Consider the following 53,679-nt stretch of genomic DNA (forward strand, 5'->3'; position numbering starts at 1 on the left):
CCTCGATGTAGTAAACGCCAGGGTACTTTGTCTTATATCGGTTTATCGCTGGCATAGGCACCTCTCTGTCTTAAGCCTTCTTTTGTGAAAACCATTCCCCACAGACGGTCGCCGATTTGAGCCGGTACCCTTCATTTCGGAAAATTCCCCACAAGAACCGTCCTCGGGTTTTATAGCCGGTACTCTCAATTCCTCAAACTATTCCCCACACTATTCCCCACATCAAAAATAGAATCTCACGTACCTTCTGGTAAGTCAAGATAAGATTAATGTGTGTAGAAAGGCTTAAATACAGGCTTTGGAAAGGGTAGGTATACAATGTGGTAAATTGAGGTAAGAATATCAAAATGGTCTTTCAAGCCGGCAACTCGGGTTCAAATCCCGATGGGGACGCTTTCTTTATGTTGCAATTCAGTTAAGGACTTTTCCCAGTAACGGCAGACGAGATATTTGTCTGTACCCTTTCTCCTGCAGTATTGAATGTTGTCTCACACAATCAGGTTCCAGCATCACACAGAGCGATAGGGGTTACGACGAGATCGAAACGAAAAAAATTGTTCTCCGAAGTATACAAACAGGCACGTACTTGGCATAAACATTGCAGCTTGAGTCGGATGGAAAATACCACCATGAAGAAAGGTGGCAAACCCATCCGCAATCCTTACGTCGTGCTCCGCGAGGAGTTCGACGACTGGGCCATTCTTTTTCATCCCGATACCGGTCGCGGGTTTGGCCTGAACCCCACCGGCGTCTATGTGTGGAAGCTCCTCGACGGAGAACACTCAATTGATGGCATCATCGGGGCCCTGTGTTGGGATGGCGAGAATATCCCGCAAGCAGTAGACGAGCACCTTGCAGTGTTCCTGGAGGAGCTTGTCCGCCATGGGCTCGCCGGACGTGGACGGGCACGCGCTCACGACGAGGGAAGGATCGCGCCGCCGCCGTGTCCCACGCGTCCGCCCGAGGCGGGTCATGACGAACTGGAATTCACGTACGAACCTCCTAGGCTGGTCGATCTGAGGGTTGATGATTTTGCAGCCCGAGGGTCCGGGGAATGCTGTAACGGTTCAGTAGCCTCGGACTCCGGCTGCAGCAGCGGGGGTGCACCATACCAATGGGGTTGCTGGGATGGATCCTGCACTCAAGAGAGATGCCACAACGGAAACACCGCCCAGTACCAATGCAATTGCGGTTACAACCTGTACAACAACGGTTATACCTGCGGATACGGAGCCTGCGATAAAGTCAGCTGCTCAGGTACCGGCGTGAGCAGTCCCGGGCTGTGTTCAGTAGGATCCTCCCACTGACTCCGGGGAAATCCAGAAGCTCAGAAACGTTACAAGATCTTTCGAATCAGGTAGGAGTCGCTTCCACGCCCCACTCTTGCAGCCGTTTCAAAACAGTCGTCACCAGCGCGTCGATACGGCTTTTCAGAACGTCTGTCATGTCGAGTCCAATATCGACGGAGCCCGGCTGAATGCCTACGAGACAGATCTCTGCAGGCAGTGTGTCGCTCATCCTCGCAGCAAAAAGCAAATCGGAGAGCCCCACGTGATGAGCCGACACCTGAGCAGTCAGAAATGAAGGGATAGAATCCTTTTCAAGGATCATGATCGAGCCGGGTGGTTCTCCGGTATCAACCGCATCAACAAAAAGCACCCTTCTGTAATCTTCGATCACGGGCAGCAGATCGAGGCCTGCAGTGCCGCCATCGATGAGATCGATCTGCGGCTTGAACCTGTATCTCTCCCTTATGGCTTCTAGTATGCGTACGCCGACGCCATCATCCTGCATGAGGATATTGCCCAGGCCGATAATGCAGATCTTATTCTTCACGGCATGTCTTGTGGCCGGAGAAGATGGAACTCATCACGCAGTTATCTTCCACCAGGTCCGTCGTCCACCCGATGTACATATGCACGATAGGAAAGACGATCAGAAACCACATGATGAAGTGATGAATCAGACGGATTTCCTGCACAGGAAAATAAGGAAGTATCCAACCACCCACGACCTTCCAGAAGAGACCCACGTGGCTCTGTGACATGAGGGCAAAACCTGTGAGTATGGAAACAAGATAGCCCAGGAAGAGCACCACGTACGCCATTCCGGCGAGAATCGAATGACCAAGGACGAAGGGCGGACGGGGATCCAGCAAGAGATAAAACCGCAGATCGTGATAGAGCTCGTTAAGGCGCTCCTTCGTGTAGGGGATCATTGTGCTCCACCGTGCATACCTGTTGCCGATAAACCCCCAGTAAATACGCAGCAGCACGCCCATGGCAAAGACATATGCTGTCGAGAAATGTATCAGCCTCATCCAGCCCATGACGAACTGGTTGTGGGGGTTGGTGCCGTAGAATAGCGGGGATGTGCTGTCTATGTAAGGGTGACCGATGTAGTAACCGGTGAAGCTCAAGATGATCAGGCACGCTGCATTGACCCAGTGGGACAATCGGACCGGCGCTTCCCAGATATAGACATCAGTCAGCTTCAACGTGGAGCCAGTGTCACACTTCATTGCTTCTCCCTGGCGTGGACGACGTGAACTGCACATGCCATGCACGGATCAAATGAATGGACGGTCCTGAGTATTTCGAGGGGCTTGTCCGGGTCAGCCACGGGAGTGCCTATCAGCGAGGCCTCCACGGGTCCCCGTATTCCCTTTGCATCTCGTGGCGAGAGGTTCCAGGTGCTCGGAACCACGGCCTGGTAATTGGTGATCTTTCCGTTTCTGATCCGTACCCAGTGGCCGAGGGCACCGCGGGGCGCGTCGTGGAAGCCGTACCCTTTCGCCTCGTTCGGCCAGGTGCCGGGTTCCCACTTCTCCACCTGACAGATGCGGTAGTCACCCCTTTTGATGGTGCCGACGAGTTCGTCGATGAAGCCGGGTATCATCTCGGCTATGATCAGTGTTTCGATGCCGCGGGCGGCGACGCGGCCGAGCGTGGAGAAAAGCGCGTCGGGTCCGACTTTAAGCCTTTGCAGCACCATGTCAACGGTTTCTTTAACCCCCTTATGGCCAGATGCATACGCCACGAGCACGCGTGCTAGAGGGCCTACTTCCATCGGCATTTCTTCGTAGCGCGGCGTCTTAAGCCAGCTGTATTTTGCCTCAGTGTTCAGATGCTCGTACGGGGGCTTCGGTCCTGTATACTTCGCGTTCGTCTCCCCCTCCCATGGATGTTTTCCCTTCTGATCTCCTTCGCCGTACTCGTACCACGAGTGGGTCACATACTCGGCGATCTTCTTCTGGTCGACGGGCAGGATATTGGTCAAGTCTTTTCCAAGAATCATCCCTTTCGGCAGTTGAAGGTTATCAGTGTTGGTCCGGTTGTCTCCAGGAAATTCCCCATAGGTCATGTAATTCCCGACCCCGCTGCCGTAGGCGGCCCAATCCTTGTAATACGAAGCTATGGCCAGGAGGTCCGGTATATAGACCTTGCTGACAAAGTCAATAGCCTGTTGCGTCAGTTGAGACATGAGCGCAATAGCATCGGCATTGATGGCATTCTGGCTGGCGGGATCTACCGGCCGCGCTATCCCTCCCACGAGGTAGGTCTGCAGGTGCGGATTTTTTGCGCCGAGGAGAGCGTGTATTTTCGCGATGCCTCTTTGCCACTCGAGGGCCTCCAGGTAGTGGGCCACTCCCAAAAGGTTCACCTCGGGTGGGAGTTTGTAAGCCGGGTGTCCCCAATAGCCGTTTGCAAAAGGGCCGAGTTGTCCCGTGTCGACGAGACCCTTGACGCGCTTTTGCACCATCGCGAAGAAGGCGGCACCGGAGTTCGGCCAGTCGGACAATGACTGCGCAATTGATGCGGTCTTTGCGGGATCGGCCTTAAGCGCACTCACAATGTCAATCCAGTCGAGACCGTGAAGATGATAGAAGTGGATCACGTGGTCCTGCACGTATTGCACAGCCGCAATGATGTTCCGCATTATACGTGCATTGTCAGGGATCGTCATGCCCAGTGCGTCCTCCACTGCCCGGACAGAAGCGAGCGCATGCACCGTGGTGCAGACACCGCAGATTCTCTGGCAAAAAAGCCAGGCATCTCTGGGATCGCGGTCCTTGAGCACGATTTCGATACCTCTGAACATTGTACTCGATGACCAGGCATCGACGACTTTTCCATTCTCGACCTGCGCCTCGATGCGCAGGTGGCCTTCCAGACGGGTTACTGGATCTATTACTATCCGTGCCATGGTGGACCCTTCCATTCAGTTTTTGGCTGAGCTTTTAACTCCTCTTTGGGTTTTTTCTTTCGCTTTATCAGGCGCGCTATCACGTGGATGAGAATACCTCCGACTGTCGCGGAGGTGACGGCGAGCCCGACTTTATCCGCTGTTGTTTCAACGGTGATGCCGAAGGGCTGCGGGAGCCTCCGGTAGAACGGGGTCATCTGATCCCAGAAATCAGGCGCAGCGCAGGCGATGCACCCGTGGCCTGACTGCACGGGCCAGCTGGTGCGCTCATTGTATTTGACCGTGGGGCAGTTCTGGTAAGCAGCAGGCCCCTTACACCCCATATAGTAAAGACACCAGCCGAGCCTATGCCCCTCATCGCCCCACTGTCTCACGTACTGACCCGCATCGAAATGGGAGCGTCTCTCGCAATTGTCATGGATCCGTTTGCCGAAAGCGAAGAGCGGCCTTCCCAGGGCGTCGAGCGCAGGCAGCACGCCGAACGTAAGATAATGGACGATCGCTGCTGTTATATTTTCCGTATTGACAGGGCAGCCCGCGAGGTTGATGACTGTTGCCCCCGGTACTGCGTCGCGCACGCCCACCGCGCCTGTGGGATTCGGGTGCGCCTTAGGTATGCCTCCGAACGTGGCGCAAGTCCCCATCGCGAAGGTGGCAATAGCGCCCCCACAAACTTCGCGGACGATGTCCACGGCGCTGCGGCCTGCGATGCAGCAGTAAGCCCCATTCTCGCCGAGCGGGATGGAGCCCTCAACTGCGGCGAAGTATTTTCCTTTATGGTTTTTCAGTACGTCCGCGAGAGACTTCTCCGCTTGCTTGCCAGCCGGCGCCATGATGGTCTCGGTGTAGTCGAGGGAGAGTATGTCGAGAATCAGTTCGCTGGCGGTCGGCTTTGCGGCCCTGAGCAGCGCTTCGGTATCTCCCGTGCAACTCTGACACTCTATCCAGACGAGGATCGGTTTCTTCTTTGTCTCCAGTGCGTGTGCAATCCGGGGCACGTAGCTCTGAGAGAGCCCGAGTGCTGCGGCCATCGCCGAGCAGAACTTGAGAAAATCACGGCGGGTGATACCCCGTTCGAGCATCTCCGCGAGCAGACTATCGGCTGCCATAAACCATCCTCCCCTTAGCGCTGAGTTCAAGCCCGACTGTTGAAAATATAGTGTCACCGGTGGCGGCGTGCAACGCCGTCCGGGACGTACCGTGTGTTCATCATTCGGAGTTTACTTCCCTACAACAGCCCCAGGATGATGGCTACCCCGCAGAAAAAATAGAGCATGCGCACGTAGCGTCCCTGCCCGTGGAGATCTTGCCAGTCCGCAGTGCGGCGGACAAGTCCTATCATCCTTGCAAAGATGGGCAGCGTCAGAAGGGCAAGTAGAGAGAGCCACGAGAGCGGCCCGAACACTGACATGAGCAGAATTGAAAGGTATATGACTACCCAGAATGCCACCAGCGCAGCGAATGGGCGGCCGGCCCCCGCCATGATCCAGCCAATTGCGATTGGGATGATTGTTGCCACGAAGAAGGGCGGCCTGCTTGCCTGTGTCCAGGCGTTTAGTTTGTCCCACGTCATGTTCTCAGTTCTCGTATCCCGACGCTTCAATACGGGTGAGCGATAAATTGCCTGCGGTACCTGCTCTTTCGATCGCTGATTCTATCAGAACGTGTGTAGCCTTTCAATACAGCCGGGGTATTGTGTGATCGCCTCAGCAATGTAGTTCTGCAGCGATGGGAACTGTCGAAAGATGTGCTCGTTTTTTTATTGACATTCTCTCAGGGAGAGTCAATGATTGTGCTATTCGTAAGCATTTTTTCACATCGATTGTACAAGGAGAGCGATAACATGGTGAGAAGAAGACTGTTACCCTTTATTGTTGTCCTGGTTATGTGCGGGCCGGGTCAATTTTTCGGGCTCTGTCATGCCGCAGGGTACCCGGATCATAACATCCAATTGGTGGTTCCCTATCCTGCGGGTTCAGGGGCAGACATCACCGCCAGGATATTGATAGGGGAGCTGGAGAAAATACTCGGTGCGAAAATCATTCCGAACAATAAGCCGGGGGCGTCCAGTGTTCTCGGCACGGACGCGGTGGTCAGGGGGAAGAAGGACGGATATACGCTCCTCTACGGCAGTTCCGCGGGATTTGTCTATGCCCCTGTCGCCAACCCTGAGGTTCTCCACTATGACCCCCTCAAGGACGCCGAGCCTTTAGGTTTTCACTACTTCTTTCCCTCTGTCCTTGCCGTCAGGCCGGATGCGCCATGGAAAACCTTTCCCCAACTGGTTGAGTATGCGAAGAAAAACCCGAGCAAGATCCGTGTCAGTACTACGGGCGTAGGATCAGGACCCCACTTCGTGCTCGAGATACTTCAATCCGTTACGGGAACGACGATGACGCATGTTCCCTTTGAGGGTGGTGAAGCGGTTCTCACCGCTCTGTTGGGAGGACACGTGGAGGCTACAGTTGATGCTTTTTCCAAGGTGAAGCCCCACGCAGACGCGGGAAAGATGCGAATGCTTTTGACGACTAACAAACTGCCCGGGTACTCCGACGTTCCAACCATCAGTGAGCTGGGCTACAAACAAAGCCTGCCGGGAAGCTGGTTCGTGCTCTTCGCACCCACGGGCATTCCGGAAGAAGTGAGACGGGTACTGGTGCCCGCAGCCGAAAAGGCGATAAAGGCCACTAAGCCGAAGATCGATCAACTCGGTGGGATCTGCGAATACAAGTCTCCCGCCGAAGTGAAGAAGATGATAGAACAGGAGTACGCAGGAGCCCTTGAAGTTGCGATTAAGATCGGGCTGCGCAAGCCATAAAAGACAGTTTCTCGATCTCGTTTCGGGCTCCGCTTACTGATACGTATCCGGGAATAGAGAAGAGAAACCCGCATCAGAAGAGTAGGCTAGGGGAATGGTCTGGCCTTCAGAGCGCTGTTGGGAAGTGCTGCTACCAAGATCCGCACACAGCATGCGCTCGTACACCCATCCGTTTTTGCCTGCATACTGACCGTCCAGTACGCGAATCCTTCTGACGCTCGAGAAGGTGAACGCGTCCTGCAGTTCGACTCTTGTTCCGCAGGTGACACGGAAGACCTTACGCTGGGCAAGAAGGGCCATAAGTGATATCTCACCGCACTCCTGCGTGAGGGCACACTCGATGAGGCGCTCCATGGTTTCCCGCTCCTGGGAGATGAAGACCGCGTCCCCCGAAGGGCTCGCCAGGGTCAATTCGCCGCTATGGCTGCACGATAACAAAGAAGCAAGGGCCAGAGCAATAAGGAAGCATCCTGTTTTCATAGTGCCTCCCTGTGCCTTTAGCACACATGCAACGAGGACGTCTCAAATAGCTGCGGATAGTCTCTACGGGGTTAACCTGGAAGAAGAGCCTGCACGAGGAGAAGGGAGGAATCTTCATCGCCGCTCTCCGGACGCCACCTTTGCGCAGTGGTGGCGACGTCGGTTGCAACATAACTCTAACCAACTGTAGGTGATCCCAGGGGGATTGTCAAGCAGTCCCGTGCTGTGTCGATTATCGACATACCCCGTATGCGTTTCACTTCCTGCATTTCGGAAGTGGTGCTCCATTAAGAAATGCGTTCATATCGACTATGCCATAGCGAAAACCGAATCTCCTCGTAGCAGGCCCGTTGTAAACAGGCTTAAAACTCCATGACGTGGGGTCGAACATCAGCCCCAATTTCAGCGATGACTGTAACCTGCCTTTCTTCGGAGGGAAGGTTCAAGTTGACCAGGTGTCGTCCGGGACTGACGAACACCTCTCTCTCGATCGTGTATCGCACTCTTTGCCCGCCCTCAGGATCCAACTCACCTTTCGCATCGTACTGCGGGAGCACCTCGTCGTGGCCATCATATTTCCACTCGAACGTTTTGCAGTACGGCTGCTATGGAAGTGCTTTTCATTGCCCTTCTCCTGTGTTTGTTTTAATCCTTTTGTCCTTCACTTCGAACCACCCGTAGAGCGTCGGCAATACGAGAAGGGTCATGAGGGTTGAGGTGAAAAGCCCGCCCACGACCGCGGCAGCCAGAGGTGAAATTCGAAAGCTCTTCTTGGAGATGCAGGTACTCTCGCGTGAGAGCCTCTCTTTCGCGAGAAAAGAGCACCTGAGCGAAGGCGTTTTTGATATCGGACTGAAGCAGGCGCGCGAGATCTTGTATTTCGAGTCTCGTCCGCTCCAGGCCGCTCGTCGCTGCGTCAATGCGCAGCCCGGGCTGACCCGCGATCTCGACGCTCTGCGACACGCTGACCTGGTTGTTCCTGAACGCGCCCCTGGGATCGCCGGGGGGCCGACCCTGAGTCGACATGCCGCCACCTAATGTTGGATTCGAAAAAGGCGGCAGCTTCGCTTTCGCCAGCTGTCCTCTGGCCGTCTCCTCCTCAAACCTGAATGCTCTAAGCTCCGGATTATATTTGAGACCCGTTGCCACCGCCTCATCAACCGTGAGAGCATGGACGGTGTTGACACAACAGATCACAAGAAGCATGGCTATGCCAGCACGAAGCATGAAAATCCTCGTGATGACAGAATTGGAAACGTTAAAGAAAATAAAAGGTCAGATCAGGAAGCGTTGCGGCTTGTAGATGGTGATGGCTACGCCTGAGAAGAGGCGCGGGAATTCTCGAAATGAACCATACTCAAACGAGATGAGTGTGGGCTCATGCATAGTGCTTACCATGAGTGGACTGAGGCACGCAGGGCAAATGCACGACTGATACCCGTTGTCTGAACTTCCCTCGTCGCCCGCACGCACCTGCTGCGAAGAGGAATCGCATGAAGCAACGAACGTTCGGCTGCAATGCGAGCAGAAATATATGCCAGTGGCTGAAATGAAGGTGCAGGCCGTAAGCACGGCGACTGCCACTATGCCCGCTGCAGGAGATCTTGGAAACAACTTGATGGCATAAGTTTGGCAAAACGTGTTGCAGGGGGTCAAGACCGGCAAGTAAGCCGGAAATGCATTTCCCTTTTCAGCACCCCTCTTGACAGGCAAGCAGAACCAAACTAGACGTCCTGCCAATCAGGAATAGTTCCGAATTGACCAAAACAGCCAAAAAATGATACTACAAAGCCTGAGGTGAAGCAGGAGTGCCCTCGTGACCAACGGTATTCATTTGCTCAGGACGTTCTGGTCTTCGGAAATCATCGCGGAGAGCCTTTACGGATTTCTGGCGGCCGGCTACCTCGACCCGGACAGAAGAAAGCTGATCATGCAGCTGGGAGGCATGGAGCGCGGTCACGCACACGCCTGGAACAAGATTGCCACTGACGCACACGGCGTGGCGTTCCATGTTTCTCTTCTCGTAAGATCAAAAATAGTGCTGCTTAAACTGCTCTCGCTTGTGCTGCCGCTCCCTATATTCATCCACTACATGGAGCATCGCGAGAAGCAAGCTATCCTTGACTACGCCGGACTGCTCGAGGCCTACAAAGATAATGAGAAGATCAGTAGTATCATCAGCAATATTGTCGTGCAGGAAATCAGCCATGAATGGCACATGATGGAACAGCTTGCGGACAAGCGATTATATATTGCGAAGGTCAAGGAAGCGATCCCGGGCATGACAGCAGGTACAATAGAAACGCTGGGGCTTGTTATTGGCTTGCTTGCGGCCCATGCCAGGACCTTTATGATAGGCCTGACGGGCGTGATTGCCATGATCCGAGGCATGATTGCGGAGACATCAGTTTCCTATATCTCGTCCAAAGAGCATCATGATTTTAATGAAGGGAACAACAAAGAGCTCGACGTAAAAAAAGAACTCAACCCTGCGGTACTACGGAGGGAACTCGAAAGGGACCTCCTAGAAAGGGGGGTCAGAAGTGAAACAGTGCAAGTCATCCTTGGAAGCGTCGGAGAGGACGCAGCTGTTCTGGCCAGCCTGGTGAGGACGATCAGGGCCGGTTCCGAGACTCTTCGGCCGGGCGAATCCATAAAGGCCACCGGTGTTTTCTTTGTCGTCGGGGCCCTGCCTGTCTTGATACCTTTCTTTGTGGGTACCCTGTTTGGTTCAAGCCCGTCGATTCCAGCAGTGATCGCCTTTGCCGTAGCGGTGGTCAGTATTTCCCTGGCCGGTCTTTTTACGGCCGTCCTTTCGGGCAAGAGAATTTCTACGAACATCCTGCACAACCTGTGCATAATCCTGGGAACCGCCGCGCTCACGTATCTCGTAGGTTCAGCAGCGCGCCTGTTCCTCGGGGTAACGCATTAGAGGAGAAGCCGGCCGCTGTCGGGCCACAGTGCATGCGGTTTCTGAAGATAGTGGAGGCGCTTTGAGAGACTGGAGTGAGACAATCGTAGATACGCCGCACGGCCCTATACGAGAGTTCGGGCCGCGGGCCAGCCTTTCGGACCATGCTACCCGGTTCATGATAGAACATATCAGGGTGCCCGACGGAGCGAAAGCTGCGGAAGCAGGCTGCGGCACCGGAGTTCTTTCCATATACATGGCTATGGCAGGAGTGCGACACGCGGTGGGAACGGATATTGACGAGGGCTCCCTCGCAGCAGCACGTCACAATGCAATGGTTAATGATGTAACGGGCGTAGAGTTCATACAGGGAAGCCTGCTCGATCCCGTACAGGGACCCCTCGACCTCGTCGTGGCTCTTCTCCCGCACAAACCGGCCCCGCGGCCCTTCAACAGAAGATACTATGGCGGTCCTGATGGCACCGACCTTCTGCTTGCTCTCATCGAGCAAGCTGCCCACAAGGTTTTATCCGGCGGGCGACTCTACCTCTACCTCAACAGCATCGCGAACCCGTTTCGTGTGGTAGCGGCACTGGACGCGCGGTTCCTGGTTCACCTGACAGGGGAAAAGAAAAGATATTTCACGCGCAAGGAGTTCGATGATCTTACGCCGGGAATGTTCGACTACCTCGGTGATCTGAGAAAAAAGGGCATGGCCGAATTCGATGAAGACGGGTCAGGGCCTTACTTCATGGCGCGAATCTACGAAGCGGTTCGACGGTGAGCGATAAGTACCTGATCATAAATGCAGACGACGGAGGCCTGTCGCCAGCGATAGATGAAGGGATTCTCGACACGATCCGTGCAGGTAGTATCACGTCGGTGAGTCTCCTCGTCAATCCTCCCTTTTCTCCTTGCATCAAGGCCTTCAAGGAATCGGGCGTGTCTATAGGCCTGCACCTGAACCTTACGTTAGGCAAACCTTGTACCCCTTCGCCACCTCCGCTGCTTGTGGATCAGGAAGGGCGTTTTCACGGATACGGGAGCAGTAATCATAGTGCGTTAGAGAGAGCCACAGTGAAAGTAGAGTTCTTACAGCAGCTTGACCGGTTCAGGGATCTTACGGGTACGGAGCCGACTCATCTCGATGTCCACAAGCACCTCCATCGAAGCAGTGCAGTCGTTCTCTCTGTGGTGCTGGAAATGGCAGTAATGCTGAATATTCCCTTGCGTTGCACCGACGACGCGGGGCGGAGCGCATGCAGGGCAGCGGAAATAATGGCAACAGACCATTTTCTTGGCGATGTGAAGCCCAGCCCTTATTGGACCATCGAGCGCCTGAAAGAACAACTTGAGCGCGTCTCTCCAGGCATTACGGAACTAATGTGTCATCCGGGCAGGAACGGGATGCCGATGGAAGGCATCACCTATATGGCGGAGCGGGATGAAGAACGAAGAACCTTCTGCTCATCCGAGGCAAGAGAGCTTCTTGCGTCACTCCGGCTTGTAAATTTCCGCACCGCGCCCTTTATAAGAAAGAACAGGTGAGGAGCCAGCAGCGTGTGTCACCATGAAGCTTGATATTCTTGACTACAGTGTGCATGGCAACGAAGCCGATACAGAGAGTGACGCGCTCCTGAAGGCAGCGTCGGAAGCCCTGGGTTACACAACGAGGATCGTTCTTCTGCAATCGGAGAAACATGTCCCGGAACTTCAAGAACGTGTCTGGTTGCGCTATGATCTGCGGTCCCGCAGGGAACTCGCGTGGATTGTCAGCGTGGCCGAGAACCTGGAGAAAAAGGGGCATCAGGTGTTTCCTTCGGCCCGCTCTATATTGTTGTCGGAAGATAAATGGGAAACGCATCTCGCTCTTCTCCACACAAGACTGCCGTTGATAGAAACCCATGATCTCAGTGCGACCGATCCCGGTGGAGCCACAATTGTCCTCAAGCCGCGCGTTGGATGGGGCGGTATGGGCATGAAGCTTCTTGAAAATGGCGCGGACGTTCTTTCTCAACTCTTGGAAGAGAAGAAAGAGTATATATGGCAGCCGTTTATACCGCACCGGCAAACGTGGACCGTGGTCATGGCGGGAGAATCCCTTCTTAGCATTCTTGAGAAACGGGCGACCTCGAATGACTTCCGCACAAATTTTCACTTTGGCGAGGAGGCACTGGAAGCCTCAGATCCCGGAGGAGCCGGCGACAGAGCGGCCCTTGCGCTTGATGCTGTGGGACTGGTTGCCGGAGGCGTGGATCTCATCGAAGCCGACGGGCAGCTTAAAGTGCTTGAAGTTAATTCGGCCCCATGCCTATGGTATGATAATCTTCCGGCTCTCGATCTCGCCGGACCCATGGTGCATTGCGTCATGGAATGGATGGATAGATTCAAGGAGGAATTTATCTAGCGAGCACGGCAAGCGAGAAGGGCAGGCCGGGTACCCGCTTGCGGGTGCGCCTTTGCCGCTGGAGGGCGCCGACGTGAGTCCCAAGGATGGATAGATAGTGAGAATCCTTATCTGCATACCGCATGCACTGGAGACACCCAGGGGGAATAGTGTTGCTGCGCTGCGCCTCAGCGCAGGATTTGAAAGGAGAGGCCACAGGGTATCGATCCTTGAGAACTGCGAGGGGCGGGGCCATAGCGAGGCCAGGGAGTGTGTCCGGAGCATTGGGCCTGACGTTGTGGTTGTGATGCATGCGTGGCGCTGTGCCACGGTATTCCACGCCGCGCGATCGACTGTGAACGGGCCCATGATCGTGTCGCTGCGCGGAACAGACAGCAATGAAATGCTGGAGGATGAGGAGAGACGTGCTGTCATACGATCAGTGCTGGAGTCGTCCCACGCCATAGCAGTCTTATCGGAACCCATGCGTAAGAGGGTCGTCAGACATTTGCCTGCGTCGCAAGGCAGGATAGCGGTTATTCCCAACGGTCTCGAACTTCCGGCCTCGCAAGCAGACTACAGGCAGAGACTGGCGCCAGACAGGAACACTTTTGTGATCGTGGGGCTGGCGGGTATCCGTGAGGAGAAAAGGATCCTGTGGCTCCTCAATGCGCTATCCGATGCGCGGACACAGAATCAGAACCTCGTCTATCTCCATGCAGGGCCGATCCTTGAAAAAAAGACGGGTGAGATGTTCAAGGAAATATGTGAGAAGGAAGCGTGGATACGGTACGAAGGAATCGTACCTCGCGAGGAAGTAGCCTCCTTCCTCAGAGCGGGTGATCTCTTTGTGTCGGCCAGCCGTTCCGAGGGAATGCCTCATGCGGTCCGGGAAGCTATGTTCGTGGGCCGTCCGTGTCTGCTCTCAGACATTGAAGGTCATCGCAATCTTGCCGAAGAAGGCGTTGAAGCAGTTTTTTTTAATGACAAGGAGAGTTTCTCCCGGAATCTGACCATGCTCATGCAGGACAGTGCGCTCAGAAGGCGCTTAGCGGAGAGCAGCCGTCATCGCGTAGAGAAGGAGCTTCTCCGGCAGGGCGAAATAGACGATTACCTCGCGCTCTTCACTACGATCGCGCAGAATCATGGCATGAGCGCGCATACAACCTAACCGTTGCCCCATCCCGCATAACCAAGTTATTTCCCCATCAGGGTTGCCGGAAGCCACGTGGCTATCTGCGGAAAGAAGAAGAGGAGTATCCCGCCGACAACCAGGCTTATCAGAAAAGGATAGACTCCCTGGTAAATCACCCCCATGGGTATTTTGGTAATCTGCTTCACGATAAAGACGCAGATAGCCACCGGGGGAATCACAACGCCTATCATGATCGTGATGGCAATAATCATGCTGAACCATATGGGGTTGTACCCGAGTTTGACAATGGCAGGGAAGAAGATCGGTGTTGCCAGGATCATGAAGGCGAGATCATCGATAAACGAACCGCCGATGAGGTAGATGAGAGAAATCAGGATCACGATAATCACAGGAGAGAAAGGCAGCGACACGATCCAGTCGGCTGCCAGCATGGGGATCTTGGTCACAGCAATGAAATGGCCGAGTATGGTGGAACTCATAACCAGCAGCAGGACCATGCAGGCGGTCCTGACAGATTCGATGATCGATTTGATGTAGCCCTTGAAATCGAGATCTCTCTTGAACAGGGTGAGAAGTAGAACCAGACACGTACCCACGCTGCCCGCTTCTGTAGGAGTGAAGAACCCCTTCATAATCCCGCCTACCATCAGCAGGAAGACCACCACCACCCAGCCGACTTCGGGAAGTACCTTGATACGGTCATGCCACGAGAACGTAGGACCTTTGGGACCCACTGCGGGATTGAGCTTGCACCATCCATAGATAACGATGACGAAGAATGAAGCGATAATGAGACCCGGAAAGACTCCGGCCAGAAAGAGCCTGCCGATCGACTGGTCGGAGATAATGCCGAATATGATAAGGGTCACGCTCGGAGGGAGCAGGATGCCGAGTGTGCCCACCGTGGCCACGATGCCCGACGATAGCCTCCTGTCGTAGCCGTACCGTTCCATTTCCGGAACCGCAACACTTGCAAAGGTGGCGGTGGTGGCAGGCGTAGAGCCGCATATGGCCTTGAAGGCTGTTGCACCAGCCACAGTAGATATGGCAAGGCCTCCGGGGATGTGTCCCACGTATTTATAGGATGCATCGAAGAGTTTTTTCGCGATGCCTGAGTTGAAAGCAATCTGCCCCATGAGGATGAAGAGCGGCACCACCGTGAGACTGTAAGAGGTAAAGACATCGAAGAAATCTTTAGCCAGAAGGTTCAACGCTGCTTCCCACGACATGAGATAGCCGAATCCTACGAAGCCCACGGCGATCATGGCAAAAGACATCTCTATGCCCGTCATGAAGAGGGCCAGCACCACTCCCAGGCCTATAACGCCTATCGTCACCTCATTCATACCTGCCTCCCGCGATCTTCAGGATGTCGCAGAGAAGCACCACGCACTGGACAAAGCAGCAGACCGCCAGTCCGTAGGCGACCGGATAGAAGGGCAGGTGCCGGGTGAGCGTCACCTCACCGGCCGTGTGAAGTTCATAGCCCAATTTGAGCAGGTTCCAGGCAATCAGCACGAAGAGGGTGATGCTGATGAGCCTTGTTATAACGTTGAACCCTATCTGCACCGGATTTGAAAGTTTGCGGTAAAACGTGTCCACAAAGATATGACCTCGCATCCATGACGTCATGGGAATGGCAAACCCGAGCACGACCGCCCCACCGAGGCCGACAAGTTCATAGGTGCCTATGATGGGATGGCCGAAGGTCCGGCCTATGACGTCGATGGTCGTAAGTAGCATCAGGCAGGTCAGGGCAACGCAGGAGACAGCCTGCATCCATTTGCTCACTTTTTCCACACATCCGAGTACTGCGTCCATGCGATCTCCTGTGAAAGCGCCGGCGAGGCAATGGGTCGTCCAAGTCCCATAGGGCCCATTACCTCAAGCCGACCGCTGCTAGCGTCTCTCTCGTTAGTGGCTCTTCACATAGTCCATGCAGAACTTTACTGCCTCATTGCCAGGCAAGCCTTTGGAGTTCAACTCTTTTATGTACTCCTCAAACATGGGCTTGAGCGCGGCCTTCCATTTTTCCTGTTCCTGTGCAGGCAGCACGATTACCTTTCCACCCTTTGAGATCAACAGGTCAGCTCCTTCCTTGTCCGCGTCGTCCCAGTTCTTGCCTGCCTTTTCTATCCATTCGGCATTGACCTGCTCGATAATTTTCTGATCGCCTGCAGGAATTGAATTCCATTTGTTCTTGTTCATGAAAATATAGGCGGCATTGACATGCGAGGCGCCGTAGTTTGTCGCGAAGCTCAAGACTTCGGCGAGCTTCCATCCCTTCATGACTTCCGTGGGGCCGACCACACCATTCACCACGCCTCTGGCCAGCGCATCGTACGCGTCGCCCATGGGCATGCCCACGGGAGCGCCGCCGAGGTACTCGACTATTTTTGCGCTCGTGCCTGTTGAGCGTATCTTCAATCCCTTCACTTCCTCCAGCTTTGTTACCTCCTTCTTCGTATCGAGGAATTGCGGCCCGGCAGTGTAGAAGAACATGATTTTCACATCGTCATATTCCTTGGGCTTGAACTTGTTATAGAACTCGTTGGTGAGACGGGTGCCCATCATCGCGCTCTTGTAGCCGTACGGAAGGTCGATCGTCTCGATGAGGGGGAAGCGTCCCTTGGTGTACCCTGCAAAGGTGTCTCCCAGGTCTGCGATGCCTTTTCTCACACTGTCAAAGACCTGGGTCGTGGGTGCCAGGATGCCGCCCGGGAAGAAGTCGATCTTGACTCTGCCGTTTGTTCTCTTTTCCACCTCTTTGCACCAGTCAGCCATGAGCATGGCAAAACGGTGTGTGGCGGGAAAGGTCGACTCAGAGAACTTGAGCGTAATAACTTTCTGCTCTGCGGCGTAAGTGGACGTACCCGTCAGACCCACCAGAAGGGCAACACCGATCACCAGACAGAGTGCTACTATGGTTTTACTCATCACAACACCTCCGCTTGTTTGAATTTACAATCTTGCGTCATTACCTGCTCACTGCTTGTCAGCCGGAAGGATAAGACCGGAGAAGGGTCATTCTGTCCGTGAGCCTTCCCATAGATGTACCCCAGCGGACCCCGGCTGTCAAGAGCATTGTGGGTCTACAGGTTCAACGTCCGGCAGGATGCAACGGCGCGTGGCTCTGGCAGTGATCAGCGATTGCCGTTGAAGGGCGGTGTAAAGCGGCTGATCGATTCCTCCTGGTCCGGCGGCGCAAAGTCATCATTGGGATAGAAGGTGAGTGCCTTCGACATGAAGTCGATCCATATGGGCAAAGCTGCGATGGCGCCCGATTCCCTTCCTGCCAGATGCGTTTCCTTGTCGTAGCCGACCCACACGGCGCACAGCAGGTTTGGCGAAAAGCCTATGAACCACGCATCCCTGAAGTCATTGGTGGTCCCGGTCTTCCCTGCCAGATAATACGGCATGCGCGATGCCTTGGCAGCGGTTCCCTGCTTGATAACACCTTTCATCATGTCGACCAGCGTGAATGCTTCTTCGGGATTTACCACGGGTTCCGGATCGGCAGGCTGGTCAGAGTATATTTCCTCGTTGTCGACAGTGGAGATCGATTGTATCACTTTCGGCGGCAGGTAGGTGCCACCGCGCGCCACAGTAGCGTACGCCAGAGCCAGCTCCAGCGGTATCACCTCTGTTGAACCTAAGGCCAGCGACAGGTTCGGTTCAAAATTGGAGGACAGGTGGAGCCTCTTTGCCAGTTCGATGACATTCTGTACACCGATCTTATCCAGAAGCCTCACCGTGGCCGTGTTGAGCGAGAGCTCCAGAGCCTTTCGCATGGGTACGTCGCCATGGTATTCGTTATTGTAATTGTGAGGAGACCAGACCTGTTTTGTCCATGGATTGGTGAAGGAGACAGGCGCATCTCTCAGCATATAGGTGGGTTTCAGGCCTTCTTCAAGCGCGGCGAGATAAATGATAGGTTTGAATGAGGACCCGGGCTGTCGCTTCGCTTGCGTCATCCTGTTGTAGGGTGACGTTGCAAAATCCTTCCCTCCGATGAGTACTTTCACTTCTCCGGTCTTCACCTCGATGGCAACGAGCGCCATCTCCGGAAGCTCAGAGACGCGCGGGTGCCGCTCCCTGTAGGCGAGAAGCCCTTTTTCGATGGCTGCATTGGCGAACTCGGTCATCTGCAGGCTGAGACTTGTTTTAACATTGAGTCCCTGCGTGTAAATCTCATCTTTGCTGGAGATGTGCTCTTCCATGACCTGTTTCACGTAATCGATGAAAAATCCGTTCTTGCGTGCGTAAATCCTGAAGGGGGCAAGTGCAAGAGGGGCCATGGCCGCTCTCACCTGGTCGTCCCTGCTGATGAAGCCCGCCTCATACATTTTTCTCAGAACCAGGTTCCGCCTTTCCATCGCCTTGGGAATATTCTTGAAAGGGGACGAGCGGGATGGCGATTTGGTGAGCGAGGCGAGGGTCGCAGCCTCCTGAAGATTGAGGTCGCGGGCCTTTTTGTGAAAATAGGTGTAACTTGCAGCCTCGACCCCGTAGGCGCCTTCACCAAGATAGATGAGGTTGAGATACATGCTGAGTATTTCATCTTTTGAGTACGTGCGCTCTATATTAACGGCCAGTATGGCCTCTTCTATCTTCCGCTTGAAGCTCTTGGTCGGCGAGAGGAAAAGATTTCGGGCAAGCTGCTGGGTGATGGTGGAGGCTCCCTCCGAGAAGCTCTGCCGCATCACGTTTCGGTATGCCGCGCGGAAGATACCCCTGAAGTCGATCCCTACGTGGTTATAAAAGCGTACGTCTTCTATGGCAATGAAGGCAAGCCGCAATTGCTTCGGCATCTCGCTCGTCGGAATGGGAATCCTCTTTTCCACGAAAAGCTCAGCATAGAGCGTTCCGTCGTCCGCGTAGAGACGCGTAGCCGACTTGGGCTTGAAGGTTTCAAGCTGCTTGATGTCGGGAAGTTCAAGGTAATTGACGAGGCTGTAAGAGAAGCCTGTGCCCAGCGCTGCAGGGATAAAGAAGAGGAGTACGGCGAACTTTATAATCCTTGACATGAAGCGCCATAGTATAGCTTATATGGGTGGTGGAGGCAACAAAACAGAAGGTCATCACCGTTGCCGGCCCTACGTGCACGGGCAAGTCGGAATGTGGCGTGTGGCTTGCGAAAGAGTTTGACGGGGAGATAGTGAACGCCGATTCAATGCAGGTCTACAAGTACTTTGACATCGGCAGTGCCAAACCCCCATCGGCGGTGAAGAAGGAAATCACCCACCATCTTGTTGATATGGTGGAGCCTGAGGAGGACTTTAACGGCGCACTCTTCAGGGAGGCTGCTGACCGGGCAATCAATGACATCGGGTCAAGAAAGAAGATACCGATCGTTGTGGGAGGAACCGGCCTCTACCTGCGTATACTGCTGCACGGTCTATTTGCCGTCAAAGGAGATGCGTCGGTCAGGGAGAATCTGAGACTGCGCTACCAGAGAGAGCCGGAAGCAATGTACGAGGAGCTTGCGCAGATCGACCCGTCGTATGCTGCAAAGATAAGCCCGAATGACAGGATCAGGGTTATACGGGCTATTGAGATCTATTACAGCTCCGGTGTGAGTGTGTCCGAATGGCAGGAACGCCACGGCTTCAGGGAGCAGCGCTACGATGCATACAACATAGGACTCGAACGGGAACGGGCCGAACTCTACGATAGTATCAACAGCCGGGTTGACAGCATGCTGCAGGCAGGCTGGGTGGACGAAGTCAGGAGGTTGCTGGATGCCGGCTACTCAAGAAATCTAAAGCCTTTCCTGAGCATAGGGTATCGGGATATTCTACTTTACCTGGACGGCGCTCTCGGTTATGCTGAGATGGTCACAAAAATTAAACAAGAGACGCGTCATTACGCCAAGAGACAGATGACGTGGTTCTTTCGTGACAAGGGAATAAGCTGGTTCCGATATCCTGAAGACAGGGAAAAAATAAAGGCGGAGGTGAGACAATTTCTACAACAGAACTGAAAAACATATTGGAAGCGATTCTCTTTTCTTCGGCAAAGCCGGTCACCGCCACCAAACTCCACAAAGGCCTGGAGGAATACAAGCCTGAAGAGATAGAGGGCATGATGAAAGAGCTGATGGCAGAGTACAGGGAATCGGATCGACCTGTGGAAATAATAGAAGTGGCGGGCGGTTACCAGATGCGTACGAAGCTTGCCTATCGCGAGCAGGTCAGGCGATTCGTGAAAGAGCGGGAAACAGGCCTGACAAAGCCCATGCTCGAGACCCTGGCGATAATAGCCTACCGACAGCCCGTGGCAAAAAGAGATATTGACGGGCTTAGAGGGGTCGATTCAGCAAGGACTGTCAGACAACTGCTCGATCGAAAGCTGATCGAGATCGCCGGGAGAAACGAAGAACTAGGCAAACCGATCATTTTCAAGACCACTCCTCGATTTCTCGAACTTTTCGGGCTTAAAGATATCAGAGATTTGCCGACAATAAGAGAGATAGAGTCGTTAGATAAATAGGAGGGTCTGTATGGACATTTCTGAGCTTCTTATTTTCGCCGTTGAAAACAAGGCCTCCGACGTTCACTTGAGCGCAGGAGAGCCGCCGATGGTGAGGATACACGGCGAAATACGGAAGGTCGAGGTCCCCCCGCTGGATGAAGAGGCCGTCCACAGGATGATTTACGACATCCTGAATGACGAACAGCGTAAGATTTTTGAGGAATTCCTCGAACTCGATTTTTCCCTCGCCCTTGGCGATTACGGAAGATTCAGGGTAAATGTCTTCAAGCAGAACAGGGGAGACGCTGCTTCCTTCAGGCCGGTGCCGAACAAAATCCCGGGGTTTGACGAGCTGGGTCTGCCGAAAACACTGGTGAACATCGCGCGCCTTGAAAAGGGTCTCGTGCTTGTTACGGGTCCTACCGGCAGCGGTAAATCGACCACGCTGGCTGCAATGATAGACTTCATCAACAGCGAAATGAAAGGCCATATTATCACCATCGAGGACCCGATAGAGTTCGTGTACCGGTCAAAGTTTTGCCTTGTGAATCAGAGGGAACTCGGGCCGCACACGAAGAGTTTTGCCAACGCACTGAGGGCAGCGCTTCGCGAGGATCCGGACGTGATACTTGTCGGCGAAATGAGAGACCTGGAAACCATCTCTCTTGCCCTCACGGCCGCGGAAACGGGGCACCTGGTGTTTGCAACATTGCACACGAGCGGTGCGCCAAAAACGATCGACAGGGTCATCGACGTGTTCCCGGCGGGACAGCAGAACCAGGTGAGGGCAATGCTGTCGGAATCGATCCAGGCCATTATTACGCAGGCCCTCTTCAAGCGTCGGGATAATAAGGGACGGGTGGCTGCCTTTGAAATTATGCTGGCAACGCCTGCGATACGAAACCTGATACGGGAAAACAAGATTGCCCAGATGCCTTCAATCATGCAGACCAGCAAGGCTATGGGCATGATAACCATGGAGGCTGCCGTTAAAGAATTGATGGCGCGTAACCTCGTAACGGCCGAAGAGGTGGCCTTCTACCTGCCGGCCCCGCTTCCCGGGAGGTGATAGCATGGTGCCGCTGAAGAAGCTTCTCAAGCACATGACCGAGACCAACGCCTCAGACATCTACCTGACCGTCGGGCTGCCTCCTATGTTCAGGGTGGAAGGTACTGTCGACCGGTATGAGGGTGCAGAGGCGCTGACGCCGGAAGACACGCAGGAAGTGGCGTACAGCATCATGAACGAGCGGCAGAAGAGAAGATTTGAGGAAGAGTTCGAGATGGGGCTAGCCTTGTTCTATCCCGATCTCGGAAGGTTCCGGGTGAGCATCTTCAGGCAGATGGGCCACGTCGGAGTGATCCTCCGGCAGATTAAGATACAGATAAAAACCGTCGACGATCTTGGGCTGCCGCAGATTCTGAAAAAGATAGTGATGACGAAAAGGGGTCTTATCCTTGTGGTCGGTGCTACCGGAACAGGCAAATCGACAACGCTTGCCGCAATGCTCGATTATCGGAATGAGCACGAGAAGGGGCACATCATCACTGTGGAAGACCCGATAGAGTTTGTTCATCACCACAAGAAAAGCGTCATCACCCAGAGGGAGATCGGCTTCGACACCCTTTCTTTTGCGAACGCGCTGAAGTACACGATGCGACAGGCGCCGGACGTGATCCTCATCGGCGAAATACGGGACACTGAGACGATGGAAGCTGCAATAGGTTTTGCCGAAACCGGCCATTTATGCCTGGGGACTCTCCATGCAAACAACGCCAACCAGGCGTTGGAAAGGGTCATGAATTTCTTTACCGCAGAACGGTACGCACAGATTTTTATGCAGCTCTCTCTCACGCTGCGAGCCATCATTTCGCAGCGTCTCATCCCCACCAAGGATGGCAAGCGGATCGCGGCCGTCGAGATCCTGCTCGACACTCCCCGCGTCAAAGATTTGATTGCTCAGCAGCAGGTGGCACAGCTGAAAGAAGCCATGCTGCTCGGTTATCACGAGGGTATGCAGACATTCGATCAGTCGATTTTTGATCTGTATAAGGCAGGCAAAATCGATTACAAGCATGCCATAGGCTATGCGGACAGCCAGAATGACCTGCGCCTTAAAATAAAGACGAGCGAGGTCAAGAAGGATAAGGTTACTGAGCGGGTCCAGGAGAAGGGCCTGAAACTGGAGTGGGACGGGAAGTACTGACGGGCTAAAGGCTAAAGGATAAAGGCTGTAGACGAAGCTCTTCTTTGTGCCGTTTGCCTCGAGCCCGGAGCCGCTATTTTATTAGTGCGTTCCAGATACGCGTGGCCTTTCCGTTTGCGTCCGTTGTCTCATCAAAATAAATCGAAAACGTGTGATTGCCCGGAAGAAGATCGCACGTCATGTTGAGTACCTGCTGCCATTCGTTGTCCACCAACGCCTCCGCGCTCCAACTTTTTAACAGAGACTTGCTCGAAAACACGTAGGATCCATTGGCCTGCAATTCACCCGTCTTGTCTGCATCGTCATAGAGCTGCGCAGTCACCCTGACCGGGTATTTAGTCTGATTGTTATAGGTGTAGGTGAATGCGTGAGCGTCACCAATGGCCGCAAATAAGAGTACGGTCAGAGCTGCAAGAACAATTGTTCGTCTCATAAGACTCCGCCCTTCTCTTAGGGACTTGAAGGGGTGCCCGTCTGCGGCATCCCGATGGACTCAAATCCGAATATCGAATATCTAAATCCTAAACAAATCCAAATATCAAATGTTAGAAACTGGAAAAAGAAACTAAGCGGGTTCGGAGTTTTGGTCATTCGATATTGTTTGGATATTAGAGATTAGGATTTGGAATTTGTCCCTGTGATAGCTTCTACTCTCCCTCATATGTCTTGATCTTTTCTGCGCCAACTCTCCACCTGGCCACATATGACGAAACGATTTGAAAGCCGAGGAGTAACACGACGAATATCATGCAGACCAGAGAGATGGGGCGTGAGAAGAAAACGCCGAAGCTTCCACCCGACAGGCTGAGCGACTGGCGGAAGCTAGATTCCAGGATCGGGCTGAGCACATATGCCATTGCCATGGGAGCGGGCTCAAAATCCATTTTCTTCATCAGGTAGCCTGCCAGCCCGAATATCACCATCAGGTAAATGTCAAAGACAGAATTATTCACCGTGTAAACACCGATGGCGCAAAAGAAAAGAATCAGTGGAAAGAGAATAGGGTAGGGCACTCTGAGTATCCTGACCCAGAGACCGATCAACGGGAGATTGAGGGCGAGCAGCATCACGTTGCCCACATACATGCTCATCGAAAGTCCCCAGAAAATATCCGGATGGTCGCGAAGGAGAAAAGGACCCGGCTGTATGCCGTGGATCAATAGACCGCCGTAGAGCACTGCCATAACGACATTGGGAGGTATACCGAGGGAGAGCAGGGGAATGAGGCACGATTGAGCTGCTGCATTGTTTGCGGATTCAGGGGCTGCCACACCCTCGATAACACCGGTACCGAACTGCTCCGGGTGTCTGGAGAAACGTTTTTCCAGCGCGTAGGAAACGAATGAACTGAGAATGGCGCCCCCGCCCGGAAGGATTCCCAGGAAAAATCCGACGATCGTCCCCCGCAGGATAGCCCATTTCGCCGCGAACCAATCTTTCGATGACGAGAGAAGGCCGGTGATTTCCGTTTTGTAAATATCCCGTTTGATCTTTGTCTCTACATTGAGAAGTACCTCGGAAATGCCGAAGAGGCCCATCGTCACGGGCACAATGCCCACGCCGTCCATCAGCTCCTTGAAGCCGAACGTAAACCTGGGTTTTGCTGTGAAAGGATCGAGTCCCACCAGGCCTACGAGTAACCCCAGAAGTGCCATCATCAGGGCTTTAAACATGGAGCCCTGCGTAAGAAATGTAAGGATCACGAGACCCACGCACATGAGGGAGAAGTACTCGGGAGGACCGAACTTGAGCGCCGCCTTTGCGAGGGGATAGGCCAGGAACACAAGGCCGAAAATGGTAATAGTTCCGGCGATAAAAGATCCGACAGCCGAAACTCCCAGCGCAAGACCCGCTTTTCCTTTTCGGGCCATCTGGTAACCATCGAGGCAGGTGGTGACCGAAGAAGCCTCGCCTGGAATGTTTGCAAGAATCGCCGTGGTTGAGCCGCCGTACTGCGCTCCGTAGTAGATACCCGCAAGCATGATGATTGCGCCGACAGGACTGATATGGAATGTGATCGGCAGAAGCAGAGACATGGTGCCGACAGGACCGATGCCCGGCAGAACGCCGATAAGCGTACCGGTGAAAACGCCCGCGAAACAGTAAAGGAGGTTTATCGGCTGGACCGCGACGCTGAGCCCGTAGAAAATATAGTGCCAGATCCCCACGCTACTCTCCGAAGAAATACCAGAGCGAGCCCCTGGGGAGCGGCAGGTCGAACAGGGTTACGAAAAGAACGTAGGAGCACGCTACGGTCAGTATAGAAACGGTAAGAGAGAGGCGTAATTTTTGACCTCCGGCAAACAGAAGGAGCGACATCATCAACATGAAGGTGGCCAGCGGGAACCCGAGGAAATTAAAGAGAGCTCCGTAAGCGCCAAGAAAGATAACGACCAGAAGCGCCTTCCCCCAGCCCGCCTGCTTAAATGCCTCTTTTTCCCGGTAGCCCTTGAGCGCCTGGGTCGCGCCGCGCAGGCAGAGGTACAAAGACATAAGCCCGAGCAAGGCGGCAACCGCAAAAGGGATAAAGCCAGGGCCCGGGCTTGCGCCGCTTCCCAGGCCGAGGCGAAATGCTTTGGTGCAGGCAACGGCGCTTACGATGACGAGGAAGACGCCGGAAAGAAGATTGTAGTTCCGCATATCATTTTAGAGGGGCTATTTCTTTTCGCTTTTGTACATTCCCATCTCTTTAATCAATTCCTCGTACGTGGCGCTTGTCTTTTTGAGGTAATCAACAAAAGCCTTGCCCGTCATGGGCTGCACAGCCAGTTCCTGATCCTCGGCCACCTTCTTGAAAACCTCGCTTTTCATCCCGTCCATGAAAGCCTTCTCTAACGTCTTTCTCACGTTCTCAGGCATTCCCTTTGGCGCCATGATCATAGCGAGGAGAGGCAGATCGAAATCATAGTGCACGTCCTTGAACGTGGTCAGTTGGCCGTGGCCTGCGGCGTAATTTATCTTCTGCCGCGAAAGTATGATCCGTATATTGTCAGCGAGAACGTGGCTTCGATATGGCGCAGCGGTTCCCCCTCCCAGCATCACGTGGCCACCCAGCACAGCCGTCATTGTCGGCGCATCACAGGGGTAAGGCACAGCCTTGAACGTGAAGCCTTCTTTTTTTGCTATCGCAACCATGCCGAAGTAAAACGATGAAGCCGTGCAGTGGCCGAAGGTGAGCTGGCCCGGGTTTTTCTTAGCCCAGGCGACAAGGTCTGTCCATTTCTTGAAGGGACTGTCTCCCTTGACTGTCCAGACTGTTTTCCATTCCCCGATAAGCATGAAATTGTCGATATCTTTAAAGGGATCATACTCCAGATCACTGATATGAGGAGCCCGTGTAATCACGCTGTCCGTGTTGATGAGGAGCGTGTAGCCGTCCGGTTTTTCATTCATGAGCAGAGAGGTTGCGACTGTGCCGCCTCCTCCCGGCTTGCTGACGACAATGATTTTCTGGCCAAGACTCTTTTCGGCTCCCTCCGCGAGAGCACGCGCGAGCACGTCCGCTGAGCCTCCTGGCGGCAGGCCCACCCAGAGCGTGACAGGCCTCGTCGGAAACTTGGCCTGCGCAGACGCAGTCGAATGAAGAATGGCGGCACATGCGACGAGCGTCACGACCATACACAAGAGATGTTTCAGGTGAAGCTTCTTCATGGGCATTCCCCCTTAGTTTATTCTCACAGATTTGCAGGCGGGCCGCTCCGGCACGGTACGAGCGTAGCACAACAGGTTGTGATGGTCAACAACGGAAGAAGCAGAAGTACCGGGATAAAAAGGGCAAAAAATGGGCAATCCGGTGTCTTGACAAAGCATCCAAATGAAAGTAACGTTACGGGGAACAAGAGCAAGGGTAGGTAAGGGTAGGCCCCCGCGTCACGTGACCGCGTAAAGGAGGAGGACATGGGAGTGCGGATACATAGCAGGATCCTTGTATATATCTTATTCATCGCCTTAGCTGCCATCGGGCTGAACTGTTCTCTTCTCTTTGCCGCTGGTTCTGACTATCCGAATAAACCGATCTCGATCGTGATCGGTGTTCCGCCGGGCGGTTCTACGGATATGGCCGTACGTGTTCTGGCGCAGTTCATGGAAAAACAACTGAAGCAGCCCGTACTCGTGGTGAACAAACCCGGCGGAGCAGGTACCATCGGTGGTTACGCTGTCGTTTCGGCAAAACCGGATGGCTATACGCTCGGCTACTTTCCAGGTGCCGGAAGTATGCCTGAGATTTACAGCTATTTTTATGCAGCCCCGTATTCAAGCGCAGACTTGAGGCCGATCTGCCGCGTTCACGTTCCTGTGATAACAATTGCGGTTAAGGCAGATGCACCGTGGAGCAATGTGAAAGAGCTCGTGGAGTACGCAAGAAAAAATCCGGGCATGAAATTCGGTCATATAGGAAAAAGCACTATCCAGTACATTGTCATGGCTACTATCGCGAGGGCTGAAAATTTGCGGATGGTTGATGTACCTTTTGATGGTGATGGCACCCTTGTACCGGCGCTCCTTGGCGGCCATGTCCCGGTTGGAACGCCTGTGCTCTACGTCATACGATCGTTAGTGGAAGGAAAGAAGTTGAAAGTACTCGCGGTGTGTCTCCAGAAGAGAGCGCCGTCAGCACCTGATATACCGACCGTCGGGGAGGCCGGCTATAAACTGGCGTACGTTCCTTTTTTCGGTCTGTATGCACCGAAGAAGACGCCGGATGAGGTTATCAGAAAGCTTGATGATGTGGTGCGCAGGATTGCAGAGGACAAGGAATTCCAGGAGAAGAATAAGAGCATGGATATGCCGGTTGAATATGAAGACACGGCAGCATTCGACAAGTATCTCGTGCGATACAAAGAAAACATACAGACCTTTTTCAAGAGCGAAGGGCTGGTGAAGTGAGACAGTGATTAGTAATTAGTGACTAGTGGCTAATGATAGATGACGAGACAGCGACGACTGACCAGTGGCCGGAAAGAGAGGCAGAGTGAAGAGTAAGAAAAGTAAATCAACGCGCAGTGCTGAAATAAAGACGCTGGAGCAGTTTGAGCAGTTCCGGATGGAGTACGGCCACAAATGTATTTTTAAGGCCATGGGCTTCACAAGCGAGGAGCTCTCCCTGCCAAGGATTGCTGTTGTCAATTCCTGGAGCGAACAGTCGCCGGGTCATATCCACCTGCGGGCTGTGGCAGAAGGTGTGAAAGCCGGCATCCGCATGGCAGGCGCAATGCCCTTTGAGATTAACGTGATCGGCCCATGCACCATGCTGGGCAGAACGGTACTTGATGCGGCCCACTATGATCTGCCTCAGCGGGAAGCGATCCTCACGTCAATAGAGTCAGCTCTGCATGTAGGCTGGTGCGACGGATGGGTCGGTATTGGAGCCTGCGATAAAATTATACCAGGCATGATGCTTGCGGCGCTGCGCCTGAACCGGCCATTTATTTTCATAGGAGGCGGACAGATGATCCCCTCCGAATACGAAGGAAAGAACATCGGCTACGTGGATGGTCAGGAGATTATTATCCGGGAGCTGCAGAAGTTGAAAGCTTCGCCCGAACTTATCGACGAGTTTGAGTGCAAGATGGAAGAGGTCACCAACTGCTGCGGTGCATCAGCGGGTGCCTGCGGTGAGATGTCCACAGGGAATACTCTTGCGCTACTTACCGAGGCGATGGGGTTTTCGCTGCCAGGCTCCAGTACCTCTCCGGGGGTTGCGGCCGAGAAGATATGGCAGGCGAAGGAGACAGGCAAGAGGATTGTAGACCTCGCGCAGAAGAATGTCACACCGCGGGACATCCTTTCTCTCAACGCGCTCAGGAACGGGATAGCCACAAATATGGCGATCTGCGGCGGAACGAATTCCCTCATCCACCTCCAGAGCTATGCGCACGAGGCGGGCATACCCTGCAATCTGGACACCTGGGATGCGGTAAGCAGGAAGGTTCCTGCGCTCTGCGGCGTTGTGCCCTCCGGGCCTTACACACTCTCGGATCTGCATAAGGCGGGTGGTGTGCCGATGGTGATGAAGCGGATCAGGCGATTTCTCGACGAGACATGCATCACCGTCACAGGGCAGAGCGTCGGTAAGAATCTGGCAGGAGTGGAGCTCAAGGATTCCGATGTTATCCGGCCTCTCGAGAACCCCATATGGCCGGAAGGCGCGCTGGCTATTCTGAAAGGAAACCTTGCGCCCAGGGGTGCGGTGACGCGGCATACCATTGTCGAAAACAAGGATCTGCTGCAGAAGACCTATACGGTGCGGGTGTTCAATTCGGTTAATGAGACGATAGAAGCATTGCTCTCGGGAAAGCCGACCCCAATAAAGGCGGGAGACGCCCTCGTCATCAGGTACATCGGACCAAGGGGTGGACCTGCAATGCCGTGTGGCCTGAGCGTGGTGAGGGCTCTAAAGCTCGCGCAGGTGAAGGATATCGTTATTATCACGGATGGTCGTTTTTCCGGCTTCACAAAAGGCTACCTTGCCATCGGCCATGTCTGTCCCGAGGCCCAGGTAGGGGGACCTCTTGCGCTACTGCAGGACGGCGACAGGATTCGCGTGGATATTCACAACCGGGGGCTCAACGTGGAATTGTCGGCAGCAGAACTGAAAAAGAGAAAGTCTCGCTGGACGCCGCCCGATCCGTCTCATCTGACAGGAGTGATTGCCATGTACGCGAGGACGGCCCTTCAGGCGGACCAGGGCGCAGGATGGCCCGTTCGGTGGGAAGATTTTTGAATAAACCCGGGTCAAGGGTCACGGGGCACCGGAGAGCCGAGGGACGACCGTCCGCGGCGGCGGACTTGGACGATGGACGATAGAGCAACAGGGTGGAGCCTTTTACTTGAACCCTTGAACCCTGACGGCTATGAGGAGGAAGGAGACAAGTGAGGTATGAGACATTAATCAAGGTATGCTTCATACTGGCAGGGCTGTTGCTGCTTGCGCCGAGTTTGAGCATTCTGCACGCTGCTGAAACAACGTATCCCACCAGAGCTATTACACTCATTAATCCGATGGCGCCAGGCGGCTTGACAGACGTGGCTGCGCGCTTGCTTGCCGAAGCCATGGAGAAGCAGTTGAAGCAGCCCGTGGTGGTCGTTAACAAGCCGGGTGGCGCTATGACGACAGGCGGCTATGCTGTGGCTTCGGCAAAGCCTGACGGGTACACGCTTGGTTTTTTCATGAATTCAGCAGCCTGTCCCGAAGTCTACACGTACTTCTATTCCGCGCCCTATTCGACCAATGACCTGAGGCCCATTTGCCGCTCGCATTTCTTTAACACTGCTGTAACAGTCAAGGGAGATTCACCCTGGAACAGTATGAAGGACTTCGTAGAGTACGCGCGAAAGAATCCCGGTACGAAATTCGGCCACAATGGCAAAGGCGGTCTGCAATACGTCATCATGACGTCCATTGCCAAGGCTGAGGGACTGAAACTGGTGGATGTGCCTTTTGACGGTGATGGTGCTTCGATGCCTGCAATCATGGGCGGCCACATTCCCGTTGCGTTGCCGGCGTACGCGGTAGTAAAACCCTTAGCCCAGGCAAAAAAGCTGAAAGTACTCGCCATAAGCAGTGACAAGAGAGTAGACATTGCGCCTGAATACCCGGCTCTGGGTGAACTGGGCTACAAGCTGCCGGTGTATGCTTCTTTCTTTGCGGTTTTTGCTCCCAAAAAGACACCCGACGACATTGTGAAGAAACTCGATGACACCATACATAAGATCATGCAGGACAGGGAATTCCAGGCGAGGAACAAGGCACTTGATCTGACAATGAGTTATCAGGATGGCGCGGGTTTTGAAAAGTACATTGTTCAGTGGAAAGCAGACATGCAGGCGTTCTTCAAGGAACAGGGGATGGTGAAGTAAGAAAGTGACGAGTGGAGAGTGAATAGTGACAAGTGAATAACGGCGAAATAAGAAGTGACGAGAGAAACGGCGACACGTGAGAGGAGGAGGCATGAGAATCGCTAGAAGGGTGGCATTGATATTCTGTCTTCTAGTACTGGCCAGTGTTGAAGCGGGATTGTTTGCTGCGTCGCTTTCTGCTGCGGGATCCGATTACCCGAATAGAACGATTACAATAGTGCTCGGTGTTCCGCCGGGAGGCTCCACTGACATGGGCGCACGGCTTCTGGCGCAGTTTATGGAGAAACAGCTCAAACAACCCGTCGTGGTGGTAAACAAGACCGGCGGGGCTGGCACGGTTGGAGGCTATACGGTGGCTTCCGCCAAGCCTGACGGCTACACGCTCGGGTATTTCCCCGGTTCGGCTGCCGTGCCGGAAGTCTATACCTACTTTTATTCGGCGCCGTACTCCAGCGATGCGCTCCGGCCGGTCTCAAAAATTCACGCTCCTGTTGTGGCAATCGCTGTAAAAGCTGATGCGCCCTGGAACAGCATGAAGGAGTTTGTTGAGTATGCCCGTAAGAATCCCGGCACGAAATTCGGCCATATCGGAAAAAGCACCACGCCGTATGTGACCATGATCAGTATAATTAAGGCGGAGAAGTTGAACATGGTGGACGTTCCGTTTGATGGTGACGCGACCGAGGTACCTGCGCTCCTCGGGGGGCACATTCCCGTGGGCAGTCCCATCCTTTATGTAATCAGGTCCCTCGTGGACGGTAAGAAACTGAGAGTGCTTGCGGTTGCTCTTCCGAAAAGAGCCCCTTCTGTGCCTGATGTCCCCACATTGCCTGAACTGGGATACAAACTGCCGTATGTCGCTTTCCTCGGTCTCTTCGCGCCAAAGAAAACTCCGGACGATGTCGTGAAAAAAATCGATGAGACCGTTCGTAAGATTCTCGATGACAAGGAGTTTCAGGAAAAGAATAAGGCCATGGATATGCCTGTGGATTATGATGACGCAGCCACGTTCGAAAAATATCTCGCACACTACAAGGTGACCGCGCAGGCATTCTTCAAAGAGCAGGGACTGGTGAAATGAGAAAGCAGTGGCTAGTGAATAGCGAGTAGTGACAAGTGACAGGAGGTAGAAAAGAAAGACAATTAGCCAGTGGCCCGCAATCGGCGAGACTGTGACAGGCTCAAGTTCCCGTTTTTTACTGCGAACGAAACATAAGAGTATATATGAAGCTGAGTGACTACGAGAAGGCTATGCTCGACGGCGCAGAAGGCCCTGCCAGACAGAAGGCCATGGACCTTCTTGTGCGCTACGGCGAGGCATTGGGAGCAGAGCGGTTTATTGACACGAACAATGTCTGTGTCGCGATCGGGGCATCGGGCCCCTTTATACGCGACCTTGTGGACAAGACGGGAAGCTTCGATGCGGTGTTTTCTGAATTTGCCCTTGATTCAAGCGAGGCCGTGGAAATCCCGGAGGTGAAGGCCTGCACGTATCATCTCATTCAGGGTCTGGACCCGGATCACTGGGAGATCGAGGGAGTCAGCCGCAGTGTCTATGAGCTGCACATGAAGAGCCTTGCGTTTGCAAAACGCATCGGCGTGCAGCTCATGAACACCTGTACGCCGTACCTTGTCGGGAATGTACCGGTCAGGGGTGAGCACTGCGCGTGGATGGAATCGTCCGCGGTGATTTATGCGAATTCGGTCTTGGGTGCCCGTATGAACTGTGAAGGACGAGAAAGCAGCGCTGCCGCAAGCCTTACGGGCAAGATACCTTATTGGGGTTACCACCTTGACGAGAATCGTCTCGGCACACATCTGGTGGAAGTTGAATATGATGTCGAGAGTGTGATGGACTGGAACCTGTTGGGCTATTATGTCGGCGAGGCCGTCCAGGAGAGGGTGCCTGTGTTGAGCGGTGTGCGCCGGACCCCTACGCTCTCGAGGCTGAAGCATTGCGGTGCAGCTGCGGCATCGTCCGGCGGAGTGGAAATGTATCATGTCGTTGGGATCACGCCTGAAGCACCGTCTCTGGATGCGGCGTTCGGAGGGAAGAAGCCGGAGACTACTCTTACATTTGGCACGAGGGAGAGGCAGCTGGCCTATGATAACCTGAATTCATCGGCCGGAGACAGAGGTATTGATTTTGTCATGCTGGGCTGTCCGCACTATTCAATTGATCAGGTGTGGGAGGTCTGCAAGATGCTGAAGGGCAGGCGAGTGCACAAAGACACCAATCTCTGGATCTTCACTCCGCGGGCGCTGAAAGAGATTGCCGACCAGAACGGCTATACGAAGATTATCACGGACGCAGGCGGGATCCTGATGACCGATACGTGCCCGGCGCTCGCGCACGTCATGCCCAAAGGCGCGAAGGTGGCTGCGACCGACTCGGGCAAGCAGGCGCACTACATGCCTTCCATACTGGGTCTCCAGACATGGTTCGGGACCACGCAGGACTGCATTGAAGCGGCAGTGAGCGGACAGTGGAGGGGTGAACTGAAATGAAGACAATCACCTTGCACCGCAGAAGAATGCTCGGAGGGTGCACTGAAGGTAAAGCGCTCATGGAATGGTCTAAATAGCAAGGAAGGCGTGAGAAGCGTCAGGGGCCAATCAGGCGGAGAGCAGGCACTACCATGGTGGAGAAGGAGACAGGAACCGTTGAAGGAATTGTCTGGATCGGCATCGGCTTCGTCATATGCCTGCTCGCGCTCCGGTTTGATCTCGGCTCATTCCATCAGCCGGGGCCGGGGTTTGTTGCACTGCTCACCGGCATTTTTGTTGCTGCGATGGGCTTGGCGATGGCCATTGCGCGGTCCGTACACATGCGCCGGCCGCAACAGTCGGTCAGTGCTGAACACTTCCAGATCGGTGCTTGGCCACGTCTCGTTTACACGCTGGTTCTTCTCCTTGCGTACATCATTCTTATCGAACCGGCCGGTTTTTTGCTGACCACCTTCCTGCTTATGTTCGGCCTTTTTTTTGACCTTGAGAAAAAGAACTATTTCTGGAGTCTCTTCTTTTCAGTTGTGACGGCTCTGGTAAGTTACCTCGTTTTTGAAGTGTGGCTCCACTGCCAGCTTCCCCGGGGAATTCTTCCATGGTGGTAGTGAACCTATGACGATACTGCATGACCTGTTCTATGGGTTTGGTATAGCGCTCCATCCTTGGAATCTGCTCTCCTGCTTTTTCGGCGTTTTTATCGGTACCCTTGTCGGCGTGCTGCCGGGCATAGGTCCGGTAGGGGCCATGTCTATTCTCCTGCCGATAACCTTCGGCATCTCGCCGGTCACGGGCATTATTATGCTGGCCGGCATCTATTACGGCGCTATGTACGGCGGTTCGACAACGTCAATCCTGGTAAACATTCCCGGTGAAGCTGCCTCGGTAGTCACCTGTCTCGACGGACATCAGATGGCGATGAAAGGCCGGGCAGGGCCCGCTCTCGGTATCGCAGCTTTCGGTTCGTTCATCGCAGGGACACTTGGTCTCTTCGGTCTCATGTTCATGACCAACGCTTTAGCGGGAGTAGCCCTGATGTTCGGGCCTTCAGAGTATTTCTCTCTCATGTGTCTCGGTCTTTCTCTCATCACCTATCTTACTCAGGGCTCGGTGTTGAGAGGTCTTGTCATGGCAGGGCTCGGGCTTTTCTTGAGCCTTATCGGACAGGATGTGATCACCGGCCAGGCCCGCTTTTCCTTCGGGCTGATGGGGCTCATAGATGGTGTTGGGCTTGTTCCGCTCGTCATGGGGCTCTTCGGGATATCGGAGGTACTTCTCAATCTCGAAAAACTGGGCCAGAAGCGGGAAGTGCTCAAGACACGTTTCAAAGACCTTTTTCCGACAAAACAGGACTGGCGAAGATCGGCGAAGCCCATCGGCAGAGGCACCTTTATTGGTTTTCTATTAGGTATACTCCCGGGCGGCGGCGCGGTGATATCCTCCTTCGTCTCATACGCCACAGAGAAGAGGTTTTCAAAACATCCGGAGGAGTTCGGTAATGGGGCCATCGAGGGTGTTGCCGGTCCGGAGTCTGCCAACAATGCGGCATCCAGCAGCGGCTTCATCCCGCTCTTTTCTCTTGGCATTCCTGCCAATGTTATCATGGCGCTGCTCCTTGGGGCGCTCATGATACACGGGGTCAAGCCTGGTCCTTTGCTCATTACGGAGCATCCCGAGATCTTTTGGGGAACTGTGGCCAGCATGTACGTGGGTAATGCTATGCTCCTGGTGCTGAATCTGCCGCTGATAAGCGTCTGGGTCCAGATCCTGAAAGTTCCCTACAGGACGCTCTTCCCGTTGATATTGTTATTCTGTTTTATCGGGGCATACAGTATCAGTGCCAACGTCTTTGATCTCTACGTGATGTTCGTGTTCGGGATCCTGGGTTATGTCCTGAGGAAATTGAGTTATGAACCGGCGCCCCTGGTGCTGGCTTTTGTGCTGGGGCCGCTGCTCGAAAAGAACCTTCGGCAGGCATTGATTTTGTCGGATGGCAGCATAGGCATATTTGTGACAAGACCCCTGTCTGCTATATGTCTCCTTATAGCGGCAGCCCTCCTTCTCTCTGCCATTATTCCCTTCGTGCAGAAGAGGAGAAGCGAAGTGATTACCGAGGAGGATTAGAAGCCGGAGGCGCAAGGATCAAGGTTAAAGGCACAGGGAGAGCGGACGTGGACAAAATCGTGTTACATGGCAGGAAAGTGGTGGGAGGATGCGCAGAAGGCGAAGCCCTTGTGACGACGGAAACACTATCCGGCTGGGGAGGAATTGACCCCATGAAAGGAATTGTCATTGACCGCAGGCATGAACTTTCCGGACAGAGCTTCGAGGGCAAAGTTCTGGTCTTTCCCGGTGCCAAGGGATCTTCGGGATGGTCAACGAGATTCCACGTGGCTCGTTCGGCAGGCATGGCGCCGGCGGCGCTGCTCTTTAATGAAATGACCACCAAGGTGGCGCTCGGTGCAGTGGTGATGCACGCACCGGCAATCACCGACCTTGATCAAGATCCCTTGAAAGTGATCGCAACGGGAGACTGGGTTCGGGTGGACGCGGACAATGGTATTGTCGAGATAACCAAAAAGTAAAGAGTTCTAGAAGAGGGAGCGCATGACAACTAAGAAGATACGTGAAGAGGCCCGCGAAACAGAGGTACTGGGGGAGTATGATGTGCTGGTAGTAGGCGGCGGCGGAGCCGGTATAGCAGCGAGTATAGCTGCGGCAAAGTCTGGCGCCCGCACCCTTCTCGTGGAGCGGTATGGCTTCCTAGGAGGGATGGCCACTGCGGGCATGGTGGGATCTTTCTGCGGTTTTTTCACCACAGGCTCAGAGAAGAAGCTGATCATCGGAGGGATCGCGACGAGTCTCCGCGAACGTCTCAGGGAACGAGGTTCTGTCACGGAAAAAGGGGTTTCCAAAGTAGATCCGCGTATTGCTTCGTTGCGCTTCCATCCTGAAATATTCAAATTCGTGTCTGAAGAATTAGCGGTACAGAGCGGTGTGGAGCTCCTCTATCACAGTATTGTGACGGACGTGCTGTGGGAGAAAGAGAATAGCAGGCTTACAGGCGTGATCGTAGAGGGCAAATCGGGAAGGCGTGCTATTCTTGCAAGAATCATTATTGATGCGAGCGGCGACGGCGACGTGGCGTTCAGGGCGGCTGTTCCTTGTGAGATGGGAGACGAGAAGGGAAGGCTGCAGACGTTGACCACCATGTTCAGGATGATACATGTCGACATAGAGAAGATGCGCGACTTGACGACACCGAAGGTGAAAGAGAGGCTGGAGGACGCGGTCAAAACAGGAGAGTACGGCTTTAAGCGGCCTGACGGAATACTCAACCCTGCGCTTCCCTCGGGGCTCGTGAGCGCCAACATTGTCAGCGTTCCGGATCTGATTGCCACAGATGCGCAGGATCTTACGAAGGCTGAGATGGAGGGCAGGAAGCAGGTGCTGGAATACATCAGGGCTTTCAGAAAGTACCTCCCGGGATTTGAGGATGCGGAGCTCTCTTCCTTTGCGCCCCAGATAGGCATACGAGAGACACGGCGCGTTCAAGGGGAATACGTGCTGCAAGAGAAGGACGTGCTCAAGGGCATGAAATTTGACGACGGCATTGCGCTCGGTGCATGGCCCATGGAGACGCACGATCCTGAGACGCGAAGAATTGTTTGGAAGTTTATTGAAATAGAGGACGACTACTACACGATACCTTTACGCTGTCTCATTGCAAAGGGCGTTGAAAACCTGCTGGTCGCGGGACGCTGCTTGTCTGCTACGCACGCAGCGCACGCCTCTGCGCGTGTGATAGGGCCGGCGTTCGCGATGGGAGAGGCCGCAGGTATTCTCGCTGCGCACTCTGCAGACTCTAAAATAATACCGAGAGAGATTTCACCTGAGATTGTTCAGAAGCAGTTGAAGCAGCGCGGGGCAATCCTGGAAGTTTAGACCGCGTTACCCATCTCGCCTGATAGCATAGACAATAATGCTCGCGCTGCCTCTTCCGGTCCTGTTCTCTCCCGGCCGGGGATGCCGAGCCTTGTCCTGAGCTGCCCGACGAAGGTGTTGTTGTCAAAAAAGGCTTCAAAAAACTTCTTCGCTATCTGGTCGTGCAAAGGTTTGTACTGAACCGCTCCGAAGACGTTCACGAAATAGGTATGCACCAGCCCTGTCGACGTGGTGGTGCCCTTGCTCATGGCTGTCCCTTCGCGGAATACATGTAGGGCTGCGTCCGGGGAGGACAAACGCCCGATGATCGGGTGATCCTCGTCAACCTCTTCATAGTTGTTGGCGTACAGGACCATATCCACAGGATAGCCTTTCACCACCTGCTCATAGGTGGTCACGGGCAGTACGATCCGCGCATTCACCTGGTTGGGATTCATGATGATCGATCGGTCGAGCTGGCCGAAGGCATAACCCGGCTGGAGATCATCCAATCGCACAAATGCGCCCACCTCTGTGCCGTAGCCCATGACCTTTTGGCGCTCATCTGTTTCGAGCGATCCCATGTCATCGGCAATGATGATGATTTCTTCAATAGCGGCCTCCCCGATGGTCCTGAAGGCTTCAAGGGTTTCCGATTTTCCTGCTCCTGTATCGCCGATGATAAGCACAGTCCACGAGCCGCTGTTCTTTGTCACTATCCTCACCATGGCCCCATGGAAAGGCATTCTTCCCATTTTCATGATCTTGATGTTGTGGAGCGTCAATACCATCTTCTTAAGATATCCGAAATAAGCAAACTCATTATTATTCGGACAGGCTGCGGCAAGCAGGCCGTTCTCCACGTCATCGTAAAAGACGGTGGGCATGGGAGCAAGAGAATCGAGCGCATTTCCAGGAACGCCAAAAAGATAGACCGCATCTATTGGACGATCGAGGAAGTCATCTTCCGCCACTTCAAACAGGTTGCACAGGGAAAGGCCGAGTTCGAAGAACTTTTCATGAATGTAGACAAGAATCAACAAGGGGCCTACCTTAGCAGGATAGCAAAGCCACTCCACAGGGTTGATGTCCAGCAGGTCCAAAGGGTTGCCCGCGATCCGTTCGAACTTGCCTGTTCTCTTATTCATCGGCGGGTTGAGCAAGAGGGGCGGATAAAGAAGAAGCTGTCGTATAAGCGGGATGGTGCGAAGTTTCTGGTAACTACCCTCAGGTAACGCAATCTGTTTCGGCAAGGCAATCACCGCAACTTCAGCGCCCGCGCTTACCTGGCGGTATACAGCCGGATGCTGGCCTGTAATATTCTCTTCCACATCCCGATACGTCTGGCGCACCAGATGAGTAAGGGACTCGATTGTTGAATTGAAGGTCCGATACGGACGCTTGTCCAGGCGATCACCGGTTGAGTCACATATGATGAAGCGCTCGAACTGTCTCCAGTAATTGTACAGATTCTCAGCAAATGTCAGGAGGAGCGACGGATTCTTGATATAACGGTCTCCGTTTTTCACCAGCTTCGAAACCGCGTCAATGTTCAGCTTGTGAAGAACCTGAAACACGTCAACAAGCTCCTGTACATCAGGCAGCTGGATGGATTGGGGCTCCTTCCCAAATATCTCGAGGAGAGGTGAGTGCTTCCGCTTGAGGTCATCGATGAAACGCGTGAGCACCTGCAGAAACAATTCGCTTGCCAGCAGCTCTTCAGGGGTTTCGCAGACCCTGTCCCGCAAGAGCATGATCACCTTGTTGCCGACAAACCTGAATGTGCCAATACGTTCCATCTATTCCTCACTTTCCTGTCTTAACCGCTGTCCGGTGAGTATCTGACTGCTCGAATATCGAGTTATCGAATGCTTGGTTATATTGTCAGTGGGAGCGCCGGCTCCAGCTTCAAGCTACCGGGCGCAGTCGGCCGTAGAGCCCTTTAATTTCTCCAGTGCGTGCGGCAGGGCCGGCTTGATAAATCCCAGACACTCGGTCGCTGCCCTCGGGCTTCCAGGCAGATTTATGATGATGCTTTCTTTTCGTATGCCGCAGACGGCTCTGGATATAATCGCGGTCGGTGTTATCTTGAAACTCTCTGTCCTCATGACTTCAGCGAAGCCCGGAAGGTCCTTCTCTATGACCATACGTGTTGCTTCTGGGGTTACATCCCTTTTGCTGAGACCTGTGCCGCCGTTCGTGACGACAAGATCTATGCCGAACTCATCCACCTGTTGCCTGATGGTGCTGGCAATAGTATCGACTTCATCCGGGATGATTATGATGTCGCCCACTTCAAAGTCACCCTTCAGCATGTCCCGCAGCCCCGGTCCGCTAGTATCTTCGCGCTGGCCGCATGATCCTTTATCGCTGATCGTGATAACGACGGCTTTATACTTCACTGTACGACCTCTATCTCGTCGCCGACCTTTATCTCTCCACCGGTCAGAACCTCCGCAAAGATGCCTTCACGCGGCATAACGCAGTCACCTACCTGGTAGAAGATATTGCAGCGCGTATGACACTCCTTGCCGATCTGGGTTACTTTCATGATGATGTTCTCTCCCACTTTAAGCTTTGTGCCAACGGGCAGGGCAGGGAGATCTATACCTTCCGTAGTCAGGTTCTCGGCAAAGTCCCCTGCATGGACATCGAGACCTTTGTCTTTAATCTTCTTGATGCTCTCTGTTGCGAGCAGACTTACCTGGCGATGCCAAGGCCCGGCATGGGCATCTTCTGTCAGGCCGTGGCCTTCCTTGAGCATGCATTTATGTATGTTGTGTTTCTTTTCGCCTTTGTCGGCGCTGATATTAACCGAAATTATCTTTCCCTTCATTCTGCCTCCAAGCGGCGGCGTAAAAAGTTCATCTGCTTTGTCGCCCTTCGCCGGGGGGATCGCAGGCATACTAGAGTACGTCGAAGATCCACGCGTCTCGGAACTTCGCGCATCTGAAGCTTTTTACTTGCCGCTCATCTCACTTGCTTTCGCTTCATTTTGAATCGCTGTTTTTTGAACCCGTAACTCGCAACCCGCAACGTCTTTCCCTCTATCCCTTATCCTTTAGCCTTGCGCTTGTAAATGCCGCTTTTGCCCCCGCTCTTTTCCAGGAGATAAAAGGGGCCCAGTTCCACTCCCTTGTCTATTGCCTTACACATATCGTAAATAGTGAGGGCTGTTACCATCACGGCGGTGATGGCCTCCATCTCCACCCCGGTCGGCCCTTTGGTCCTGACCGTCGACGTGACGCCGATGGTCTGGTCGCTGTCTGCAAAATCATAGACAACATCTACGAAAGTGATGGCAAGCGGATGACAGAGCGGCACTAATTCTGCTGTTTTCTTTGCACCCATGATACCTGCGACCTTGGCCACTGCAAAGACATCACCCTTGGGTCCGTGTCCTTTGCGCACAAGGTCGTAGGCTTCCCGCGACATCTTCACATGACCGCGGGCTATGGCTTGCCTCTCGGTGTCCGGCTTGCTGCCCACATCGACCATCTTGGCTTTACCATCTTTATCAACATGTGTGAGTCTCATACCGTCAGCCTCTGGTTCTTCACAGTATCAGTAATTCAATGCCCCTCAACTCATCACCCAAAACTCAGCACTCAAAACTCAAAACTGCCTTTCATCCTCCCGTGCCCCTCATGCTACGCTGGCACTTTCTTATGACACCCGATTCAAATTTTTTCTCGGGCTTTGCGTGGACAATTTTGACGAGTGACTCTGCTATCTCGTCATCCGTCCTGTTACCTCGGAGCAATACCTTGACATCATATTCCGTGTCCGAAAAGAGACAGGGCTTTATTTTTCCGTCGGACGTAAGCCTCAGCCTGTTACAGTCGCTGCATATATGGGAGGACATGGGGCTGATGAAGCCTATTTTGCCGTTCTGCCCCGGTATTTTGAACATGCGCGCCGGTCCTTTATGTGAGTTCATTGACGGCACCAGGTCGTGCGTCGTCTTGATAAAGGCTTCCAGTTCTGCAGAGGTGACTACTTTTGAACTGTCCCATAGGCCCGTGTCGCCGAAGGGCATGAATTCTATGAACCTCACCTCCACATTTTCGTGCTTTGCGAAGGCCACAAAGTCAAGGACTTCGTCATCGTTGAAGTCTTTGATGATGACCGTATTTATTTTCACCGGGCACAATCCCGCATTCTTTGCTTTTTGTATGCTGTCAAGCACCCTGTCGTGAGCATCCACGCCGGTGATGAATTTAAACTTGTCCCGCTTCAACGTGTCGAGGCTTATATTCAGCCTGCGCAATCCCGCTTCTTTCAGTTCCAGGACTTTTTCTCCCAGGCTGACGCCGTTCGTCGTCAGGCTGATATCGTCTATGCCCTCAGTGCTCACAATCTCTTCGAGGAGAAAGGGTAAATCCTTTCGGCGCAGCGGTTCCCCACCAGTGAGACGCACCTTTGTGACGCCCAGGCGGGCTGCTACGCGAACAAACCGTACAATCTCTTCGTACCTCAGGATTTCATCGTGCGGTATAAAGGGAAAATCTTTCTCAACACAGTACTTGCAGTGCAGATCGCACCTGTCGGTGATCGATATTCTGAGGTAATTGATAACGCGGTTGAATCTATCCGTTAACATATTTCGTCTTTCCTGTCTGGTCAGTGTTGTATCCGCCGAACTCGCCGAGCCTGCGGCTGAACTCAGCTGAGGTTATCGCGTCCATGAGGACTGAAAATCTTTTGTCTTCCGAGAACTGCTTTGTAACGAGAAGATCATATTCCTCTTCCACAAGGGGAATGAAATCAAGACCGAAAAGGTGCGCTATCGGGTAAATAGCAAGCCCTACATCGGCTATCTTGTTTTTTACCAGTATCCCGACCGCAGCATGGGTGAATTCTTCCCGGTTGTAGCCGCGAATGTCGTCTCTGCTTATACCCTGCTCAGCGAGCACACTATCGAGGAGTATCCTCGTGCCGGAGCCCACCTGCCTGTTGATAAAGCGGACATCACTGCGGGCAAGATCTGTTACAGCCTTAATACCTTTCGGATTTCCCTTTGGCAGCACCAGACCCTGGATGCGTTTCGCCACGTTGATGAGAAGCGCAGGCCTGCTGCCCAGATATTTTTTCACCGCAGGTATATTATAGACCTTTTCTTTCTCGTCGAGTATATGCGTGGTGCACAAGTCGACCACTCCCTTCTGCAGTGCTATGATACCGCTCAGGGAGCCTATATGCGTGGAGAGCAGATCCATGGAAGGGTTGCTCTTCTTGATGATATCGCGCATCACGTCCAGGGAGAAATCATGGCTGCCCAGAATATGGAGCCTTCCCTTGAGGTCTGCTTTGTCCCTCAGTAATTCGCACAACACTTGCTCCTCTTCAAGATAGCCCTCTACGTTCTGGGGAATCCTGACGAGCCCGTCCGCCTGCGCCATGGAGGTAAACAGGCTTGCACCACGCGCGAGCGGATAGGCGTAAAAAAGCCCGTGCTTGTCTATTAAGCTCACCCGGACCACTTCTTCAACGCCGATGGCCGAAGGGAGCTTGTAGGGCGTTACGCAGGTAACGCTTTTCTTGGTGAGCGCTGCCGAGACCAGCTTCTCATAGAGAGGCTCGACAAAGGTCTTGAAGGCGAGAACCGTGGATACAGGGTAGCCTGGTATCCCGAACACCGGCTTTGCCTGTACCAGGCCGAAAAGCGTGGGCTTGCCCGGCATCATGGCCACGCCGTGGAACAAGACAGTGCCTAGCTCGCTGATCACGCTCTCAGTGAAATCTTCAGTGCCGGCGCTTGAGCCAGCATTTACAAGAATTACGTCATACTCATGAGATGCTTTGTCAAGTATGTGGTGTAACTCACCTTTATTACGCGCTATTTCTGCTTTTGCAGTGTCGAAACCGAGCTCCTCGGCCAGGGCCTTGAGTGTGTAGGAGTTGAAATCGATCAGCTGCCCTTCTTTTAGCGAACCGATTGATTGCTTTGTCACATCGAAGAGTTCGTGGCCCGTGGGTATAATAAGCAGCTTCGGGCGCTTTTTGACGTGTACCTCCCGGATACCCGCACCTATCAGGAGACCCACGTCCATGACCCTGATGTGATAACCGGTCGGGAAAAGTGCATCTCCTTCGACGATATCTTCTCCTACCATCCGCACATGCTGCCAGAGAGAGACCGGTTTGCGGATCAGGATGCTGCTTCCCTTGTCTTCCACATCTTCGATCATGATCACTGCGTTGGCTGCCACAGGAACAGGGTCCCCGGTATTGACACGGGTGGCATCCCTGTCTTTCGCAAGCGTGACCGGATTGGTGAGGTCAGCAGGCAGCGTTTTTTCGAAATCGACCGCGTAGCCGTCCATGGCGGAGCACGTGAAGGGAGGGTTCGAAATTCGAGCCAGGACCTGCCGGGACGTTATTCTCCCGATAGACCTCTCTGAGAGAACAGGCTCTTCTCCCGTTAACGGGCTGACTGCATCCAGCACCCGTCTCACTGCCTCCTCTTTGCGTAGCGTATCGAGATAGCGTTTAGTCAAGGATATGGACCTCCACTTCTTCCCCGGTCTCCAGGCCTTCCCGGCCTTCGGGCACGATAACGTAGCCGTCTGCCTTTGCCAGCATGGAGATCACCGATGATTTTGCGTAGATCGGTGTTACGGTGTATGTGCCGTCCGTGTGGGAGAGATTGACACGCACGTACTCCTCGATGCCATATGAAGAGGGCACGTTGGTGTCAAGCTTTGCCCGGACTGTGCACCGTATGGTCTCTGCTTCTCCCCTGAGTCTTTTTACAATGGGGAGTACAAACCGGAGGAGAATCACGGAGCAGGAGACGGGGTGACCGGGGAGTCCAAAGACCGGCTTGCCCCAGAGAGTCCCGAAAATAGTGGGCTTGCCAGGCCTCACATTAATGCCGTGAAACAGAATCTTTCCTCCAAGACTTTCAATGGCGGCGGTGACAAAATCGCTCTGCCCTTTGGAACTGCCGCCAGAGAGCAGCAGAATGTCGCAGTCATTGGCCCGTTCAAGCTTGCTGGTTACGTCTTTAAGGGTGTCTTTGGCGATGCCGCCGAAGCGGACAGAGCAGCCCGCGCGATAGAGCAGGTTCGATATTGTGTAGCGGTTAATATCCCTCACTTTCCCGGGAGAGGGAAGGGCCTCCACGGGAACCAGTTCATCTCCTGACGAGATGAGTCCTGCGAACGGCAGTTCGTAGACTTGGATCTTATCTATACCAAGAGCAGCGAGCACGCCAATGTCAAAAGCCGATATGCGCTTTCCGGGAAGCATAACCGTGTTCCCCTTCCGGATATCCTCGCCCTGGAAGCAGATGTTTTCTCCCTTATGCACTGCCTTGGTTACCTCGAGGTCGTGGATTGTCTGGCGTGTCTGTTCCTGCATTACGACGCCGTCCGTGCCTTCAGGCAGCATGGCGCCTGTCGCAACGTAGACCGCCTCACCCGGACCCACGCGCAGGCCTGTTTCTTCTCCGACCCTTACTTCGCCCTTGGTCACCAGAAGGGCCGGCGTGGTTTCCTTAGCTCCATAGACGTCCTGGACCCGCAAGGCAAAACCGTCAACGAGAGACCTGACAAAGGGGGGGATGTCCTCCAGCGCAACTACATCCTGCGCAAGAATCCTCCCCAGGGCATTGTCGATACTGATATTCTCCCTTTTCCTCGCCGGAAGGGGAAACGTTTCGATAATCCCGAGCGCGTCGCCGGGGCTCACTGCAGTTAAAAATTCCATGTGGTAATGACACCGAAAATGGTAGGTTAATCGCTAGAAAAATATACCAATTATGGAGGAAATTGTCAATCAGGACAAGCGTGCGGAACTGGTTCGGATGCTGGCGAAACTGCCGTTTCAGTTATCTTCATTTCGGCATGATATGTTTTGATCAGAATCATGGCTGGTGAATAACGAGCATCATACACCGTGATTATGCGTTAGCAACCGTATAATTTCTTTATCATTCATACTATATCATGTTATATCTACGAAACCTTTGATGTTAAGTATGCGTTTATGTTGCCACGGTGATCCTCCAGAGCTCATGTGGAGGAAGAAGGCTGTCCCCCGGTTGAATTCGGGAGGGCTTCTGTTCTACTCTTAGAGGAAGCATATGGGCGAAATCAATACATCTTATAGCGTTTTTTCGGGCCGGAAGCACATGGGGTCAGGTCTTTGAAAAAGAGACGCCAGCATTTTCTCGTCGCCCTGATACTTGTTTCATTTTTGCTTCTTGGTCTCGGGCTGTGTGTTTTTCTGGTCACCGAAGTCCCTTCTGTGGTGGCTTTGAAGAATCTCACCAACAAACCCACGAGTTCGATTTACGGCGCACACGACGAGCTTGTTTACGTGATAGTGCCTGACAATCGTGTTTTTGTTCCGTACGACAAGATTCCCCGATACGTGAGAGACGCATTCCTGGCTGCAGAGGATGCAGAATTTTTTAAGCATGGCGCAGTCAGCCCTCTGAGTATAGCAAGGGCGCTTTTCAAGAATGTAGTGCACGGCAGGGTTGTGCAGGGCGGGAGCACCATAACTCAGCAGGTTGTTAAATCGCTCATCCTCGGGCCGGAGCGCAGCATGCTTCGGAAAGTCAGGGAAGGAATACTTGCGTACCGTCTTGAACGAAACCTCACAAAACATGAAATACTCAATTTATACCTGAATAACATCTACATGGGGCAGGGGGTTTACGGTGTCGAGGCGGCGTCACAGGTCTACTTTGGCAAGCACATCTGGCAGATTTCCAGGGCAGAAGCCGCACTGCTTGCAGGTCTGGTTCAGAGCCCGGCTCGTTACACACCCAAGAACCACCCCGGACTCGCGCGACTAAGGCAGGAGTATGTGATAGATCAGATGGAGAAAAAAGATTTTGTGAGCAAAAAAACGGCAATGTCAATGCTTAATGAAAAGATCTATATACGGGAAGATGACGGAGTTTTTGCAGACAGCTACTTCAAGAACACGGTGATGCGTTCGGTGGAGGAGAAGTTCGGTAAAGGTGTTTTTAACCGAAGGCAGCTCAAGGTTTACGCCACCGTGGACGGCTCTTTGCAAAAACAGGCCGAAGAATCCATCAAGAGGGGTCTCGCTAACTATGATCAGCGCAAAGGCGCGCCCGTTGTGGTCGCGCGGCTTGAAAAGAAGCGCTGGGAGAGCTTCGGGACCGGCCAGGAGAAGGATATACACTTTGAGGGACTCAAAGCGGGTAAGTCTTACACCGTGCTCATTACCGAGAAGATGGCCGACGGTTACGCAGTCGTGCTGGGAAAACAGAAGGGTCTGCTCAAGGCGTCGGACGCTGTTTTTCGTCCGGGTGACGTGGTGAGAGGAACCTACAGGGGGCTGGACAAAAAGAAGCTCCTGCAATTTGTCCCCTTAAAATCGTCGGGGGCAGAGGGGGCTCTGCTCTGCATGGATGTAAATACGGGCTACGTTCTGGCGCTGGTGGGAGGAAGAAGCGCGGAGAAGAGCCCTTATAACCGGGCGATACAGGCGAAAGTGCAGCCGGGAAGCGCCTTCAAGCCTTTCATTTACCTCGCTGCCCTGGAGAAAGGCTATTCCCCTGACTCGACTATACTCGATGAGCCGAAGGCATACGCCGGCGCCGAAGGGAAGGCATGGACACCCCGGAACTATGATAATGTGTACATGGGCCCAATCAGCCTCAAGGATGCCATTGCCTACTCGAAGAATGCGGCAACCGTACGGCTCCTGGAAGACGTCGGCATCGACTCGGTCCGCCGCGCAATGGAAAGCCTAGGTATTTCCGCAGACATAGAGAGTGATCTCTCCATAGCCCTCGGCACGTCGAATGTTACCCTCATGGACCTCGTGAAGGGTTTTTCGGCGTTCGCCAACGGTGGCTTCCGAGTACAGCCTCTTTTCATCCGGAGAATAGAAGATGAAAAAGGGACGATCCTCGAGAGCAATGAGCCGAACAAAAGCCGCGCAATCTCGCCCGAGATAGCGTATCAGATGAATATGCTCTTGAAGGGCGTGACAACGTACGGCACTGCAAAAGAGGCGAGCCGGCTCGGGTACCCGGTTGCAGGCAAGACAGGCACCACCAGCAGTTTCTACGACGCGTTGTTTGTTGGGTATTCGCCTTTTATATGCACGGGAGTATGGGTCGGATTCGACACGAGGACCTCTCTTGGCAAGGCAGAGAGCGGCGGCAGGGTCTCCCTGCCTGTCTGGATGAATTTCATGGCGGGGGCGCTTCGGCGCTACCCGCCTGACGATTTTACAGCGCCTCCTCCGCCTGTACCAGCTGTACCCGTGCCAGGTGTGCCCGCAGAACCCGAGAACCCTATGCAGCCAGGTAGCCGGTGGTTTTGATGCACGCATTTTGGATCTGCGGTCTTGACCCCTCGACCAAAGCGGTTTAACTTATAATAAGTTTCTTCGGTCTTCAAGCGGAGAAGATATATTTCGTGTGGTTCAGCGCCAAGGCTGGAGGCGGTTCTTTGTTGAGAGTGTTGTGAAGGTTTACCTGGTAACGTACAATGCCGATCAGAATGATGCCGTGCTCTCAGCTTTCGAAAAAGCGCAGATTGATCTCTACCCTCTCCCGGAGAAGAACAAGGGACGCGGCCGTACTACTCGCGGCGGTCAGCATGACAAGCAGGTGTGGACGGGAACTAAGGCCATGGTAGCCCTTGCGGTAGGCCAGGAAAAGGAGAGCAGCCTTTTTAAAGCTCTTCAGGAGATCAACAAAAATTATAAAGAGGCCCAGATCAGGGCTTTCGCGTTCGAGGCGGAGGAACTCTTGTGATTTTATTGATTTTATTCTTTGAGTGAACGGAATTGCATTTTGTTCTTGACATAAATTGACATAATTAGTTTAGTATTGGTTATCCTCCACTCATTGAAATTTGTTGTGATCGGATAACAGACAGGCAATCATGCTTGAATATGTTTCAATCCTCATAATGATGCTTTTTGCCGGTTTCATTGCGGCCTTTATGGTGGGGGCTTCTTACATAATTGGGCCCCGAAGAGCCAGGAAGGTTAAGGCGGCTCCTTACGAGTGCGGCATGACAACCTCCGGACCCACGCGCCGCAGGATGACGATCAGGTATTACATAGTCGCCATGCTCTTTCTGGTGTTCGATCTGGAGATTCTGTTTCTGTATCCATGGGCTGTTATTACGCGGAGATTGGGGCTGTTCGGCTTTGGTGAAATGCTTATTTTCGTTATCATACTTTTCATCGGCTATCTTTACGTTTGGAAGAGAGGGGCGTTGGAATGGGAGTAACCGAGGTGAACAAGAACGTGGTCGTCACAACTGTCGACTACTTTGTAAACTGGGCACGTAAGAACTCTGTGTGGCCCGTCACCTTTGGTCTTGCTTGCTGTGCCCTTGAGATGATGGTTGCCAGTTCTGCCACCTATGATATTGCCAGATTTGGTGCCGAGGTCTTCAGACCCTCTCCGCGCCAGTCAGACCTGATGATTGTGGCAGGCACGGTGACTAAAAAAATGGCGCCCATACTGAAGCGGATCTATGAGCAGATGCCTGAACCAAAGTGGGTGATCGCGCTCGGCTCCTGTGCAACTTGCGGCGGGATTTTCAGAACGTATAGCGTTGTGCAGGGAGTGGACCAGATCGTCCCTGTGGATGTATATGTGCCGGGCTGTCCACCGCGGCCGGAAAGCCTTTTGGCAGGACTGATCAAGCTTCAGGAAAAGATTCAAAAAGAGACCATACTGGAAAGAGAACTGATTTCGCTGCCCAAAATGAGAGGTTGATAGGGTTTGTGGAATATGGTGAAGGGTAGAGTATAGAATGGCAGATGAAACTAAAGATGTTCGAAAAGTAACGGGGAAGCTGATTCGACAGTTCGGCGACAGGATCGTCACCGTTGAAGAACGGACCGGCAGTGCTATCCCCAGTGTCATAGTCGATAAGACGAAGATTCTGGAAGTGCTTTTTTTCCTCAAGACAGATCCCGAGTGCGCCTTCGATATGCTGACGGACCTTTTTGGCGTGGACAACAATAAAGAGAAACCACGTTTCGAGCTGATCTATTTTCTTAACTCGATCAAGCATAGGTACAGACTGGCGGTAAAAGTGGGCCTGGAAGACGGCGAGACGGTTCCCACTGCGTCAGGCATCTGGAAGGCGGCGGAGTGGTTCGAGCGAGAGATCTACGATATGTTCGGTATCCGTTTCGAGGGCCATCCGGACCTGAGGCGGATTCTTCTTGACGATGAGTTTGAGGGACATCCGCTGAGGAAGGATTACCCCTTGGAAGGCCCTGACTTCGACAAACCCTTCAATGTGGAATTGGGTGAGGAGAAATAGTTTGCCGAACCCCAGCGAGCACGGCGACCGGGTACCCGCAGCCGCGGAGCGGTTGGAGGGTGGAGGGGAGGCTCCATGTGGCTTTGCCACTGGAGGGGGCGACGTGAGCCCCATTGAATGTGGAATTGGGGGGACAAGTAGACTTGGCTGAGACCAGGTTCATGACTATTAACATGGGACCGCAGCACCCTGCAACACACGGGGTGCTGAGGATGGTACTGGAACTGGACGGCGAGATAGTCAAAAAGTCTGTGCCTTTCATCGGGTATCTGCACCGGGGCGTGGAGAAGCTTGCGGAGGCCAGGACGTACCATCAGGCACTGACCCTCACCGACAGGCTCGACTACACGAACGGGCTTTCCAACAACCTGGCTTACTGCCTCGCATGCGAGAAGCTCATTGGACTGGAAATACCAAAGCGGGCCCAGTACCTGAGGGTCATTCTTTGCGAGCTGCAGAGACTCGCAGCGCATCTATTGTGGCTTGCGACACACGCTCTGGATATCGGTGCCATGACCGTTCTCTTCTATGCATTCAGGGAAAGAGAGACGATCCTGACCATCGTGGAGAACGTGACCGGAGCACGTCTCACGCCCAGCTATATCAGGATAGGCGGTCTGGCTCAAGATGTCCCGCCTGAGTTTGAGGGTATGGTAAAAGCCTTTATCGAGGAATTTCCCAAGAGAATAGATGAATATGAGACGCTGCTTACCGAGAATATTATCTGGAAAAAAAGGACGCAGAACATCTCACCTCTCTCGGCTGAAGACGCCATAAACTACGGCGTCACCGGGCCTGTGCTCCGGGCCAGCGGCGTCAATTACGATGTGCGCAAAGCGTACCCGTATTCGTCGTACGATGAGTTCGATTTTATAGTGCCCCTCGGCGCGAAGGGTGACGTATACGACCGGTACGTGGTGAGATTACAGGAGATGAGACAATCGGTGAGGATCATCACGCAAGGCCTGGAGAAGCTTCCAGCCGGCTCTGTAAAAGCTGACGCGCTAGGCATTGTGGGTCCGGAAAAGGAAGACGTACAGAAGGACATGGCGGCGCTCATCCGCCATTTCAAAATTATGGAAGAAGGATTCAAGCCGCCTGCAGGTGAGGCGTACGGCGCTGTCGAGTCTCCAAAAGGCGAGCTCGGATTTTACCTGGTGAGCGACGGCTCCAATAAGCCCTTCCGCATGAGGATCAGACCGCCCTCATTTCTCAACCTCGGGGCGGTGCCCAAGATGATCGAGGGGCAGATGGTAGCTGACGTGGTCGCTGCCATCGGAAGCGTTGACATCGTTCTCGGCGAAATCGACAGGTGATACATGGCAGGAGTACTCTTTAGCTACTGGCAGGGGGAGCTCGTTGATAATCGGGGGAAGAGCAGGGAAGAGTTCTCCGCTCCCAAGCGGCTCAGGCTTCCTGAAGAGTTTGCTGCCGGTGAACCGATAAAAGCCTTCATGGGCTGGGATGGTATCGCACTCTTCGATGAGAAGGTGGATATAGTCGACATGTGCGTCAAGTATGTCGAGGCAGTCCAGAAGGAATCGTGCGGCCGATGCCTGCCCTGCAGGATAGGAACGAAGGTAATTCTTGACAGGCTGAAAGCAATTTCTGCCGGGCAGGGTAGTAAGGAAGATCTCGGCTTCATCGAGTCCCTCTCGTCTGAAATCAGACAAGGCTCCAAGTGCCAGATCGGCCAGACAGGATTGGTACCACTGCTACACGCGATGGATCATTTTTCAGAAAGCTTCGAACGATGCATTGCAGGGCAGAAGGCAGTTGGCGGCACCTACCGTGCTTCGGTCACAGCCCCCTGCTTCAGTGTGTGCCCGACCAAGCTGAAAATACCCCACTACGTTGAGGCGATTGCAGAAGGGAGATTCACCGATTCCCTCAGTACAATCCGTGAGGATACGTGCCTCGCGGGCATCCTCGGCAGGGTTTGTGTGCGGCCCTGTGAGTCGAACTGCAGAAGAGCCAATATCGACGAAGCGATTTCGATCAAGTATCTGAAACGCTTCGTTGCAGATTTTGAACTGGAGAAAGAGAAACAGCCCGACATCAAGAGAGCGGCCGCTAATGCTAAAAAGGTCGCCGTGATCGGCGCAGGTCCCGCCGGACTCTCCGTTGCCTATTATCTGGGCCAGATGGGCTATAACGTTACAATCCTCGAGCGCCTTGGCGAGCCGGGCGGCATGGCAGCCGTCGGAATACCAGACTACCGCCTGCCTCGTCCGATAGTCGGTGGCGAAACCGACTTGCTATCAGGCCTCGGCGTGGAGATCAAGTACGGCGTCAACGTGGGAAAGGATGTCACCATGGCCGAACTGCAGAAGGAATATGATGCGATCTTCATCGGTGTCGGCGCGCATGGAAGTTCTCCCATGGGCGTTGATGGTGAGGACAGAGGCTACAGGGGCTTCATACCCGGGGTCAAATATCTGCTCGACGTCAACAACGGAAAAGATCCGTATCCTGAAGGGAAGAAGGTGGTGGTGGTCGGTGGCGGCAACGTGGCCATGGACTGCGTGCGTTCGTCCTTTCGCGTGGGAAAGCCTGACGTAAATCTCGTCTACCGCAGGACCAAAGCGGAGATGCCTGCTGACCCGGTCGAGATCCACGATGCGGAAGAAGAGGGTGTAAAATTCCACTATCTTTGCAATCCCACACGCATCATCGAAAAAGATGGCAAGGTGGTGGCCGTGGAATTGATCCGCATGGAACTGGGCGAACCCGATGCAAGCGGCCGCAGAAGACCGGTTCCTGTGCCCAATTCTGAATTCATCATAGAGACTGATATCCTGATCCCTGCGATCGGGCAGGTGGTCGATTTCGGCTTTCTCGCAGGGATTGAAGGCTTGCAATTGACCAAGTGGAAGACCGTGCAAGTCAATCAGGAAACATTTGAGACCACGGCAAAGGGCATCTTCTCGGCCGGCGACTGCGAGACCGGGCCGGACGTGCTGGTCCGTGCCTGCGGCAACGGGAAACGCGCTGCCTGGAAGATTGATCAGTACCTGCGCGGTGAGCAGGTTGCGCCCCGCGTCGAGGAACGCTTCAATACTTTATTTTCAACCGTGAAGGTCTACCAGAAGGATGAGAACCTCGGCATTACCGGTGGAGACAAGAGACTCCATCTCAGGATGCTGGAACCTGAGACGAGGAAATGGAACTTCGATGAAGTAGAAGAAGGATACAAGGTAAACGAGGCCATGAAGGAGGCGAGCCGCTGTCTGCGCTGCTTCCGCATCGGCATGGTTGCGGTATAAGAGCAGGGTCCAGGAAGAATGATAAAGCTCACGATTAATGGCCGCGCAATAGAGACCGCTCCCGGGAAGACGATCCTGGAGGTTGCGCGAGAAAATAATATCTACATACCGACGCTCTGCTTCCATGAGAATCTTCTGCCCATAGGCTCGTGCCGGCTCTGCATCGTCGAAGTGGAGGGCTATGCCAATCCTGTCGCATCGTGTGTGACCACTGCGGTCGATGGAATCTCTGTGATTACGCACTCTGACAGGCTTTTCAGGATGAGGCAGGATTACCTGAAATTTTTGCTTATCCATCATCCGCTGGAGTGTCCTATCTGTGACGCCGGCGGCGAGTGCCGGCTGCAGGACCTGGTCTTTGAACATCGGCTTGAAAAAGTAGACCTGCACGCAACACGCGAACCAAAGAAGCAGCTCTTCTTTTCCACGCCGCTGATCCGCTATTTTCAGGACAGGTGCGTACTCTGCCTGCGCTGCGTGCATGCGTGCAGAGAAGTGTCGGGCAGGGGCGTGCTCGATCTTGTGGACAATGGCATCGAAGCGAAGATGAAGGTTACGCGGCCGGAAGACTGCATCTCGTGCGGTGAATGCCTGGGTGTCTGCCCGGTCGGTTCGCTGACGGAAAACCTGAGCCCCGTAAAATCAAGGTTCTGGCAGACAGAGAGAACGCGGACTACCTGCCCGCACTGCGGCTTCGGCTGCTCCTTTGACCTGGAAGTTTTTGAGAACCGGTACATTACCAATGTGGTCAGCGACACAGAGCACCTGCCCAATCGCGGTTCTCTCTGCGTTATGGGTCGCTTCGGTTACGATTTTGTTAACCATGAAGCGAAGATGACCGCGGCATGCGTCAGGACAAACGGCACCTCGCGAGCCTGTACCTTTGACGATTCGGTCACCATTGCAGCCGAGAGTATGAAGCGCCTCGACGAAGCCGGAAAAGGCATAGGCTTTCTCGTCTCTTCCCGCGCAACAAACGAGGAAGTGTATCTCATCAAGGAAATAGCAGCGCTCCTCAGCAAGGGCTTCGTGGCGTCACCTGCGTACTACCATACGGGGAAGGTCTTCAATCTTTACAGAGATATGGGCCTTTCAAATCTCTACTCGTACGATGACCTGAAAAAATGCGATCTCATCATCATCGCCGGTGCAAACCTGCTCTCCAATAACCATCTATTGGCAAATAAGGTGCGCGAGGC

Annotated in this window: 50 protein-coding genes; 28 read left to right on the forward strand and 22 right to left on the reverse strand. The window is 53.7% G+C overall.

Annotation, left to right across the window (positions count from 1 at the left end):
• Window positions 1-629 precede the first annotated feature (629 nt).
• The gene (locus VMT71_08790; protein HVN24056.1) at window positions 630-1,307 is read left to right on the forward strand and encodes a PqqD family peptide modification chaperone; all 678 of its coding nucleotides are present in this window, start codon (window positions 630-632) and stop codon (window positions 1,305-1,307) included.
• A 46-nt stretch (window positions 1,308-1,353) separates the two neighbouring features.
• Here the strand turns inward: VMT71_08790 and VMT71_08795 are convergent, their stop codons facing one another.
• The 5 genes from VMT71_08795 to VMT71_08815 all read right to left on the reverse strand — a co-directional run bounded on the left by VMT71_08795 (window position 1,354) and on the right by VMT71_08815 (window position 5,779).
• Entirely contained in the window at window positions 1,354-1,836 is a 483-nt protein-coding gene (locus VMT71_08795; protein HVN24057.1) for a HyaD/HybD family hydrogenase maturation endopeptidase, read from the reverse strand.
• Entirely contained in the window at window positions 1,826-2,521 is a 696-nt protein-coding gene (gene cybH / locus VMT71_08800) for a Ni/Fe-hydrogenase, b-type cytochrome subunit (protein HVN24058.1), read from the reverse strand. The genes VMT71_08795 and cybH overlap by 11 nt, the downstream gene beginning before the upstream one ends.
• The gene (locus VMT71_08805; protein HVN24059.1) at window positions 2,518-4,206 is read right to left on the reverse strand and encodes a nickel-dependent hydrogenase large subunit; all 1,689 of its coding nucleotides are present in this window, start codon (window positions 4,204-4,206) and stop codon (window positions 2,518-2,520) included. The genes cybH and VMT71_08805 overlap by 4 nt, the downstream gene beginning before the upstream one ends.
• Window positions 4,194-5,315, reverse strand: coding sequence for a hydrogenase small subunit (locus tag VMT71_08810; GenBank protein ID HVN24060.1), 1,122 nt, complete (start codon window positions 5,313-5,315; stop codon window positions 4,194-4,196). Before VMT71_08810 ends, VMT71_08805 begins: the two co-directional genes overlap by 13 nt.
• 119 nt (window positions 5,316-5,434) lie before the next feature.
• Complete coding sequence (locus tag VMT71_08815) at window positions 5,435-5,779, reverse strand: hypothetical protein (GenBank protein ID HVN24061.1); 345 nt, start codon at window positions 5,777-5,779, stop codon at window positions 5,435-5,437.
• 270 nt (window positions 5,780-6,049) lie between these two features.
• Here VMT71_08815 and VMT71_08820 point away from each other — a divergent pair, with 270 nt between their 5' ends.
• Complete coding sequence (locus VMT71_08820) at window positions 6,050-7,024, forward strand: tripartite tricarboxylate transporter substrate binding protein (protein ID HVN24062.1); 975 nt, start codon at window positions 6,050-6,052, stop codon at window positions 7,022-7,024.
• 33 nt (window positions 7,025-7,057) lie between these two features.
• Here VMT71_08820 and VMT71_08825 read toward each other — a convergent pair whose 3' ends face one another.
• On the reverse strand, window positions 7,058-7,504 hold the full coding sequence (locus tag VMT71_08825; protein HVN24063.1) for a hypothetical protein: 447 nt from the start codon (window positions 7,502-7,504) through the stop codon (window positions 7,058-7,060).
• 645 nt (window positions 7,505-8,149) lie between these two features.
• Complete coding sequence (locus VMT71_08830; GenBank protein HVN24064.1) at window positions 8,150-8,731, reverse strand: TolC family protein; 582 nt, start codon at window positions 8,729-8,731, stop codon at window positions 8,150-8,152.
• Between the two features lie 589 nt (window positions 8,732-9,320).
• Here VMT71_08830 and VMT71_08835 point away from each other — a divergent pair.
• The 5 genes from VMT71_08835 to VMT71_08855 all read left to right on the forward strand — a co-directional run bounded on the left by VMT71_08835 (window position 9,321) and on the right by VMT71_08855 (window position 13,972).
• Entirely contained in the window at window positions 9,321-10,436 is a 1,116-nt protein-coding gene (locus tag VMT71_08835; GenBank protein HVN24065.1) for a VIT1/CCC1 transporter family protein, read from the forward strand.
• A gap of 61 nt (window positions 10,437-10,497) precedes the next feature.
• Window positions 10,498-11,199: a methyltransferase gene (locus tag VMT71_08840; GenBank protein HVN24066.1), complete on the forward strand. Its 702-nt coding sequence runs from the start codon at window positions 10,498-10,500 to the stop codon at window positions 11,197-11,199.
• The gene (locus VMT71_08845; GenBank protein ID HVN24067.1) at window positions 11,196-11,963 is read left to right on the forward strand and encodes a ChbG/HpnK family deacetylase; all 768 of its coding nucleotides are present in this window, start codon (window positions 11,196-11,198) and stop codon (window positions 11,961-11,963) included. Before VMT71_08840 ends, VMT71_08845 begins: the two co-directional genes overlap by 4 nt.
• 22 nt (window positions 11,964-11,985) lie before the next feature.
• Window positions 11,986-12,822: an ATP-grasp domain-containing protein gene (locus tag VMT71_08850; GenBank protein ID HVN24068.1), complete on the forward strand. Its 837-nt coding sequence runs from the start codon at window positions 11,986-11,988 to the stop codon at window positions 12,820-12,822.
• A gap of 97 nt (window positions 12,823-12,919) precedes the next feature.
• The gene (locus VMT71_08855; protein HVN24069.1) at window positions 12,920-13,972 is read left to right on the forward strand and encodes a glycosyltransferase; all 1,053 of its coding nucleotides are present in this window, start codon (window positions 12,920-12,922) and stop codon (window positions 13,970-13,972) included.
• 26 nt (window positions 13,973-13,998) lie between these two features.
• On the opposite strand, the gene VMT71_08860 is transcribed toward VMT71_08855, so the two are convergent.
• From VMT71_08860 to VMT71_08875, 4 genes are all read right to left on the reverse strand, one after another.
• Window positions 13,999-15,303, reverse strand: coding sequence for a TRAP transporter large permease (locus tag VMT71_08860; protein ID HVN24070.1), 1,305 nt, complete (start codon window positions 15,301-15,303; stop codon window positions 13,999-14,001).
• Window positions 15,296-15,778: a TRAP transporter small permease gene (locus tag VMT71_08865; protein ID HVN24071.1), complete on the reverse strand. Its 483-nt coding sequence runs from the start codon at window positions 15,776-15,778 to the stop codon at window positions 15,296-15,298. The genes VMT71_08860 and VMT71_08865 overlap by 8 nt, the downstream gene beginning before the upstream one ends.
• 93 nt (window positions 15,779-15,871) lie before the next feature.
• The gene (locus VMT71_08870; protein ID HVN24072.1) at window positions 15,872-16,894 is read right to left on the reverse strand and encodes a TRAP transporter substrate-binding protein; all 1,023 of its coding nucleotides are present in this window, start codon (window positions 16,892-16,894) and stop codon (window positions 15,872-15,874) included.
• A gap of 206 nt (window positions 16,895-17,100) precedes the next feature.
• Complete coding sequence (locus VMT71_08875) at window positions 17,101-18,984, reverse strand: PBP1A family penicillin-binding protein (protein HVN24073.1); 1,884 nt, start codon at window positions 18,982-18,984, stop codon at window positions 17,101-17,103.
• A gap of 26 nt (window positions 18,985-19,010) precedes the next feature.
• Between VMT71_08875 and miaA the strand changes: the two genes are divergently transcribed.
• The 4 genes from miaA to VMT71_08895 are packed head-to-tail and all read left to right on the forward strand — an operon-like array spanning window position 19,011 to window position 22,638.
• Entirely contained in the window at window positions 19,011-19,940 is a 930-nt protein-coding gene (miaA, locus tag VMT71_08880) for a tRNA (adenosine(37)-N6)-dimethylallyltransferase MiaA (protein ID HVN24074.1), read from the forward strand.
• Window positions 19,941-19,948: 8 nt separating this feature from the next.
• The gene (gene scpB / locus VMT71_08885) at window positions 19,949-20,449 is read left to right on the forward strand and encodes an SMC-Scp complex subunit ScpB (GenBank protein ID HVN24075.1); all 501 of its coding nucleotides are present in this window, start codon (window positions 19,949-19,951) and stop codon (window positions 20,447-20,449) included.
• Window positions 20,450-20,459: 10 nt separating this feature from the next.
• Complete coding sequence (locus VMT71_08890; protein ID HVN24076.1) at window positions 20,460-21,500, forward strand: type IV pilus twitching motility protein PilT; 1,041 nt, start codon at window positions 20,460-20,462, stop codon at window positions 21,498-21,500.
• A gap of 4 nt (window positions 21,501-21,504) precedes the next feature.
• Window positions 21,505-22,638, forward strand: coding sequence for a PilT/PilU family type 4a pilus ATPase (locus tag VMT71_08895; GenBank protein ID HVN24077.1), 1,134 nt, complete (start codon window positions 21,505-21,507; stop codon window positions 22,636-22,638).
• A 73-nt stretch (window positions 22,639-22,711) separates the two neighbouring features.
• Here VMT71_08895 and VMT71_08900 read toward each other — a convergent pair whose 3' ends face one another.
• The 4 genes from VMT71_08900 to VMT71_08915 form a co-directional block, all read right to left on the reverse strand.
• Window positions 22,712-23,071 (reverse strand): hypothetical protein, encoded by a 360-nt coding sequence (locus VMT71_08900; protein HVN24078.1) that lies wholly within the window; start codon window positions 23,069-23,071, stop codon window positions 22,712-22,714.
• 214 nt (window positions 23,072-23,285) lie between these two features.
• Window positions 23,286-24,806, reverse strand: coding sequence for a tripartite tricarboxylate transporter permease (locus tag VMT71_08905; GenBank protein HVN24079.1), 1,521 nt, complete (start codon window positions 24,804-24,806; stop codon window positions 23,286-23,288).
• Window position 24,807: 1 nt separating this feature from the next.
• Window positions 24,808-25,278 carry a tripartite tricarboxylate transporter TctB family protein gene (locus VMT71_08910; protein ID HVN24080.1) on the reverse strand — a complete coding sequence of 157 codons (471 nt, stop codon included), beginning with the start codon at window positions 25,276-25,278 and terminating at the stop codon, window positions 24,808-24,810.
• Between the two features lie 15 nt (window positions 25,279-25,293).
• Window positions 25,294-26,289, reverse strand: coding sequence for a tripartite tricarboxylate transporter substrate binding protein (locus VMT71_08915; GenBank protein HVN24081.1), 996 nt, complete (start codon window positions 26,287-26,289; stop codon window positions 25,294-25,296).
• 246 nt (window positions 26,290-26,535) lie between these two features.
• On the opposite strand from VMT71_08915, the gene VMT71_08920 reads away from it, so the two are divergent.
• From VMT71_08920 to VMT71_08960, 9 genes are all read left to right on the forward strand, one after another.
• On the forward strand, window positions 26,536-27,525 hold the full coding sequence (locus VMT71_08920) for a tripartite tricarboxylate transporter substrate binding protein (protein HVN24082.1): 990 nt from the start codon (window positions 26,536-26,538) through the stop codon (window positions 27,523-27,525).
• A gap of 85 nt (window positions 27,526-27,610) precedes the next feature.
• Window positions 27,611-29,362 (forward strand): dihydroxy-acid dehydratase, encoded by a 1,752-nt coding sequence (gene ilvD, locus VMT71_08925; GenBank protein ID HVN24083.1) that lies wholly within the window; start codon window positions 27,611-27,613, stop codon window positions 29,360-29,362.
• Between the two features lie 149 nt (window positions 29,363-29,511).
• Complete coding sequence (locus tag VMT71_08930) at window positions 29,512-30,498, forward strand: tripartite tricarboxylate transporter substrate binding protein (GenBank protein HVN24084.1); 987 nt, start codon at window positions 29,512-29,514, stop codon at window positions 30,496-30,498.
• Between the two features lie 91 nt (window positions 30,499-30,589).
• Complete coding sequence (locus tag VMT71_08935; GenBank protein HVN24085.1) at window positions 30,590-31,579, forward strand: tripartite tricarboxylate transporter substrate binding protein; 990 nt, start codon at window positions 30,590-30,592, stop codon at window positions 31,577-31,579.
• Window positions 31,580-31,722: 143 nt separating this feature from the next.
• Window positions 31,723-33,006, forward strand: coding sequence for an aconitase X catalytic domain-containing protein (locus VMT71_08940; protein ID HVN24086.1), 1,284 nt, complete (start codon window positions 31,723-31,725; stop codon window positions 33,004-33,006).
• A 131-nt stretch (window positions 33,007-33,137) separates the two neighbouring features.
• A complete protein-coding gene (locus VMT71_08945) occupies window positions 33,138-33,611 on the forward strand; it encodes a tripartite tricarboxylate transporter TctB family protein (GenBank protein ID HVN24087.1) in 474 nt (157 codons plus the stop codon).
• 7 nt (window positions 33,612-33,618) lie between these two features.
• Window positions 33,619-35,127 (forward strand): tripartite tricarboxylate transporter permease, encoded by a 1,509-nt coding sequence (locus tag VMT71_08950; protein HVN24088.1) that lies wholly within the window; start codon window positions 33,619-33,621, stop codon window positions 35,125-35,127.
• Between the two features lie 47 nt (window positions 35,128-35,174).
• The gene (locus VMT71_08955) at window positions 35,175-35,588 is read left to right on the forward strand and encodes a DUF126 domain-containing protein (protein HVN24089.1); all 414 of its coding nucleotides are present in this window, start codon (window positions 35,175-35,177) and stop codon (window positions 35,586-35,588) included.
• 22 nt (window positions 35,589-35,610) lie between these two features.
• Window positions 35,611-36,948 (forward strand): FAD-dependent oxidoreductase, encoded by a 1,338-nt coding sequence (locus tag VMT71_08960; protein HVN24090.1) that lies wholly within the window; start codon window positions 35,611-35,613, stop codon window positions 36,946-36,948.
• Here the strand turns inward: VMT71_08960 and VMT71_08965 are convergent.
• From VMT71_08965 to glp, 7 genes are all read right to left on the reverse strand, one after another.
• Window positions 36,945-38,726 (reverse strand): hypothetical protein, encoded by a 1,782-nt coding sequence (locus VMT71_08965; protein ID HVN24091.1) that lies wholly within the window; start codon window positions 38,724-38,726, stop codon window positions 36,945-36,947. The genes VMT71_08960 and VMT71_08965 overlap by 4 nt on opposite strands.
• A gap of 114 nt (window positions 38,727-38,840) precedes the next feature.
• The gene (locus VMT71_08970; protein ID HVN24092.1) at window positions 38,841-39,329 is read right to left on the reverse strand and encodes a MogA/MoaB family molybdenum cofactor biosynthesis protein; all 489 of its coding nucleotides are present in this window, start codon (window positions 39,327-39,329) and stop codon (window positions 38,841-38,843) included.
• The gene (locus tag VMT71_08975) at window positions 39,326-39,763 is read right to left on the reverse strand and encodes an MOSC domain-containing protein (protein HVN24093.1); all 438 of its coding nucleotides are present in this window, start codon (window positions 39,761-39,763) and stop codon (window positions 39,326-39,328) included. Before VMT71_08975 ends, VMT71_08970 begins: the two co-directional genes overlap by 4 nt.
• Before the next feature lie 218 nt (window positions 39,764-39,981).
• On the reverse strand, window positions 39,982-40,464 hold the full coding sequence (moaC, locus tag VMT71_08980) for a cyclic pyranopterin monophosphate synthase MoaC (protein ID HVN24094.1): 483 nt from the start codon (window positions 40,462-40,464) through the stop codon (window positions 39,982-39,984).
• A gap of 91 nt (window positions 40,465-40,555) precedes the next feature.
• Window positions 40,556-41,530, reverse strand: a complete 975-nt coding sequence (moaA, locus tag VMT71_08985) for a GTP 3',8-cyclase MoaA (GenBank protein HVN24095.1) — start codon at window positions 41,528-41,530, stop codon at window positions 40,556-40,558.
• Window positions 41,517-43,427, reverse strand: coding sequence for a molybdopterin biosynthesis protein (locus tag VMT71_08990; GenBank protein HVN24096.1), 1,911 nt, complete (start codon window positions 43,425-43,427; stop codon window positions 41,517-41,519). Before VMT71_08990 ends, moaA begins: the two co-directional genes overlap by 14 nt.
• A complete protein-coding gene (gene glp / locus VMT71_08995) occupies window positions 43,420-44,640 on the reverse strand; it encodes a gephyrin-like molybdotransferase Glp (GenBank protein ID HVN24097.1) in 1,221 nt (406 codons plus the stop codon). Before glp ends, VMT71_08990 begins: the two co-directional genes overlap by 8 nt.
• 438 nt (window positions 44,641-45,078) lie before the next feature.
• Here glp and VMT71_09000 point away from each other — a divergent pair, with 438 nt between their 5' ends.
• The 8 genes from VMT71_09000 to VMT71_09035 form a co-directional block, all read left to right on the forward strand.
• Entirely contained in the window at window positions 45,079-47,244 is a 2,166-nt protein-coding gene (locus VMT71_09000) for a PBP1A family penicillin-binding protein (GenBank protein HVN24098.1), read from the forward strand.
• A gap of 142 nt (window positions 47,245-47,386) precedes the next feature.
• Window positions 47,387-47,680, forward strand: coding sequence for a hypothetical protein (locus VMT71_09005; protein ID HVN24099.1), 294 nt, complete (start codon window positions 47,387-47,389; stop codon window positions 47,678-47,680).
• Window positions 47,681-47,810: 130 nt separating this feature from the next.
• Window positions 47,811-48,164, forward strand: a complete 354-nt coding sequence (locus tag VMT71_09010) for an NADH-quinone oxidoreductase subunit A (protein HVN24100.1) — start codon at window positions 47,811-47,813, stop codon at window positions 48,162-48,164.
• Window positions 48,155-48,658: an NADH-quinone oxidoreductase subunit B family protein gene (locus VMT71_09015; protein ID HVN24101.1), complete on the forward strand. Its 504-nt coding sequence runs from the start codon at window positions 48,155-48,157 to the stop codon at window positions 48,656-48,658. Before VMT71_09010 ends, VMT71_09015 begins: the two co-directional genes overlap by 10 nt.
• A gap of 37 nt (window positions 48,659-48,695) precedes the next feature.
• Entirely contained in the window at window positions 48,696-49,214 is a 519-nt protein-coding gene (locus VMT71_09020; protein ID HVN24102.1) for an NADH-quinone oxidoreductase subunit C, read from the forward strand.
• A 143-nt stretch (window positions 49,215-49,357) separates the two neighbouring features.
• Window positions 49,358-50,530, forward strand: coding sequence for an NADH dehydrogenase (quinone) subunit D (nuoD, locus tag VMT71_09025; GenBank protein ID HVN24103.1), 1,173 nt, complete (start codon window positions 49,358-49,360; stop codon window positions 50,528-50,530).
• Window positions 50,531-50,533: 3 nt separating this feature from the next.
• A complete protein-coding gene (locus VMT71_09030) occupies window positions 50,534-52,480 on the forward strand; it encodes an FAD-dependent oxidoreductase (GenBank protein HVN24104.1) in 1,947 nt (648 codons plus the stop codon).
• Between the two features lie 18 nt (window positions 52,481-52,498).
• The coding region (locus VMT71_09035) for a 2Fe-2S iron-sulfur cluster-binding protein (GenBank protein ID HVN24105.1) at window positions 52,499-53,679 on the forward strand (1,181 nt) is incomplete at its 3' end.

The sequence above is a fragment of the Syntrophorhabdales bacterium genome, assembly GCA_035541455.1.
In the GTDB taxonomy this organism is placed as follows: domain Bacteria; phylum Desulfobacterota; class Syntrophorhabdia; order Syntrophorhabdales; family WCHB1-27; genus JADGQN01.

What these genes read in the sequence shown, in the direction of transcription:
- VMT71_08900 (HVN24078.1), bottom strand. Translation starts at nt 23,071, where the DNA reads ATGAGACGAACAATTGTTCTTGCAGCTCTGACCGTACTCTTATTTGCG.
- VMT71_08920 (HVN24082.1), top strand. Translation starts at nt 26,536, where the DNA reads ATGGGAGTGCGGATACATAGCAGGATCCTTGTATATATCTTATTCATC.
- VMT71_08820 (HVN24062.1), top strand. Translation starts at nt 6,050, where the DNA reads ATGGTGAGAAGAAGACTGTTACCCTTTATTGTTGTCCTGGTTATGTGC.
- VMT71_08890 (HVN24076.1), top strand. Translation starts at nt 20,460, where the DNA reads ATGGACATTTCTGAGCTTCTTATTTTCGCCGTTGAAAACAAGGCCTCC.
- VMT71_08935 (HVN24085.1), top strand. Translation starts at nt 30,590, where the DNA reads ATGAGAATCGCTAGAAGGGTGGCATTGATATTCTGTCTTCTAGTACTG.
- VMT71_08950 (HVN24088.1), top strand. Translation starts at nt 33,619, where the DNA reads ATGACGATACTGCATGACCTGTTCTATGGGTTTGGTATAGCGCTCCAT.
- VMT71_08805 (HVN24059.1), bottom strand. Translation starts at nt 4,206, where the DNA reads ATGGCACGGATAGTAATAGATCCAGTAACCCGTCTGGAAGGCCACCTG.
- VMT71_08945 (HVN24087.1), top strand. Translation starts at nt 33,138, where the DNA reads ATGGTGGAGAAGGAGACAGGAACCGTTGAAGGAATTGTCTGGATCGGC.
- VMT71_08865 (HVN24071.1), bottom strand. Translation starts at nt 15,778, where the DNA reads ATGGACGCAGTACTCGGATGTGTGGAAAAAGTGAGCAAATGGATGCAG.
- VMT71_09015 (HVN24101.1), top strand. Translation starts at nt 48,155, where the DNA reads ATGGGAGTAACCGAGGTGAACAAGAACGTGGTCGTCACAACTGTCGAC.
- VMT71_08965 (HVN24091.1), bottom strand. Translation starts at nt 38,726, where the DNA reads ATGGAACGTATTGGCACATTCAGGTTTGTCGGCAACAAGGTGATCATG.
- VMT71_08860 (HVN24070.1), bottom strand. Translation starts at nt 15,303, where the DNA reads ATGAATGAGGTGACGATAGGCGTTATAGGCCTGGGAGTGGTGCTGGCC.
- VMT71_08825 (HVN24063.1), bottom strand. Translation starts at nt 7,504, where the DNA reads ATGAAAACAGGATGCTTCCTTATTGCTCTGGCCCTTGCTTCTTTGTTA.
- VMT71_08960 (HVN24090.1), top strand. Translation starts at nt 35,611, where the DNA reads ATGACAACTAAGAAGATACGTGAAGAGGCCCGCGAAACAGAGGTACTG.
- VMT71_08910 (HVN24080.1), bottom strand. Translation starts at nt 25,278, where the DNA reads ATGCGGAACTACAATCTTCTTTCCGGCGTCTTCCTCGTCATCGTAAGC.
- VMT71_08830 (HVN24064.1), bottom strand. Translation starts at nt 8,731, where the DNA reads ATGCTTCGTGCTGGCATAGCCATGCTTCTTGTGATCTGTTGTGTCAAC.
- VMT71_08790 (HVN24056.1), top strand. Translation starts at nt 630, where the DNA reads ATGAAGAAAGGTGGCAAACCCATCCGCAATCCTTACGTCGTGCTCCGC.
- cybH (HVN24058.1), bottom strand. Translation starts at nt 2,521, where the DNA reads ATGAAGTGTGACACTGGCTCCACGTTGAAGCTGACTGATGTCTATATC.
- VMT71_09020 (HVN24102.1), top strand. Translation starts at nt 48,696, where the DNA reads ATGGCAGATGAAACTAAAGATGTTCGAAAAGTAACGGGGAAGCTGATT.
- VMT71_08975 (HVN24093.1), bottom strand. Translation starts at nt 39,763, where the DNA reads ATGAAGGGAAAGATAATTTCGGTTAATATCAGCGCCGACAAAGGCGAA.
- glp (HVN24097.1), bottom strand. Translation starts at nt 44,640, where the DNA reads ATGGAATTTTTAACTGCAGTGAGCCCCGGCGACGCGCTCGGGATTATC.
- VMT71_08850 (HVN24068.1), top strand. Translation starts at nt 11,986, where the DNA reads ATGAAGCTTGATATTCTTGACTACAGTGTGCATGGCAACGAAGCCGAT.
- VMT71_08895 (HVN24077.1), top strand. Translation starts at nt 21,505, where the DNA reads ATGGTGCCGCTGAAGAAGCTTCTCAAGCACATGACCGAGACCAACGCC.
- VMT71_08810 (HVN24060.1), bottom strand. Translation starts at nt 5,315, where the DNA reads ATGGCAGCCGATAGTCTGCTCGCGGAGATGCTCGAACGGGGTATCACC.
- VMT71_08940 (HVN24086.1), top strand. Translation starts at nt 31,723, where the DNA reads ATGAAGCTGAGTGACTACGAGAAGGCTATGCTCGACGGCGCAGAAGGC.
- VMT71_09030 (HVN24104.1), top strand. Translation starts at nt 50,534, where the DNA reads ATGGCAGGAGTACTCTTTAGCTACTGGCAGGGGGAGCTCGTTGATAAT.
- VMT71_08870 (HVN24072.1), bottom strand. Translation starts at nt 16,894, where the DNA reads ATGAGTAAAACCATAGTAGCACTCTGTCTGGTGATCGGTGTTGCCCTT.
- VMT71_08875 (HVN24073.1), bottom strand. Translation starts at nt 18,984, where the DNA reads ATGTCAAGGATTATAAAGTTCGCCGTACTCCTCTTCTTTATCCCTGCA.
- moaC (HVN24094.1), bottom strand. Translation starts at nt 40,464, where the DNA reads ATGAGACTCACACATGTTGATAAAGATGGTAAAGCCAAGATGGTCGAT.
- VMT71_09010 (HVN24100.1), top strand. Translation starts at nt 47,811, where the DNA reads ATGCTTGAATATGTTTCAATCCTCATAATGATGCTTTTTGCCGGTTTC.
- VMT71_08915 (HVN24081.1), bottom strand. Translation starts at nt 26,289, where the DNA reads ATGAAGAAGCTTCACCTGAAACATCTCTTGTGTATGGTCGTGACGCTC.
- VMT71_08815 (HVN24061.1), bottom strand. Translation starts at nt 5,779, where the DNA reads ATGACGTGGGACAAACTAAACGCCTGGACACAGGCAAGCAGGCCGCCC.
- moaA (HVN24095.1), bottom strand. Translation starts at nt 41,530, where the DNA reads ATGTTAACGGATAGATTCAACCGCGTTATCAATTACCTCAGAATATCG.